The following is a 57,671-nucleotide window of genomic DNA, read 5'->3' as shown; positions in this document are numbered from 1 at the left end:
AACAAACCTTGAGGCAGAAATGTCATTTTTCGACCATCTCGACGTTCTTCGCAAGCATTTAATCAGAGCAGCTATAGCGATTGCTGTATTTACTGGCATCGCATTTTATTTCAATGAAGAAATACTAGATAAGGTAATTTTTGGCCCAAAAAAACCAGATTTCTGGACTTACAGAATGATGTGCAGATTGGTAGAGAGCTTCCCATCGCTAGGAAAAGACATGTGTATCACCAAAATTAATGGTGAAATCATTAACACAGAAATGGCTGGCCAGTTTAATTTGCAGTTAAATGTATGTGTAATGTGCGGTATCGTTTTAGGCTTTCCTTATTTACTTTGGGAAATCTGGCGTTTTGTTAAACCTGCATTGCATGAAAAAGAGCGTAAATCTGCCAGTGGCTTTGTATTTTTCGCATCACTTCTATTTATAATCGGCATTCTTTTTGGTTATTTTATCATTTGTGCGCTTTCGATTAACTTTTTAACAGGTTACACGGTTAGTGCAGAAATTAAAAATACATTTACAATCGACTCTTACGTTTCGTCTATTGCGACGTTAACTTTAGGTACAGGTATTATTTTCGAGCTTCCGATAATCATTTTTATACTATCGAAACTTGGCTTAATGACACCTAAGTTAATGAGAGCTAGCAGAAGATATGCGGTTGTAATTATCTTAATTATTGCGGCCATTGTAACTCCAACCCCCGATATTTTAACGATGCTTACCGTTGCTGCGCCATTATTCTTACTTTACGAATTAAGTATTTTTGTATCAGCCTACATCGAAAAAAAGAAGAAAAAAGCGGATGCGGCTTTCTATGCTAAATAACAAAAACATTACGAACAGATTTCCGAATTCTCTATAAATTTGAACAATGGCAGACACAAAAATTAAGATAGCAATTGGTTCCGATCATGCAGGTTTTGATTACAAAGAACTTTTAAAAGATTTCCTTTCTGAATATGAAGTAAAAGATTTTGGAACACATTCTTTGGATTCAGTCGATTATCCTGATTTTGCACACCCGCTTGCTACTGCTGTAGAAAATGGTGAGTTTCAGTATGGGATTTTGCTTTGTGGCTCTGCTAATGGCGTTGCTATTACGGCGAATAAACATCAACAAATTAGAGCTGGTTTATGCTGGGAAAACGAAGTTGCCTCATTAGTTAGAAAACATAATGATGCCAATGTTTTGTGTATTCCGGCAAGGTTTGTATCAGAAGAACTTGCAAAAGAAATAACCACAACATTTCTGAATACAGAATTCGAAGGTGGCCGCCATCAAAACAGGGTAGATAAAATATCCTGCTAAATCTAAGCACAACTAACTTTTACTAAAATAATGAATAAAAAATTTTTGACCCTTAGCGTTGCTTCGCTTCTTACAGCAAGTTGCTTCGCTCAAGTTAAACCTTTAGTTCCAAATAAGGATGCTATTAGGTTTAGTAAAGCCATTAATCCCGAGAACGGTTATAAACATCTTTCAATACTAGCTTCTGATGAATACGAAGGTCGCGAAACTGGTAAAAAAGGCGCATGGATGGCCGCAGATTATATTCGCAATTATTTCAAATCAATAGGATTAAAAGGCCCGGTAAATGGCGATTATTTCCAAAAGATAGACTTGGTTAACCTGATGCTGAAAGAAAGTCACGTTACTTTAAACGGGCAGGTAAAGGATTATCAAAAAGATTACCTGGTTTTACCGAATACCATTAGCGATAAAGGATTTACATTTTCTAGCGATGAGGTAGTTTTTGTTGGCTACGGATTAAAAAAAGATAATTATAATGATTTTGCTGGTGTAGACATAAAAGGCAAGGTTATTATGATGTTTAGCAATGGCGATCCTACTCTCAAACAAGGAGAAAGAATGGATCGTAATGCTATAATGAAAGTTCGAAAAGATAGAGCCGATTATTTGGCTCAAAACAATGTTAAGGCAATCATTACGATAGACCCAAATATCGACAGACTTTCTGAGGCTTATAAAAAATACTTAAATGATGGTCAGGTTATAGTTAAGACTAAAAGCATGGCAGAGGCACAAAAGCAAAATGATGTACCTCGCATTTCGATTTCCTCGGCATTGGCTAACGAAATTTTAAAAGGTGCAAATACAACTGTTGCTGATTTACAGAAGAAAATTCTTGATAGTAAAACTCCTGCTTCGCAAGTGTTAAACGTTCCGTTTTCTGCGAGTGCTGCAAAAACAGAAACTTCCGTACGATGCGAAAATGTGTTAGGCTTTTTAGAAGGTTCTGACCCTAAATTGAAAAAAGAAGTATTAGTTTTAACTGGCCATTATGACCATATTGGTTTGGTTACTGATCCTAATGCAAAAGACAAAGTAAATAACGGTGCTGATGATGACGGTTCTGGCACAACTGGGGTTTTGTTAATGGCTAAAGCGTTTACTGATGCTAAAAAAGCAGGCAAAGGCCCAAAACGTAGCATTTTATTCATGACTGTTGTTGGTGAAGAAAAAGGTTTATGGGGTTCTGATTGGTATTCTGAAAATCCAGTATTTCCAGTAGAAAACACGATTGCCAATTTAAATACAGATATGATAGGTCGTATTGGTGAAGAATACCTGGGTAAGCCGGATTCGGCAAATTACATTTATTCTGTAGGTTCTAAAATGCTGAGCAGCGATTTAGCTAATTTAAGCGAACGAGTGAATGCAACATATACCAAAATGAAATTGGATTATAAATATGACGATCCGAAGGATACAGAGCGTATTTATTACCGTTCAGATCATTATAACTTCGCTAAATTAGGTATTCCAATTATTTTCTATTACGATGGAATGTTACAACAAGATTACCACAAACCTGGCGATGAAGTAAGTAAAATTAACTTTAAGCTTCTTTCTAAAAGAGCGCAGCTTACTTATTATACAGCGTGGGAATTGGCAAATCAAGCTAAACGACCAGCTGTTGACATGGATGGTGCTGGAAACCCAAAGAAATAGTAAAGTAAAAATATATAAGCCTCGACATTAGATCGGGGCTTTTTTATGCACATTACTTTTCGAGCCTGCTTAAATTCTTATCTTTGATTTATGATGAAAACTGCCGAGGAATTTTTAGAGAAGTCTGATGAGAAAGCTTTCGATTTACCCCATCGTAAAACCATAAATTATAATATTGGGAAATACAATACGGCGGTTGAAAGAGGATTATCAAAATTCGAAAACCTCGAAGTATCAAAAAAGAAAGCGCATGTTGTAAAATGGCGTGTAATGGAAAATTTAGACAAATTTCTACCCGAATTTGAATCGAATTTTCAACGCCGAGGCGGAAACGTAATTTGGGCAAATGATGCCGAAGAAGCCCAGCAGGAAATTTTAAAAATCATCACAAGAAACAACGGAAAAACCGTTATCAAGTCAAAATCGATGACGACCGAAGAAATTCACTTGAATGATTTTCTCGAAAAAAATAACATCGAATCCTTAGAAAGTGATTTAGGCGAATACATTGTTCAGTTGCTTGGGCAAGCGCCTTACCACATTGTAACACCTGCCATGCACTTAAGTGCCGCAGATATTGCAAAACTATTTCATGATAAATTTGGAACACCAATTGATGCAACGCCGCCACAATTAGTTCAAAAAGCAAGAGAATTACTTCGTGATAAATATTTAAATGCAGATATAGGTATAAGTGGAGGTAATTTTTTAATTGCAGATACTGGAAGTATTGCTATTACAGAAAACGAAGGGAATGCCCGTTTAAGCACCACTTTCCCTAAAATTCATATTGCTATTGTTGGTATCGAAAAGATTATTCCATCAATGGCTGATTTAGATTTATTCTGGCCTTTGCTGGCATCTCATGGTACAGGACAAAATTTAACGGTTTACAATACTATTTTAAGTGGCCCTCGCCAACCCAACGAAACTGATGGACCAGAAGAAATGTACGTTATCCTTTTAGATAACGGCCGTACAAATTTATTGGCTCAAAAAGACCAGCGACAAGGTTTATATTGCATTCGCTGTGGCGCTTGCTTAAACGCTTGCCCTGTTTATAAAAATATTGGCGGCCACACTTACAATACTACTTACAGCGGGCCAATTGGCTCTGTAATTACACCGCATTTAAAAGGCATGGAAGAGTTTAAGCACCTGAGTTATGCCTCAAGCCTTTGCGGAAAATGTTCTGAAGTGTGTCCGGTTAAAATAGACATTCATAAAATGTTATTACTCAACCGTAGAGATGCAGCAGCAACACACGAAAATAGCAAGGTAGAAGAAATTGGTTGGGGAATGTTTAACCGAATGATGCAAAAACGAAAGTGGATGGACTTTTTCGGTGGGAAATTTAAAAATTTTATGCTTAAAACATTCTTCAAAAAAAGCTGGGGTAAATACCGCGAAATGCCAAAAGTTGCCGATAAATCTTTTGCGAAGCAATTTGAAGAAATGAAGAAAAATAAAGAAGTTTAAAGCCCAATACCCAAACTAGCTAAGTATGCATTTCAACCGACGAGATAAAGACGACAAATTCTTATTGAATTTATATAAAAGACTGCTTTATCCCCGAATGGTTGAAGAAAAAATGCTCAAACTTCTGCGTCAAGGCAGAATTGGTAAATGGTTTTCGGGTATTGGGCAGGAAGCTATTGCAGTTGGCTCAACATTAGCGATGCAAAGCGATGAATATATTTTGCCGATGCACCGTAATCTGGGTGTTTTTACCTCTCGGGACATTCCATTAAAAAAACTAATGGCACAATGGCAAGGAAAAGTAACAGGCTTTACCAAAGGTCGTGACCGTTCGTTTCATTTCGGAACACAAGATTATAAAATTATTGGGATGATTTCTCATCTCGGGCCGCAGATGGCATTGGCTGATGGCATTGCATTGGCCGATGTTTTAGCCAATAAACAAAAAGCAACCATTGTTTATACAGGCGAAGGTGCGACCAGCGAAGGCGATTTCCACGAAGGCATTAACGTGGCTGCCGTTTGGAATTTACCTGTCATTTTCTTAATTGAGAACAACGGCTACGGTTTATCAACGCCTAAATCTGAGCAATTCAGATGCAAAAATTTAGTGGATAAAGCAATTGGCTATGGCATTGAAGGCATTCAAATCGATGGAAATAATATTCTTGAAGTTTATGAGACCATTAATCAACTGGCTAATGAAATTAGGAAAGATCCACGTCCAGTATTGGTAGAATGCATGACTTTTAGAATGCGTGGACATGAAGAAGCCTCGGGCACCAAATATGTTCCACAAGAATTATTTGATGAGTGGGAAAAGAAAGACCCATTAAGTAATTACGAAAATTACCTCATCGAGCAAGGAATTTTAACAACAGATTCAGTTATAGATATTAAAATTCAAATCAAACAAGGTATTGAATTGGAAGTAGAAGAAGCTTTTAACGAGCCAGAGCCAGAGGTCGATTCAAGGCAAGAGGAAAGTGATATGTATTTCCCTTACGAGCAAAAAGTGGTTGATCCGGGTCAATCTTCAACAGAAAAAAGATATTTAGATGCTATTACTGATGGACTGGATTTAGCGATGCAGAAATATCCAAATCTGGTTTTAATGGGGCAGGATATTGCCGACTATGGAGGCGCTTTTAAAATTACCGATGGTTTTACAGCTAAATATGGTAAAGACAGAGTTCGCAATACACCCATTTGCGAATCGGCAATTGTTGGTGCTGGTTTGGGTTTATCCATAAATGGTTTTAAAGCGGTGGTAGAAATGCAGTTTGCAGATTTTGTTACTGTAGGCTTTAATCAAATTGTAAATAATTTAGCTAAAACCCATTACCGATGGGGCGAAAAAGCCGATGTTGTGGTTCGTATGCCCACGGGTGCAGGAAGTGGTGCAGGTCCTTTTCATTCACAAAGTAACGAGGCTTGGTTCACTAAAACGCCTGGACTGAAAATTGTTTATCCAGCTTTCCCTGAAGATGCAAAAGGATTGCTTTTGGCAGCAATCGAAGACCCAAATCCGGTTTTATATTTTGAGCATAAATATTTGTACAGAAGTTTAACAGCACCAATTCCTGATGGCTATTACACCACCGAAGTTGGTAAAGCGGTTACACTTGCTAAGGGAAATAAATTCTCGATTATTACTTATGGTTTGGGCGTTCATTGGGCTTTGGATTACCTGAAAAACAACCCTGAAACTGATGCAAGTTTGATTGATTTACGTACACTTCAGCCTTGGGATAAAGAAACCGTTAAAGAAACTGTAAAATCAACAGGCAGAGTTTTAATTTTACATGAAGATACGCTTACCAATGGCTTTGGAGCAGAAATTTCGGCATGGATTGGCGAACATTGTTTCCAACATTTAGATGCGCCAGTAATGCGTTGCGGCAGTTTAGATACTGCAATTCCAATGAATAAAGCATTAGAAGATGATTTTTTAGCAAAAGCAAGACTGGCCGAAACGATTGAAAAATTATTGAAATATTAAAATATCTTTTGCCACCAAAACCAGAAACCTCAGAAATATATCTGATAATTTCATGTTTCAGTGGCCATTTTTTATAAAAACATGAGCAATTTTAAAGTCGAAGGAAACATAGTTGATATCACCAGGCGAAACATTTTCTTTGGCGAAGTAGAGGTTGAGGCGGGAAAGATAAAATCTATCAATAAAATTTCTGAAGCAAAAGATGAGACGCATTTTATCTTACCAGGATTTATTGATAGTCATGTTCACATTGAAAGTAGCATGCTTATCCCAAGCGAATTTGCGAGGTTGGCAGTTGTTCATGGAACCGTTGCTACCATCAGTGATCCACACGAAATTGCCAATGTTTGCGGAATGGAAGGTGTTGAATTTATGATAGACAATGGAAATACCGTTCCTTTCAAATTCAATTTTGGAGCACCTAGCTGTGTTCCGGCAACTATTTTTGAGACTGCTGGCGCTGAATTAAACCACGATGATGTTAAAGCACTTCTAGAGCGTCCAGAAATAAAATACTTGAGTGAAATGATGAATTTCCCTGGTGTACTTTATAAAGATGAAGAGGTTTTAAAAAAGATTGCGGCTGCACATGAATTGGGGAAACCTGTAGATGGTCATGCCCCAGGCTTAGTTGGCGATGCTGTTCAGCAATATATTGATGCAGGTATTTCTACCGACCACGAATGTTTTACTGATGAAGAGGCTTTGGATAAACTTCAGCGTGGGATGAAAATTTTAATTCGCGAAGGAAGTGCTGCCAAAAATTTTGAGGCTTTGATTGAATTACTACACGACTGGCCAGAAATGATGATGTTTTGCAGTGATGATAAACACCCAGATAGTTTGGTAGAAAGCCATATTAACCAACTTTGCGCAAGAGCAATTGCAAAAGGAATTGATATTTTTAATGTGTTAAAAGCGGCTTGCATAAACCCTGTTCTTCACTACAAATTAGATGTTGGAACTTTAAAAATTGGAGATGATGCAGACTTTATTGTTGCTGAAGATTTGATAAACTTCAAAATTAGACAAACTTACATTGATGGTGTTCTACTTGCTGAAAATGGTAAAACTGTAGGTGATTGGATAAAACACGAAGCGGATAAAGAATCGGTAAATCATTTTGATTGCAGTTTTAAAAAAATAGAGGATTTCGTTTATCCATATCAAGAGCAAAAAGAAATTCCTGTGATAGAGGCTTTAGATGGGCAATTAATCACTAATAAATTGTTTTTTGCACCAAAAGTAGAAAACGGAAATATTGTTAGCGATTTAGAAAATGATGTTTTGAAAATGGTTGTGGTTAACCGTTATCATGATGCGCCAATTGCAATTTCCTTTGTTAAAAACTTCGGGATGAAACATGGTGCAATTGCATCGAGCGTTGCGCATGATAGCCATAATATTATTGCAGTGGGCGTTGATGACAAGAGCATTTGCGATGCCGTTAATTTGGTAATTGCAACAACTGGTGGCGTAGTTGCTTTAGGTAATGGAAAGGAAGAAGTTTTGCCCTTGCCAGTAGCCGGTTTAATGAGTAATCACAACGGGTATGAAGTTGCTGCGCTTTACACTTCTATCGATAAGTTTTCGAAAGAACTGGGCTCTACTTTAATTGCTCCTTTTATGACGCTTTCCTTTATGGCTTTATTGGTTATTCCACATTTAAAATTAAGCGACAAAGGGTTGTTTAATGGCGATGAATTTCAGTTTATGTAAAATTAGTCAACAACAAAAACCTCTGCCAACGGATTAAAAAGATATATCCGTTTATCATCTAAACAAACGCAGCGATAGCGCTTTCTGATGCGTTCGCCTTTGGTAAACCTACGACCATCCTTAATTTTGAAATTGGTATTTAATGGCAACTGTTCCAGATGCAGTGTTTCAGTTTTATCAGAATCATACTTTTTTAAAGCACGAGATAAATGTAAATCTGAGCAGCTTGATGCCGCCGGATTCGACATGTAATTATCAATCGCTTTATGAATATCATCTGGAAAAACATTCATTTCAAAAAAAGGAACCATCATTCTCTGGAAGTTTTTTTTCCACTCAGAACCATGCGGTTTTACTTTATTTTTGAAGTCGTTCCAGGTTAGAAGATGTGCAAATTCATGCACAGTAGTAACTAAAAATGCGTAATGGTTAAGATTGAAATTTACCGAAATACGATGCCCTTTATCTCGGTACGGATGTCGGTAATCGCCCAGTTTTGTAGAACGGGTTTTAGCAATTTTAAATTCACATTGAAAATAATCTATCCACTTTGCAATTAGCGGTGCAGCCTCGGTTGGCATATATTTCGCTAAAACGTTAACTTTCTCCACAAATGCTAAAGTAAGAATTTTAAAGTTTTTAACCACAGCGGTCGCTAAGATTTACACAGAGAAAACAGATTTTTTTGTACATAAAGATTATCAGTAACCATTTACAACTCGTTTAATTCCATCTTTTAATCTTAAAACATTAAAGTTCATCAGCAAACCAAATCTATAAGCTCCCAGTTTCATATAGGTTAATGTTTGAGCCAAATGTATATCAGTTAAACGTTCAATGCCTTTTAACTCTAATACAAGTTTATTCTCAACCAAAATATCTATTTTATATCCACAATCAAGTCTTATGTCTTCGAAAACTAGTGGTATAGCCTTTTCTTTTTCAACAATAAAACCTGCCTTTTCAATTTTATAGAATAAACATTCTTTGTAAGCACTTATCCAATAATCCAGGTCCAAGAGCGGTGTGAACATCAAAAGCTAATTCAATAATTATCCTTGTTAATAAATCCTCTTTCATATTCTTTGTGTTCTCGGTGCCTAACTCTGTGTGCTCGGTGGTAACAAAAACCCTAATCCTCCGATGGAAACAATGACGCCAACACCAACTTTATCTCTCCAAATGAGTAATCCTTGCCTAAAAACTCTCTGATTGTAGCCATAGATTTTGTTTTCTGACTTTCCACCGCTTCCGTAATATTTCTGATTTTGTTTGGCTTAACCAATTTAGCGACATCCACCTGTTGTGTAGAAACATAATACGCCAGATGCCCCTCAATGGTACCGATAGAAAAACCCCGTTCCTTAGCTATTTCTGCTAAATTTTTTCCTTGTTCATACAACTCAAAAGTTATCAATTTGGTGTCAATCTTTGGTTCTTTCTTTTTCTTCTCTGTCGCCGATTTTACTTTTAATGTAACGCCTTTCAGCTGAATAGCTTTTTGCAACTGCTTATCACGCTCGGCTGCATTTAATAAAGCATCGGTATCTGCTTTGCTAAACTCCCTGCCATCAATCATGGCTTGCAGCAGCGCCTTACTTTTATGCATTTTTTTTAATTGTTCGTAAACTAAAATCTCAAGCTCGAGCAATTCGGTTAAGTAAGTTTTAATCTGTTTTTCTTCTTTTATAGCCTCAATGTGCGCTAACAACTTGTCAGATACTTCTTTAACCAAAGGATTAAAATATTTTAAAGCTGCTGCAACCCTTTTCGAAACATTAAACAAAGTATGCTCCGTTTGCGTGGCAAATAAATTTTTAAGTTGAATGATAAAAGAATCGGCAGTTGCGGCGAGCTTTTGCAAATCGCGGTAAAGTTCCATTGTCCATTCATCATAATGCTGCTTGGTCGATTTTTCTCCTTTATCAAAAGTTTGAACATGTTCCTTAAGATAATATCGAACCAAATTCAAATCGAAAGCAGCTAGCAAGTAAGTTCTGATGAAATCGTAACTCTCGAAACTAATCTGCTGGTTAAGCACATGAGCAGGTTGTTTAGTGCTCGAAAAATAATGGATATTCTGGTCTTGCTGTAAACCTGTTTCTCGCAAATGCGAAGTTAAAACCAAACCTTTTAGCGACCGTAAACGCGAAAGTGCAACATAAGCTTGTCCAGGTGCAAAAGCATCGCCAATATCAATAATTGCCTTATCAAAAGTTAAACCCTGACTTTTATGCACCGTAATTGCCCAAGCCAGTTTTATAGGGTATTGAACAAAAGAACCAGCAACATTTTCAGATATTTCGTTTGTGGCCTCGTTCAATTTATACTTTACGTTCTCCCAAGTATAAGGCGAAATCTGAATCACCACCTTATCTTCCGGCAATTCAATTTCAATAATATCTTTCTCAATATGATGAACAACGCCAATTTTGCCGTTATAGTAACGTTTTTCGGCAGTCATGTCGTTTTTAATAAACATGATTTGAGCACCAACTTTAAGTTCCAAACGCTTATCATTTGGAAAGGAATGCTCATTAAATTCGCCTATAACTTTCGCATCAAAAAAGTACGATTTCGTATTAAGTCGCGCTAACCGTTCTCGATTTATCGTATCTGCTTTGTTATTGTGGGTAGTTAACGTAATATAATTTTCATCTGTTGATGGTTTGAAATCCTGCTTATAATGTTGCCTTAATAAAGCGGTATCCTCAGCGGTAATCTGGTTATTTCTTAAATTATTCAGTAAATCGATAAAAACTGAATCATTTTGGCGATATATTTTATCTAACTCTATATAAATTGGAGGATTATTTTGTAAGGCCAAGGCATCAAAAAAATAAATGCTTTTATAAAAACCCGCCATTATCCTCCATTCATCGTTTTTAACTACCGGAGGCAACTGATGTAAATCGCCAATAAATAGTAACTGAACACCACCAAATGGCACATTTCTATTTCTTCTGATGTAGCGTAAAGAAAAATCGATAGCATCGAGCATATCCGCTCTGAGCATACTCACTTCGTCAATTACCAATAATTCCAGTTCCTGAATCATTCGCCGTTTATTGCCTTGCATGTTCAAATGCTTAACAATTGTACGTGGAGTATTGAAGTTGAAGGTAATATTCTGATTAATGATATTTGCAGCTGCATCAGGAAAAAACGCACCGAATGGCAGTTGAAAAAGAGAGTGAATAGTAACACCAGCAGCGTTAATAGCAGCAATGCCCGTTGGTGCACAAATCATAGCCTTTTTATGCGTGAGCTGAATTAATTTGCGCAAAAAAGTAGTTTTACCAGTTCCTGCTTTTCCGGTTAAAAAAACGTGTTTGGAGGTATAATTCACAAATTTCGCAGCAATTTCTGCGGGCATAGAAGTTTCTTCTAATTCTGGCATTGGCAATAAGATTTTCAGTTAGCTTTATTTGGTGGGATAATTAAAGCTAACAATTTTAGCACAAAAATAGGCATGATTTATAATATTTTAGCGATGTTTTTTCTTTTAATATGCTTTAGATTTTGGAAATGACTGCGCTGTAATTCTTTTGAAACTATATAAACAAAGTTTATAGCTTTTAGGTTAAAAACCACCCCCCGCACTAAAGACTTTGGTTTGTATTAAGAAAGGTTTATTTATGAGGCTATAAAATTGCAGGAACTAAAATTACTAAAACCAAGTTGCTTAAGCACGAACTTTTCCCCTCCTATTTTAGGAGGGGCAAGGGATGGTAAATCATTGCTAAAAACCACATTAGAAGCTATTTAAGCACGACAATAATGAAAATACTTTTTAATTGCAGTTCCATTTTAGGTTTACCAAGGTAGTTCCTCTTCGCAATGACGGCAAAAGGAGCTTAACAAGAAGTTTAAAAAGATTGTAATGAATGGCGGGAATGCATTTCCCGAAGAACTACTGTTATTGCTTTTCAAATCTAAAGCACATAATTGCGTTTGCAATTAAACAGTTAACCGCTTAAACAGTTAAGCAAAATTCTTATCTTTGCAGCCTGATGAAGCAAAATTATTCAAATCTTATTGCAGTTAAATTCCTTTAACTAGGCTTCATCGCCTCTTTTTATCCAAAATTTTATTATGCTTAACCCTGAAATAGAAAAACGCAAAACCTTTGCCATTATTAGTCACCCCGATGCGGGCAAAACCACATTGACAGAAAAATTTCTGCTTTTTGGTGGCGCAATTAATACTGCTGGAGCGGTAAAAAGGAACAAAGCGAACCAAAGCAATACTTCCGATTTTATGGAGATTGAGAAACAACGTGGTATCTCGGTGGCAACTTCGGTAATGGGTTTTGAGTACAGTGGAAAGCGAATCAACATTTTGGATACGCCTGGTCACAAGGATTTCGCGGAAGATACCTACCGTACTTTGTCGGCTGTGGATAGTGTGATTTTGGTGGTAGATTGTGTGAAAGGTGTTGAGGAACAGACTGAAAAACTTATGTCGGTTTGTCGGATGCGTAATACGCCAGTAATCATTTTCGTAAATAAAATGGACCGTGAGGGTAAAGAAGCTTACGATTTATTAGACGAAATTGAGGATAAACTGAATATCAGTTTATGTCCGCTTTCTTGGCCAATTGGGCAAGGACACACTTTTAAAGGTGTTTACAGCATTTACAACAAACATTTAAATTTATTTAATTCCGATAAAACTAAAGTAACCGATTCGGTTGTAGCAGCCAATGATTTGAACGACCCAACTTTATTAAATTACTTGAAAGAAAATGAGATTAATACATTGAAAGATGATGTTGAATTGGTTGATGGTATTTATGGTAAAATCGATAAAGATTTATATACAGAAGGTTTAGTTGCACCTGTTTTCTTTGGTAGTGCAATTAATAACTTCGGGATTAAAGAGCTTTTAGATACGTTTATAGATATTGCGCCAAGTCCCCGACACCGAGAAGCTGAAGAGCGTGACGTTTTGGTTGAGGAGAAAAATTTCAGTGGTTTTGTATTTAAAATTCATGCCAATTTAGACCCGAAACACCGTGATAGAATCGCTTTTTTACGTATTTGTTCAGGCAAATTTGAGCGGAATAAATTTTATTACCATACCCGTCAGGATAAGAAATTGAAATTTTCTAACCCTATGGATTTTATGGCAAACGAAAAAAGTATTGTTGAAGAGGCATGGCCAGGTGATGTGGTTGGTTTGTACGATAGTGGTAACTTTAAAATTGGTGATACGTTAACCGAGGGTGAAAAATTGCAATTTAAAGGGATTCCGAGTTTCTCTCCATCTATTTTTAAGGAAGTAGAAAACATGGACCCAATGCGTACCAAACAATTGGAAAAAGGTATTGAGCAATTAACCGATGAGGGTGTTGCGCAGTTATTTGTAATGCAACCTGGAAATAGAAAAGTAATTGGTGCGGTTGGAGAACTTCAGTTCGAGGTAATTAACTTCCGTTTAGAACATGAATATGGTGCAAAATGCCGTTTCCGTACCTTAAGTTATACACGTTCGAGCTGGGTTACATCTACTGATAGGAAGAAATTAGATGAATTTGTGAAACGTAAACAGCAACACATTGGTTTCGATAAAGAAGCAAATCCCGTTTATTTATCAGATAGCGATTACATGATTAATTTAACGAAACAGGATTATCCTGATATCGACTTCCATAAAACCAGTGAGTTTAAGAGCTAGTTATAGCTTATAGCCATAAAAAAGCTACATAAGAAAACCCTTCTACAATAAATGTGGAAGGGTTTTTTGTTAGATATCCCCCGAAAATCCTGAGTTTTTGAGTTATTTCAATTTACTCAACGCTACTTTAATCCTCGGCAACATATCTTTAATATCCTGTAAAGTACAAGCGCCAACCGAAGCTCTAAACCAAGGCATGCTATGCTCATTTCCAAAAGCAGAGAATGGTACTAAGGCAGCTCCAGCTTCTTTAATTAGATAGAAATTCACATCTGCACTATCTTTTAAAAGCTTACCCTCTTCGGTTGTTTTTCCAATGTAATCGATTTTAATCGTTAAGTAGATTGCACCCATTGGCTCAACTGCATCAACATTGAAGCCTTCTCTTTTTAATTCATTAAATCCATTATATAACGCATTTAAACTATCTTGAATCTTGCCTTTGAAAGTGGTCAAGAATGAATCAACCTGTACTTTATCATTGAAATAATTTGACATGGCAACTTGCTCAGCTTTTGGTGCCCAAGCACCCATGTGACCAACCAAAGCTTTCATTCTATTCACAATATCTTCAGGACCAAACCCCCAACCTACACGCACACCTGTTGCTGCTAAACATTTAGAGCTACCATCTACAAAAACGGTAAACTCACGCATTGCAGGTCGTAAAGAAACTGGATTTACATGCTCTTTTCCGAAAGTTAAGAGTGAATAAATCTGGTCGTACATTAAATAAAGTGGTTTTTCATCCGCTCCACGGGATGCGTTTTCTGCTAAAACAGCATCACAAATTTCTGCTAAAGAATCGGCATCGAACATTGTCCCTGTGGGGTTTAATGGAGAACACAACGCCAATAAAGTTGCACCTTTTAAATGCGGTTTTAATTGTGCTGCTGTCGGCATAAAATTATGCGCTGCATCTGTTTCTACCGCAATTGCTTTTGCAGAAGTTAAGTGGCAATAGTGGTTATTATTCCAAGATGGCGCTGGAAAAACCACGGTATCGCCTGGGTCTATTAAAGCTAGAAAAGTAGCATAAATTAACGGACGAGAACCACCAGAAACTAAAATACTATTGGTATTATATTCTAAACCGAATCTTTCTTTCAATAATTCAGAAACTGTTTCTCTTAATTGCAAAACACCATCCGCAGGTGGATAATTGGTTTGATTTGCGTTGTAAGCATCTACAATCCCAGTTTTTAATTCTGTTGGGATTGGATAGATATTCGAATCGAAATCGCCGATGGTTAAGTTAGCTATTGAAGCACCTTTGCGCTTCATTTCGTTAACCTCATTACCAATTTTTATGATTTCTGAACCAATTAATGCACTGGCTAATACTGAAACTTTCATATACCTTTATTTGTCGCCTTTTACCTCATCGCAAATCATGAAGCAATCTTACTATGTTAGCAAGGAAAAGCCCATCGCTACAAGATTACTTCGTGCCTCGAAATGACGATTTAACGAATTAAATCTTCTATCGCTTTATTTACTTTTCCGAAACCAAATTGAGACAAAACCGCTTGCATTGATGCAGCGATTTGCTCGTTACAAAGGTTACCGATGCTCCCCTCGTGTGTATGATGTATTTGGCTCGATGGTGCAAAAGTACCACTTTCAATTTGTTCGCCAACTATTTTATAAGCCTCTCTAAATGGAATCCCCTGAAGAGCCAATTCGTTTACCACTTCTACACTGAAAAGATAATCGTATTTTTTATCCTCTAAAATACCATCTTTAATCGTGATGTTTTGAAACATAAACGTTGCGATTTCCAAACATTCGTTAAGGGAAGTAATTGCCGGAAAAAGGTTTTCTTTTAGTAATTGTAAATCTCGGTGATAACCCGATGGAAGATTGGTAATCATCATAGCAATTTCATTAGGCAAAGCCTGAATTTTATTACAACGAGAACGAATCAACTCAAAAACATCAGGGTTTTTTTTGTGTGGCATGATGCTTGAGCCTGTTGTTAACTCTGGCGGAAAGCTAATAAAGCTAAAATTCTGGTTGATGAATAAACAAACATCCATCGCCATTTTTGCCAATGTTGCAGCAACCGCACTCATGGCCTGTGCTAAAATACGTTCGGTTTTACCTCGCCCCATTTGCGCATAAACCACATTGTAGTTTAAACTTTCAAAACCCAATAAATTTGTGGTTAAAGTCCTGTTTAAAGGAAAGGATGAACCATAACCTGCAGCAGAACCCAATGGATTTTTATTCGTGATTTTCCAGGCAGCAAGCATCAATTCCATATCATCGGCTAAGCTCTCGGCATAAGCACCAAACCATAAACCGAAAGATGATGGCATTGCAATTTGCAAATGCGTATAACCTGGCATCAATTTATCCTTATGGGTATTGCTAAGCTCAATTAATTGATTAAACAAGGTAGAAGTTTGACCAACTATATCTTCGATACAAGCACGGAAGAATAGTTTTAAATCAACCAAAACCTGGTCGTTACGCGAACGACCGCTATGGATTTTCTTACCTGCTTCGCCAATGCGTTGAGTCAATAACCACTCTACTTGCGAATGCACATCTTCAACTGAATCGTCGATGGTAAAATTTCCAGCTTCAATTTCAGCGTAAATATTTTTAAGTTCTTTTTGAACTGTTGCCAATTCATCTGCAGTTAGCAAATTAATGGTTTCTAACATTTCGGTATGTGCCAAAGAACCCAAAACATCAAATTTTGCCATTTGTAAATCCAGTTCGCGATCTTTACCGACCGTAAAGCTTTCTACAAATCTATGTACATCTATATTTTTTTGCCAAATCTTCATAATTACGATTTTATTTAACAGCAAAGAGCGCTAAGTTTTTCACAAAGCACGCCAAGCATTCTATTAAGGCATTAAAGTTAGGCATCCAAGCCTTCAACCTTTAAGCCATGTACCTTTAACCTTCCACCACTGGTTTCAGCATATTTACATAGCCTTCTACCCCTTCTGCAACCTCACGAACATATAAAAATTCATCTGCCATGTGCGAGCGACCAGAGAAGCCTGGGCCACATTTTACTGATGGAATATCTAATAAAGCTTGGTCTGATGTAGTTGGCGAACCATAAGTTGTTTTACCTAATGCAACACCAGCCAATACCACAGGGTGACTTTTATCTATAGATGATGGTTTTAAACGAATAGAACGAGGCGTTACATCACAATCTACATTTGCCCTGATAATTTCTAAAACTTCTTCGTTTGTGTAGGCATCAGTAACACGAACATCAACTGTAAAAGTACAATTTGCCGGAACCACATTATGTTGCGAACCTGCATTGATAATGGTAACTGTCATTTTCAGCGGACCAAAAACTTCAGATATTTTAGGGAATTGATAAGTTCTAAACCACTCAATATCTTTTAAAGCTTTGTAAATCGCATTTTCTCCTTCTTCACGTGCCGCATGACCAGCTTTTCCGTGAGCAACACAATCGATTACTAACAAACCACGTTCGGCAATTGCCAAATTCATTTCAGTTGGTTCGCCCACAATTCCGAATTCTAATTCGCCCAAATCTGGTAAAACCAATTCTAATCCATTATTTCCAGAAATTTCTTCTTCCGCAGTTGCGGCCAAACAAATGTTATATTTTAAATTTTCTTGAGGGTAATAATAAAGGAACGTTCCGATTAACGAAACCAAGCAACCGCCAGCGTCATTACTGCCCAACCCGAAAAGTTTATCGCCTTCAATGGCTGCATCATAAGGGTCCCGAGTGTAACCAGAATTTGGCTTAACCGTATCATGGTGTGAGTTTAAAAGCAATGTCGGTTTCCATGCATCAAAATACTGATTATAAGCCCAAACATTATTCATTTTACGATAGGTTTTTACCCCACGTTCTTCTAAAAACTGAGCAATTAAATTTGCCGTTCTATCTTCTTCCTTACTAAAGGATTGGATGCGAATTAATTGGCGCAACAAATCTAAACTTTCTTTTTGTATGTTTTCAATCATAGTATCAAGTATCGAGATTGGATGGACTAGACAATATCCCAATCAATTTAAACTACTGGTTCGGTACATTTTCCATCTTACCTCTTCCATTTTTACATAGAGCCTTAGCTCTCTTTAGTATATAAATTCCCAGCCTTTAAAGCCGAAAGTTTAATGCCTTTAATTAACGATGAACTAAAGCCATTATGTTCCATTTCGTTTAATCCGGCAATGGTGCAACCTTTTGGCGAAGTTACTTTATCTATTTCAGTTTCTGGGTGTGTAGCGTTAAGCAATAATAAATCGGCAGCACCTTTTGCAGTTTGCACAGCCATTTTCAAAGCTTCATCTGCATGGAAACCAATCTCTACACCGCCTTGCGATGCTGCTCTGATTGCCCTTAAAAAAAACGCAATACCACATGCGCAAAGTGCAGTTGCCGAAGTCATTAAATCTTCATTTATTTTCACCACAGAACCAACCGTTTCGAACATTTTGGTCACATCTGCAATGTTTGCTGCAGTAGCATTATCGCTAGCTATGCAAGTCATCGATTGGCCAATGGCTATCGCGGTATTTGGCATTGCTCTGATTACTTCTACATCGTTACCTAATTTATCCTTTACCGCAGCGCAACTCACGCCAGAAATAACCGAAATAATTAAGTGTTTTGCTGGATTTATTACACCAGCAATCTCATCTAAAACCGTATTTAGTTGTTGTGGCAAAACCGCTAAAATCACCACATCGGCAGTAGCAACAGTAGCTTTATTATCATTACTGATATTAAATCCTGCTGCTTCAAAGGGTTTTAAATGGTCTAAATTTCTACGGGTTAAAGTAATTTCATTAGCCAATGTATAATCTGCTTTTACCAATCCTTTGGCTAAAGATAAACCTATATTTCCGCTTCCAATTATGGCTATTTTTTTTTCCATCGTTAATTCGTTTAGATGATTACACCAATTTTATATTTTGAAAAGCAGTTTTAGTGCCCTTTTTAATATTAGTCCTGCTATTCGCTTTGCTTCGCTGCGCTACGTGTTCGCTACTATCAATTTTAGAAAACTTCTGTTTTGCAAGAAACAACCAAACACCCCGCCTTTGGGCACCCCTTTAAAAAATGGGAATTGCAAAATGCCTAACCCGTAAATCCTCGAAAGGGGACTTTGCCTTTCTATCGTTCATATTATGCGCTTTATATGAAGTCCCCTTTAGGGGATTTAGGGGTTCATTTTCGTGCCAAAAGTTCCTTTAGCCAGTTCCGATAGCTCATCGGCTTTGCCAATGTAAACTGCGGAAACCCCTTTGTTTATCGCTTCAAAAGCATTGTGCAATTTAGGTATCATGCCGCCTTGCACAGTTCCATCTTCTTTTAAACCCTCAAACTCATTTGCTTTAATTTCTCTTACAACAGACGCATCATCATTAACATCTTTAAGCACACCTTTTTTCTCAAAGCAATATACCAAACGCGTTTCATATAATGATGACATGGCAACCGCAACTGCTGATGCAATTGTATCTGCATTGGTGTTTAACAATTGTGTATTCCCATCGTGTGTAATCGCACATAAAACAGGAGTTAAACCAGCTTTCAGCAAATTATCCAACGTAGTTGATGAAACCGAATTTTCATCTAAATCGCCTACAAAACCGTAATCAATTACAGCACCTGCTAAAGGACCGGGAGGTGTGCCATGAGTTTTAGTTACAATAGGTCTTTTCTTCGCTTTAATGATATTGCCATCTGCACCGCTCAAACCAATGGCGTTATTACCCTTTGCTTGCAATTGCGCCACCATATTTTTATTGATTAAACCCGCATAAACCATAGTTACAATGCGCAAGGTTTCTATATCTGTAATGCGACGACCTTCAACCATTTTAGCTTCTATGCCTAAACTTTCACCCAGTTCGGTAGCAATTTTACCACCACCGTGAACTAAAATTTTATCGCCAGGTAAAGCCGTAAAATCTAACAAAAACTGATGAAGGTTTTCAGAGTTATCAATTACGTTTCCGCCAATTTTGATGATGGTAAGTTGTTTATTCTTCATTTCTATAAAACTGTTCTGTTAATTCATGCAACTTATTTGCCAGCAATTTTTTGTCTATCAATTTGGTTTCATAATCGGCAATTAATGCTGGTGATACATTTCTTGATAAGGCGTATTCTACTACTTCTACATCTGTTCCTTTGCTCAGCAAAATACCTATACTTGGGTTTTCATGGCTTCTTTTCACATATCTATCTAACGCTTCCAAATAGAAATTTAATTTACCTAAAAATTCCGGCTGAAACTCTTTAATTTTTAGCTCGAACAAAACCATACATTGCAAATCGCGATGGTAGAATAATAAATCTGAATAATAATCTTTATTTCCAACTTGCAATCGGTATTCGCTACCCATGTAGGTAAAACTACAGTTTTCGGTTCTTGAGGACACGAACCTTAGCTTAGGTTTAAAGCGAAATGCTAAAAGCTTTGGTCTTTCAGCTTCATTTCTTCCAACATCGCCTTAATTACCGCTTGCGCAGCCCAAAGTCTATTTCCAGCTTCGTGAATAACTAATGAATTTGGCCCATCTAAAATCTCAGAAGATAATTCTAAATCTCTACGAACAGGTAAACAATGCATTACTTTAGCATCATTTGTAAACTTTAGTTTTTCGTTATTCATCATCCAGCCATCTGGATAAGTTGGAACTTTACCGTACTCTTTATAGCTGCTCCAGTTTTTTACATAAACATAATCAGCGCCAGCTAAAGCTTCTTCTATGTTATATTGAATATCAGCTCCAGGCGTAAACTCTTCTGCTAATTCATATCCCTCTGGTTGAGCGATGGTAAAATCTATCATTCCTTCTGCCTGCGCTTTACACATCCACTCGGCAAAAGAGTTTGGAACTGCTTGTGGCAATGCTTTTACATGTGGCGCCCAAGCCAAAACAACCTTAGGTTTGGTTCCATCAGGTTTTTTAGTCCAGGTTTCGTGAATGGTGATAATATCAGCAAAACTTTGTAAAGGGTGACGAGTTGCACTCTCTAAACTCACTACCGGAATTGCACAATATTTCACGAATTTGTTAAAGAAATCTTCGCTGTAGTCTTCTTCTCTATTGTTTAGTTTTGGAAAAGAACGCAAGCCTAAAATATCGCAATATTGGCCCATAACCGCTGCAGCTTCACGAATATGCTCAACGGTCGAACCATTCATTACCACGCCATCTTGCGTCTCTAAAGCCCAACCTTCTTTATCTAAATTCATCACCATTACATTCATACCCAAGTTTAACGCGGCTTTTTGGGTGCTTAAACGGGTACGTAAACTCGGGTTCATAAAAACTAAGCCTAAGGTTTTGTTTTTACCCAAATCTTGGTGCGCATAAGGATTTGCTTTTAATGCCAAAGCATCTTTTACAAATTGTTTGATGCTCGGAACATCGTGTACGGAAGTGAATAACTTCATAATTTCAGGGTTTAAGGTTTGAGGTGTAGGGTTTAAGGTTTCCTGCACCACCTCTAAAAAATTTCAAAAAGGAAATTAGCATTGCTCTAACTTCGTTAATTGATTTATTTACTTTTTTATAATCTTCATCGCTTATGTATTTCAATTCTGATGCACATAAACAGCAACAATCTATTTCATTAGTTGACCCCAAAGCAGTATCTAGAAAATGGGCAAAGTCTTTATCTGTAAACCTACCAGATCCTTCTACAATATTTAAAGGAATGGACAATGATGGTCTGGTAAGTTGAGACGTTAATTCAAACCTTTCTTCTTTTGGAAATTTTGTAGCAATATCCTTTTTGATGAACATATTCTTCTCATGGGTTTTTTTCCAAACATCAAGTTTTTTTATAGTCTCTCATAACCTTAAACCTTATGCCCTACACCTTTTACCGCTTTCGCGAAAGCACCCAAAAATTCATCAGCGTGTGCTTTAGTTAAATTTAATGCTGGCAACAAACGGATTACATTTGGTTTGGCTTCGCCAGTAAAGATGAAGTGCTTAAACAAAAGTTCTTTTTTAACGTGAGCCAGTTCTTCTGGCAACTCTATACCAATCATTAAACCACGACCCCTAACTTCTTTTACTTGCTCAAATTTATTCAATTCTTCAATTAAATAGTTTCCAATCTCTTCTGCATTTTGCATTAAGTTGTCTTTTTCCATTACTTCTAAAACAGCTAATGCGGCAGCACAAGCTAGGTGATTACCACCAAAGGTTGTACCTAGTTCGCCATGCCAAGGTTTAAATTTTGGGGCAATTGAAATTCCTGCAACTGGAAACCCGTTACCCATCCCTTTTGCCATCGTGTAAACATCTGCCTCAACGCCAGCATAATCGTGAGAATAGAATAAACCTGTTCTGCCATAACCGCACTGAACGCTATCAGCAATGTAAACCGCGTTGTATTCATCACAAAGTGAACGGATTTTTTGCAAGAAACTTTTTGAAGCCTCTTTAATTCCACCCACACCTTGAATACCTTCTATAATTACTGCTGAAATCTCATTTCCTTGCGCTTTGAAAGTTTCTTCTAAAGCTACCTCATTGTTAAAGGGCAAGAAGATTACGTTTTCAGTCTGATTAACCGGCGCTACAATTTTAGGATTATCGGTTACGGCAACCGCTAAAGATGTACGTCCGTGGAAAGCGCCTCTAAAAGCGATTACTTTCTTTCTGCCGTTATAAAACGAAGCCAGTTTTAAAGCATTTTCATTGGCTTCTGCCCCAGAATTTACTAAGAACAATTGGAAATCTTTTTTACCAGAAACTTTTCCTAATTTCTCAGCTAGCTGTACCTGTAAAGGAATTTTAACCGAGTTAGAATAAAATCCAACTTTGTTTAATTGATCGGTTAAACGAGTTACATAATGTGGGTTGGTGTGACCAATTGAAATTACAGCGTGACCGCCGTATAAATCTAAATATTTTTGTCCGTTAGCATCCCAAACATTACTGCCGGCTGCTTTTGTAATTTCTATATCGTTAAGAGGGTATACGTCGAATAAATTCATTTTTTTTAGAATTTTTGTCATTCTGAGCTTGCGAAGAATCTCGGGTTAAGGTACTTCGACAAGTTCAGCATGACAGGTTGTTTAAAAGTTCGCAGCCTTTAAGCGCAAACCACTATTTTCTTCCAAGCCAAACATTAAGTTCATATTCTGAACGGCTTGTCCGCTGGCGCCTTTTAACAGGTTATCAATAATGCTGATGATAAATAATTTATTACCATGCTTTTCGACATGAACCAATGCTTTATTGGTGTTCACAACCTGTTTTAAATCGATGTTTTTCCGGCTTACGTGTGTAAATGGATGTTCCCTATAGTAGTCTTCGTATAGCTTTTGCGCTTCTTCCAAAGTTAAATCACTTTCCAAATACATCGAGGCTAAAATCCCTCTGGTAAAATCTCCACGTTGTGGGATGAAATTTAAAGTTGCCCCAACCCCTAAATCCCCTAAAGGGGACTTCTTAGCAGCTTGTGTTAAACTCTCGCCTATTTCATTTAGGTGTTGATGTTCAAATGCTTTATAAATAGAAAGATTATTATTTCTCCAGCTAAAATGCGAAGTTGTTGACAAGCTTTGTCCGGCACCAGTAGAGCCTGTTGTAGCATTGATGTGAACTTCGCTTCTGATTAATCCTTTAGCAGCTAGCGGTAATAAACCTAATTGAATACAAGTTGCAAAACAACCTGGATTAGCAATGTTTTTAGCCGCCTTTATTTTATCTCTATTTAATTCTGGCAAACCATAAACAAAGTCACGAGTTTCAAGTTGTGAGTTTTGAGCTAACCTAAAATCTTGAGATAAATCTATGATCTTGATATTTTCATTTATTGGATTTGCATCCAAAAATTTCTTCGCATCTCCATGTCCAACACAAAGAAAAAGTACATCAATATCTTGAGGAATATCACTCGTAAACTTTAAATCCGTATCGCCAATTAAATCGGTGTGTACATCTGAAATTAAATTCCCACCATTACTTGTACTATTTACGAAAGCAATTTCCACATTCGGGTGATTAACCAAAATGCGTAACATTTCGCCACCTGTGTATCCGGCACCGCCGATAATTCCTGCTTTTATTTTATTCATCATTATTAGTTTACTACAATTTTATAAAGAAGAAATTCAGTATCATTTTCTTGCTTTTTAAATCCGATGGTCTCATATAAACTTTGCGCCGTAAGGTTATCAACTGCCGTTTCTAATTGTACAAACGTTGAACCTTGCTTTTTTGCAAAATTTATAACCGTGTTAATCAACGCTTCACCAATGCCTTGTTTTCGATAATCCACATCAACAAATAAATCGTTCAAAATCCAATTTTTAGAAAGCCTAGCAGATGAATACTTAGGATACAGTTGCGTAAAGCCTACAGGTTTGTTTCCATCTAATGCAACAAAAATTACTGATTCATCATTTTCTAGGCGCGCATCGATAAATGCTTTTGCCATGCCCAAATCTGAGAATTGATTATAAAATATTCTATATTGATTAAATAAGCCAACTACTAAGTTTGCCTCATTGATAGCAATTTGTTTAATCTTAATATTATTCACAATCTGTTCTGTCATTTTCAGTAGATGGATATGAAAAAAGTATAAATTCTAAATCATCAACCTCTTTGTTCATAATTTTATGTTTATCGCCTGCTTTAATTTGCAAACCTTTATGAGCATCAACTAAGTAAGTTTGTCCTTCAATTAAAAATGTTGCCTGTCCTTTTAAAATAAAAAAGAATTGCTCAGCATAGGTATGAAAATGTAATCTCTCCGCAGTTTGAGCTGGCATCAATTCTTGTTTAATCGATGTCTCAGAGTTATTTATAAAATTCCAATCATCGCAATTACCTCCCCATTTGTAGTGGTCTAGACAATTTTCTTTTGAAAGGATTTCACTCATTTTTATTTTTTATTGTCCTTCAACAAGCTCAGGATGACATTGCCAAAAAGATTGCTTTCCCGAATAGTCTGGACAGGCTGTCACTCCTCCTCACAATGACACTCAGCAAAGAAAGCTCTCAGCTTTAAGCTTCTTCCGAATTAACTTTATGCCAAATCATTACCTGGTTGCCGAATATTTTAGAGAAACCTTTTACATCTTCGCCGCTCCAGGCATTGTTCATTTCACCGTAGCTGCCAAATTTGTTGCTCATTAAATCGTGGTTAGAATCTATTCCGATAATTTGGAAACGATAAGGCAATAATTCTACAAATACTTTACCACTTACTACTTTTTGAGTATCAGTTAAAAAAGCTTCAATATTTCGCATAATCGGGTCGTGAAACTGACCTTCGTGCAACCAGTTTCCATAGAACGATGACAATTGCTCTTTCCAGCTCAACTGCCATTTAGTAAGCGTATGTTTTTCTAGAGTATGGTGCGCTTTGATGATAATAATTGGCGCAGCAGCTTCAAAACCAACACGACCTTTAATACCAATAATTGTATCGCCAACATGGATATCTCTACCAATTCCATAAGGTTGAGCAATGGCTTGCAACTTTTGAATTGCCGAAACTGGATGTAATTGCTCCCCATCAATACCAACCAATTCACCTTGTTCGAAAGTTAATTCAATTTTACGAGCTTCAGTTTCTGACACCTGGGTTGGCCAAGCACTTTCTGGTAAAGTTTCATTAGAAGTTAAAGTTTCTTTTCCTCCAACAGATGTTCCCCACAAACCTTTATTGATAGAATATCTTGCTTTCTCTGCGCTATATTCAACACCATGTTTGGCTAAATATTCTATTTCCGCTTCGCGGGATAATTTTAAATCTCTAATTGGCGTAATGATTTCAACTTCCGGAATTAAGATGTTGAAAATCATATCAAAACGAACTTGGTCGTTACCAGCTCCAGTACTCCCATGAGCTACATAATCGGCACCAATTTTTTTCACATAGTTAGCAATTGCAGTAGCTTGGCTCACACGTTCAGCACTTACAGAAAGTGGGTAAGTCGCATTTTTTAATACGTTGCCGAAAATTAAATACTTGATGCAACCATCGTAATAACTTTCAGTTTCATCTACCACAGCGTGAGATTTTACACCTAAAGCATAAGCACGTTTTTCTATTTCTTGCAATTCTTCATCAGAAAAACCACCAGTATTTACAATAACTGAGTGTACTTCTAATCCACGGTCTTGAGCTAAGTGGATGCAACAAAATGAGGTGTCTAAACCTCCGCTAAATGCTAAAACAACTTTGTTCTTCATCAATTCTATTTATTAAATAAAAGGGTAAACAATACTAAAATGGATTTTAATCCTGTTTTTGGTTTAACAACCAATCGAGATTTAATACGCATAAAACGTTCGTATAAACCTGGTTTTTTCTGTAATTCTTCTGCGAAAACTTTTGCAGCTTCGTGTTTCTTTTCCGCAGGGTCGTAAAGCATCGCTGTGCACATGCAATTTTTCCGCTCCTTCATTTTCAAGATTTCGAAGTTTACGCAGCTTTGGCAGCCTTTCCAAAAATCTTCATCTTGAGTTAGCTCAGAATAGGTAACAGGTTCATAGCCTAAGTCAGAATTAATTTTCATTACAGCCAATCCGGTAGTTAAACCAAATATTTTGGCCTTTGGATATAACTTTCTTGAAAGTTCGAAAATGGCTTCCTTAATGGCATGTGCTAATCCTGCTTTTCTGTATTTCGGACTAACGATTAAGCCAGAATTGGCAACAAATTGCCCATGGCTCCAAGTTTCTATATAACAAAAACCAGCCCAAGAGCCATCCTTGTGAAAAGCAATAACTGCCTTGCCCTCTTGCATTTTACCAGAAATATACTCTGGAGAACGCTTAGCGATGCCTGTTCCTCTGGCTTTCGCAGATTCGGCCATTTCGGTTACAATCTCTTCCGCAAAAACGTGATGTTCTGGGATAGCGACTTGTACTATAAATTCATTAATATTCATTCGTTTTCTAACGAAAAATTAAGGTATTCTTGTTAATTGGGTTTTTAGAGAGGATCAATTCCTCGTTGGTATTAGTAAGATGTACTAAATACGTGGAGTAAAATTTTGCCGGCAGTTTGGATAGTGAAATACGGGTAAAAAACTATTTATAAATAAACCTTCATCAGACACTGAATGCGCTGTGAAACTTGAAAGTTTATATAAAAATTGTTTAATCATTTCTTGCGTATTAAAACGGCTTTAACTCTATTGAGGTGCAAAGGTTTAAATAAAAATCGAGTTCCACAATATTATGCCGATTTTTTTACGTTTTAATAATAATTTATTATTATCTAGTTTGACTCGATAAGTTGATTTATGGCTTGTAAGCATTAAAATAATGCTTATTTCTTATGAAAAAAGATGTTAACCAGTAATGGTTTTTTACAATGGTAATATAAAATCACTGCAATAATAGAATTTCATTGCATTGATCAGCCTACACAGTTTGAATCTTTGTAGATTAATCAAACATTTGTAAATATAAATTTCACTTATTACTTAAAGTTGTATTTAAGGTCAATTTCAAATTCGCCATTACTGCTAAATGAAAGTGAAAAAATTTTGGCAAAACTTTAACATCAGCTTAACAAGATTTAACATTTTTAATTGCACTATAAGCACAATATTTGTAAACATGTAGCGAATGTTAATCGACTATCGTTTCTGTTAGAATTATAAATAAAAATTAAAGCCTAAAAACCGCATGAAATTTTCTACTATCAAACATCTTAAAAAAGCATTCCTTTACTCTGTAATTACAGCAATGGGTATTTCAACTATCAGTTCCTGTGCAAAAACTGATAATACTGATACTACAATTTCTTATTTAAGAACTGTTAATGCTTCTCCTTCATTGGCAACATACAACGCTTATCTTAATGGCAACATAATTACCTCAGCATCTTTGCCTTTTGCGGGTTCTACTGCTTACACATCGAGAGCTGCTGGCACTTACACCTTAAAATTTACCAGCGGAAGCTCGACAGAAAGTTTATTTGCAAAAGACATTTCTTTAAACCAAAACACAAGCTATTCATACTATTTGGCTAACAAGCCTGCTCAGCTCGATGGGCTCTTAATTAGCGATGATTTAAGTATGCCAGCAACCGATAAGGCGTACATACGTTTTATTAATTTATCTCCTGATGCTCCTGCATTAGATTTAATTAAAACTGGAACGACAACCTCGTATGCAACAAACAAAACGTACAAAACTGCAACGAGTTTTGTGGCTGTAGACGCTGGAACTTATTCTCTTGATGTAAAAGATACAGCTACAGGAGTTGTAAAACTCACAAAAACTGATGCTATTTTCGCCGCCGGCTATCATTACGATGTAATTTGTGGTGGTTTGATAACACCAGCAAATGACACCGAACGCCCGCTAAGTTTACAAGTTTTAACTATTAAATAAAATAATTATTACTCTAGCCGGCGAAAGCAACAATTAATTTATAGGAGGATTATCTTTAAAAAGGTAATCCTTTTTTTGTGCTTGTATTTTAGCAAGGTTTTTACGGTCTAAATGATAAACTTCATATCAATAAGTAGCAATTCAGAACTGATAATCAAGCAGAAAAACTCCAATCAAACCTTAAACAAAAACCTCTTATTTAGAATTATTCAAAATAATTTGGATTATTAAAATTTGTACCGTTATTTTGCAGCTGTTTAGAATTAATCCAAATAAATTTAACATGCATAAAATCAGACTCCTTATTTTAACTTTTTTCTTAACAAGCATCAATATAATTGCATTGGCCCAGCAATTTGCAACCGTAAAGGGAACTATTACAACCTCTGATGGGAAACCAGCAGCATATATTAGTGTAGGTTTAAAAGGAAAAGGACAGGGAAGTATTACAGATGAAAGAGGTTTTTTTGAAATACAAAAAGTTAAAGCTGGCACTTATAGTTTAAGAGCATCTGGTGTGGGCATACAAAGCTCAGAGAAGAATATTATTGTCTTAGCAGGCCAAAACCAAATAATAGATTTTGTCATCAGCCAGAGCTCAAACCAATTAAATGAAGTAAACATCAATAAGGTTAGAGTTAACAAATATGCTACTAAAAAAAGTGATTATGTTTCAAAAATGCCACTTACTAATCTTGAGAACCCTCAGGTTTACACCACAATTTCTAAAGAAACTATTGCAGACCAATTAATATTTTCTGTTGATGATGCGACTCGCAATGCTACAGGTCTGCAAAAAATGTGGGAGTCAACCTCTCGTGGTGGCGATGGAGGTGCTTATTATGCATCGAGAGGATTTATTGTTCAAGCAAAACTTAGAAATGGACTTGCTGGCAACGTAACCAGCCGAAACGATGCTGCAAATCTAGAGAGTATTGAAATAATAAAAGGTCCATCAGCTACTCTATTCGGAAGTACCCTAACTTCATACGGTGGCTTAATAAATCGTGTGACTAAAAAACCGTTTGAGGGCATTGGTGGCGAAATAACTTATGCTGCAGGCAGTAATGATTTAAATAGAGTTAGTACAGATTTTAACTTTCCTGTTGATAAAAATAATAAGATATACGCTCGCTTAAATACCTCTTACAATTATAAAGGTTCATTCCAGGATAATGTTTTCGACAGGGGCTTATTTTTAGCACCAAGCTTATCTTATAAGGTAAACGATAAACTAGATTTTAGTTTCGACGCAGAAATAGCCAGTGGCACAAATACTTTAAAACCATTCGTTTTCTTTTATTTCCCCGTAGCTCAACTGGGTTTTGATAGAGCAGATCAGGCAGGTATCGATTATAACAAATCTTTTATTGGCACTGGTATGAAGCAAAAATATCAAAGTACAAACTTCTTCGCACAGGCTAACTATAAATTTAACGATAACTGGTCGTCACATACCAATTTCTCAAGTAATTATAGTTTTTCTAATGGTCGTGGTTCCTATTTATTTTTGGTTCCAAACAGCTACTTAAATCCATCAGCTGCGCCAGGTGCAGATTATTTATCAAGAGCAGATCAATCTACCGATAACAGCAAAAACTACACCTACGAGGTGCAACAAAACTTTAATGGAAACTTCAATATCGGTTCCATTAAAAACAGACTTGTATTAGGTTTAGATTACCTGCGCCAGAATTCTGATCAGTTATTTTATTCGATTAATACTTTCGACCTTACAAATAAAAACGGAACTGACCCCAACTATAATAATTTTAATGAATCTAACTTAGCAGCCTTTTACACTGCAAATGCAAATGACCCAAATGTCGTTTTTAAATATCCTGTAAATTATATTTCAAATACCTACAGCGCTTATGCATCTGATGTAATTAACCTAACTGATAAATTTATCGCTTTAGCAGCTATTCGCGTTGATAGATTTGATAATAAAGGTAATTCAGACCGTGCAGGTTCTACGCGAACAGGTGCTTATAAACAAACCGTTTTTTCTCCAAAATTTGGACTGGTTTATCAAATCGTTAAAGATCAGGTTTCTCTTTTTGCTAACTACCAAAATGGCTTCAATAATATTAATGGAATTGATTATAGAGGCGAATCATTCAAACCAGAACAGGCAAATCAAATAGAAGGAGGAGTTAAATTAAGTGCATTTAACGATCGATTAACTGGCTCGGTTTCTTATTACGACATTAAGGTAAAAGATATCGTTAGAGGTTACAATGGAGATCCGTTAAACCCAAATGCCCAAATTCAGGATGGCAACAAAATAAGTAAAGGGATTGAAGCTGAAATTGTAGCCAACCCAATAAATGGTTTAAACATTATTGCTGGCTTTGCTTACAATGATAATCATCTGGAAAATGCATCGGCAGATGTTGAAGGTAGAAGAGATGCTTATTCTGCAGCACCCTACTCTGCAAACTTGTGGATTAGCTATAAATTCTTAAACGGTTCGATTAAAGGTTTTGGTTTGGGTGCAGGTGGAAATTATGCTAGCGACAACATGATTGTGAATAGCGTTAGTCAAGGCATATTTACACTGCCTGCATATAAGGTTTATAATGCATCTGTATTCTATGACCACCAAAGATTTAGAATTGGTGTTAAAGCAGACAATTTTACAAATCAAAAATACTGGACTGGCTACAGCACGATGAACCCGCAAGACTTAAGAACCTTTACAGGAAGTTTCACTTATAAATTTTAATACAAAATCATAAAAAAAATGAGAATTTTTACTTTAACAGCAGTGATGCTGCTAATTAACATTATTGCCTTTGGCCAGCAATTTGCAACAATAAAAGGAACTGTTACCACATCGAACGGTAAGCCTGCTTCATATATCTCAGTTGGTTTAAAAGGAAGTGGAAATGGTAATACTACTGACGATAATGGAAAATACACAATCCACAGAGTAAAACCCGGCACTTATACCATTAAAGCTTCTGCTGTTGGCATTAATGCTTCAGAGAAAAGTGTTACCGTTGTTGCAGGTGAAAACCAAGTTGTAGATTTTGTATTAGTTGAAAACGACCAGTTACTTGAAGAAGTAACTGTTGCAGGTAAAAACAATAGGTATAAAATTGGCTTACCTTCTGCTTCACTTCGTTTAAACGAACCGCTTTTAGAAGCGCCTCAAAATATACAAACCGTAAGCGATCAGGTTATAAAAGACCAGCAAATTATTAGCATGAGCGATGGCTTGATAAGAAATGTAAGTGGTGCAACAAGAGTAGAGCACTGGGGTGATTTGTACACCAACATTACCATGCGTGGCTCTCAAATCCAAGCCATGAGAAATGGTTTCAATGTTGTATCGTCATTCTGGGGGCCACTAACCGAAGACATGAGCTTTGTTGACCATATCGAATTTGTTAAAGGCCCGGCTGGTTTCATGTTAGGCAACGGCGATCCAAGTGGCATGTACAATGTAGTAACCAAAAAACCTACAGGGTTTAATCGCGGCGAAGTTTCTTTCACATTAGGAAGTTATGACTTATACAGAACCACAGTTGATTTTGATCGTAAATTAACTAGCGATGGAAAATTATTATTCAGATTAAATGGCGCGGTACAAAACAAAGGTTCATTCAGACCTTACGAGCAGAACGACCGTTACAGCTTTGCTCCGGTATTAAGCTATCAAATTACGAACCGAACAAAAATTACTGCAGAATACACATTCCAAAATGCAAAAATGACCGAAGTTGGGTCTTATTACATTTTCTCTCCAAATGGCTATGCTACCTACCCAAAAGAGTTAACAATGACTCAACCTGGATTACCAGCAACCCGCATTAACGACCAGAGTTTGTTTTTAAACTTGCAACATAACTTTGATGATAACTGGAAGTTAACCGCTCAGGCTGCATACTTTAAATACAACCAGATTGGATATAGCTCATGGCCTTCGGCAGTTAATGCCAATAGCACAGTGATTAGAAATGTTGGCATTTGGGATGCCGAAAGCAGCATGAAGTTAGCTCAACTATTCATAAACGGACAAGTTAAAACCGGAGGGATCAATCACCGTATTTTAGCAGGATTTGATGGCGGAAAGAAAAACTATATGGCAGATTGGGGTCAATCTCATGATTTAGATTTGCCTTCTTCTCCATTCGACTTAAATAATCCAAATTATGGTTTTCCAACAAACGGTTATCCTGATTTTGACCGCACAACGCCATTAACACAAAGAGCAATTGCTGCAGGCGGCTTAATGGATTCTAAATATTTAAGTGCTTACGCCCAAGATGAACTTGGCTTTTTCGACAATAAAGTTCGTTTAACATTAGCGGGACGTTACACTTATGTTAACCAATCGGCTTTCGGTGGAGCACCAGATAAAGCTAAAAAAGTTACTCCAAGGGTTGGTCTAAGCGTATCGATTGATAAAAACACAGCTGTTTATGCCGTATATGATGAAGCTTTTACACCTCAGAGTGGCTTAATCAGAAATGGTGGAAAAGTTGAACCAATAACTGGTACAAATAATGAAATCGGTATTAAAAAAGATTGGTTTGACGGTAGGTGGAATACAACATTATCAGCTTATAGAATTCTTAAACAAAATGAGTTAACGGCAGATCCGACCAACACACCAGGCACAAACTTCAGCGTTGTTTTGGGCGAAAAAAGATCACAAGGTCTTGAGTTCGATTTACGAGGTAAAATTACAGATGGATTAACATTAATTGCGAACTATGCCTATACAGATTCTAAAGTAACAGAAGTTACGCCTGGTGTTACAGGCATTAATATTGGTGATGTTATCCCAGGTTTTGCTAAACATGTTTCTAATGGCTGGTTAACTTATACTTTGCAAGATGGTACACTTAAAGGCTCGGGAGTTTCTGCAGGTTTTACTTACTTAGCTGGTCGTGCAACTGATACATGGAGCGTTGGTTTACAGAGATTACCTAACTATTTTAAAGTAGATGGAGGTTTATTTTATGAGCGCCCGAAATTCAAAATCACTGGAAATGTATTTAACATTTTAGACAAATATTTATACAGTGGTTCTTATTACCAATGGCTAAACGCCTACTATTATCAGGCTGAAGCACCAAGAAATTTCAGAGTAAGCGTAGCCTATAAATTTTAATTAATGTGTCAGCAGAAATTTGTCAGATAGTTTCTGCTGACTTTACCTAAAACCGAAATATTATGAAAACTAGATTATCACTATTACTTTTCTTTTTAGCATTTAGTGTAACGAGCACTTTTGCACACGCTTTATGGATTGAAACACCATCCACCGGAAAAAAAGGACAGCCACAAAACGTTAAAGTGTTTTTTGGAGAATATGAGGCTAACGAACCAGATTCTGCAGCAAAATGGTTCAGCAATTTAAAAGAATTCAAATTGATTTTAACGGCTCCGAACGGAACAACTACGGTTTTAACTACTTCACCAGATGTTCATTTCTTTAAAGCAAGCTTTACTCCCAATCAGGATGGCGCTTATAAATTATCTGTTGTACATGAAGTTGCAGATGTTTACGAACACGCAAAAATCGAATATTATGCCTTTGCAGATGTGGCGGTTGGAAAATCTAAAATAAATTTAGGATTTCCTGCTGAAGCAGCCTTAACTATTAGACCTGAAAAACAAGTTTTAAAAGTTGGGGAATCATCAAACCACCAGGTAATTTATAACAAAGCACCTTTTGCTAAACAAAAGTTAACGCTTGTTAATGCTAACAGAAAAGCACAACCTGTGGAGACAGATGCAGAAGGAAAATTCACTTTCAAGCCCGAACAAAAAGGTAATTATTTCTTAGAAGCATTTACAGAAGATAAAACTGCAGGAAAACTAAATGGTAAAGACTACGAAAAAGTTTGGCATTTGGTAACCTATACTACTGAAGTTAAGTAGTCTTTTTTATAACAAAATTTAACCAATTGGTAAACAACACTATCAATTGGTTCTTTTACAAAAAAGCTTAATGACACTGACAAAATCTATTCAAAAAAAGCCGAAAAAATCGATATTACGAAGAATCAGCGATTGGCTGCACTTATGGCTAGGCATTGCATCTGGACTCATTGTTTTCTTTCTGGGTGTTACGGGTTGTATTTTCGCTTTTCAAAAAGAAATTACAGAGCTTATCCATAAAAAAGAATTTTTCGTCGAAGCTCCTTCAAATTTAAAAACCTTACCATTAAGCACCTTAACCACCAATGCAGAAAAGGCTTTGGGTGGGAAGAAAAAAGTTAGTTTTATTTCGACCTATAACGAAGCGAACAGAGCCTGGGAATTTGGCGCATACAAAGCTGGCAACCCTAAAGCATTCTGGTATTTCGACTCTATAGATTATTATGATTTAGTACTCATAAACCCGTACACGGGCAAGGTTACAATGGTTGCAGATCATAAATATGAGTTTTTTGCCGTAATTAAAATGCTGCACTGGAGCTTCTTAATCAACCACCCCATTGGACAACAAATTACGGGCTGGTCTACTTTCATTTTCGTTTTCCTTTTAATTTCTGGAATGATAATGTGGTGGCCAAAAAATCTTAAAAAGTCAAATTTTGATAAAAGTTTCAAAATAAAATGGAGTGCAAAATTTAAACGTATTAATTATGATATGCATAATGTTTTGGGCTTTTATGTAATGACTATCTGCTTAATGCTGGCCTTATCGGGAATGGTTTTTGCCTTTCAATGGTTCCAAACAACAGTTTATGTAGTTGCATCAAGAAGTATTAAGCCACCAGTAAATGTGATAGGTAAATCTGACTCGACAAAAACAAGCCTAAATAACCCGCTTGATATTGCCTTTACTACCGCACAAACAGAATTTAAAGGAGCCGATAGAATTGGCATGTCTCCTGCTTCGGGCACTGGCGACGGCATAATTTATGCAACCGGATATCGTGGCGATGAAACTTACTGGAACTTCGACGCTTTACAATTCGACCAATATTCGGGCAAATTACTTAACCGAAGAAATCAAGCCAAAAAAATGCAGGTGAAGTTGTAGTAGGCATGAATTACGACATTCACGTAGGTTCTATATTAGGTTTAACTGGTAAAATTATGGCTTTCTTCGCCAGTTTCATTGCGGCCAGTTTACCAATTACTGGTTTTATAATTTGGTGGGGTAAAAAGAAGAAAAAGAAAAACGCTGCGGTTGCAGAAAGTTAAATATTCAAACAATGAGAATAATTATATGAGTTTAGATGCTCACTCAAAGTTGTTCCAATAATAAAAATCAAATAAAATAACATGAAAATTTTAAATCTAATTTTAGTACTAACCGGACTTTTTGCTGTTAGCGCTCATGCTCAAGGCAAATTTGAGCAAGACAGAAAAGCGATTAAATCCTTAGCAGGTTTCTATGAAGTTAACTTTAACTATGGCGAAGTTAGTTCTCCAAATCCAGGCTATAAATTCAGCAAACCATACGAAAGTCATGGAAATGAATGGGCAGAAATTATTGTTGATGAACCCAATAGGATTGTAATTCAACACATGCTAGCAATTAATGATACAACAGTTATTAAGCACTGGCGCCAGGATTGGACTTATGAAGACACTAACATTATGCTTTACACACAAGATAATGCTTGGAAAAAAGGCAACTTAACCGCTACCGATGTTAAAGGTAAATGGACTCAAAAAGTTTATCAGGTAGATGATAGTCCACGTTATCAAGGCATTGGAGCCTGGAGCCATGTTGGCGGCCACGATTCATGGTCGAGTGAAACAGATTCACCACTTCCAAGGAGAGAATCTACTGTTCGCAAAGATTATAATGTTTTAACCCGTGGAAGCAGAATTACAATCACTAAAAATGGTTGGATGTTTGAACAAGATAATAAAAAAGTGCTTCGCACACCAGAAGGTGATAAATTATTAGCTATTGAAAAAGGTTATGAAGAATTTACCAAGATAGATCAGAAAACTTTTGCTTACGCTCAAAAATGGTGGAATAATCAACAAAATTATTGGGCAGATGTTCGTAATGTTTGGGCTGATATAATTGGTTCTAACGATACTTTTAAAGTAAAAACTATGGCCAATGGCAAATTACTTTACGAAACTCTTTTCACTCTTGGTGATCAGTCTATCAAAGAAAAATGGACCGCAGCACAAAACAAAGAAAAAGTTAAAACTGCTTTGCAACCTTACCTTGCCAAGTAAATACTTAAGACAATATACTTTTTAAAGCCGATCAATAAAATTGTTCGGCTTTTCTTTTTTAATCATTCCGATTATTTGCAAATTGTAACCATGCAAACTTCATCAGCCAAAAGGATTGTTTTCTTCATACTCTTTCTTTCTTCATTGAACACTTTCGCCCAAGATTCTATCTATGTTCGGAAAACAATAAACAAACTAACATCAACCTTTTTTTGGGGACGAGGTTATACAAAAGAGGGAATGAATAAAGCTGCTGATTTTCTTTCTACAGAGTATAAAAAAATTGGCTTACTATCGATAAACGGAAATTACAAACAAGATTTTAGTTTTCCGGTTAATACTTTCCCCGGAAAAATGTTAGTCGAAATTAATGATAGGAAACTCATCCCTGGCAAAGATTTCATCATAAATAATGAAAGTCCGACCACAAATAAAAAAGCTGATTTAATTAAAATAGATAGCACAAAATTTCAGGCTTCGCCTGATTTAGAAGTTATATTAAAAGACAAATTAACCTGGTCTGTTGCAACAGAAGCTTCAGAAAAAACAACGATTGAGTTAAACAAGAAAACGGTTAAAGAGATTCCAAAAACCATTCGAGTAGATATTGAGAGCAAGTTAATTCCAGATTTTAAAGCCTCGAATATTTATGGATTTGTAAAGGGAACAAAATATCCGGATTCTATATTAATGATAACGGCACATTATGACCATTTAGGTGGAATGGGTGCGGAAACCTATTTTCCTGGCGCTAATGATAATGCTGCCGGAGTAGCAACTTTATTAAGTTTGGCAAGGTATTATTCTAAAAATCCTCAACCTTACTCAATTGGCTTTATTTGCTTCGCAGGAGAAGAAGCAGGCTTATTAGGTTCGAGATACTTTACTGAAAACCCATTGGTTCCTTTAAACAAAATTAAATTTCTGATTAACCTCGATCTAGTTGGAACTGGCGAAAGTGGAATGACGGTTGTAAATGCAAGTTTATACCCCAAAGCTTTTGCATTGCTTAATGAAATTAATACTGAACAAAAATTAATATCAAAAATTAACCCACGAGGGAAAGCCGCAAACAGCGATCATTATTTCTTTACCGAAAAAGGAGTTCCTGCCTTCTTTTTCTATACGCAAGGCGGAATATCTGCATATCATGATGTGTTTGATAAACCAGAAACTTTGCCATTAACAGAATATAATGATTTGTTTAAGCTAATTGTTTCTTTTAATAAACGGATAGTGCAATAATGTTTTTAAGATCAATTTCTATAAAAAAATGCATTCCTGAATTAAATGATAAAAAATTAAATCTAATTATTTAAAAAACTCTTTACCTAAATTAAGAAGCGATTAATGTTAATCTTACTAAATATTGATCTTCTTCATCGTCAAAAACGATTTCGCTTTGCCAACCAGTTTCTTCGGCAATTAATTTAATTGTTTTCCTATCTATGTACAACCAATTAAACCAGTTTCCTTTTTCGCCTTTGTATTCGTATTGGTAGGAAACTTCGCCGTAATATTGATTTTGAGGTTTTGGCATATCTTCGTACAAATAAGCAATATCAGAAGTATCAAAAAGAACCTGGCCTTCTATATTAACTAAAGATTTCAGCTTGATTAAAAATTCTTTAAATCCAGGTAAGGTGCCAGTTAAACCGATTCCATTCATTAACATTAAAATGGTATCGAATTTCTCTGTATAAGAAAATATATCTTGAACGAATGCCTTTTTTACACCCCGATTTCTCATAATCTGAACAGCTGCTTCTGATATATCAATCGCAGTTACATCAATATTAAAGGCTTGTAAAAGCAAGGCATGGCTACCAACACCTGCACCAATATCTAGAACTTTACCTGTACACATTTGTAAAGCCTGGAGTTCCAAAACAGGCATTTCTTCATCATCACGATAGAAAAAATCGACTGGCATTTCTTCTGGCTCATCGTAAGAATTATGCAGCCAAAGGATATCGGCTTCGCCGTTTTTATAAAAATCTGTTAGGGCTTTCCCAAAAACATCCATAAGGCAAAGATAATAAGGAAAGGCGAAAGTATAAAGCTTAAAGGTAGAGGGCTGCAAGGCAGAAGGTTTATTTCAGAAGCCAAAATAGTTTATTGCAAATATTAAATCTCCTTTAAAAATACTTGAGTTTTTTACGCGATATTGAGCGATAATTTATTTCATGAAAATCAATATAAATCTTGATCTCAAGGAAAAATCATCATTGCGAAGTATGAAGCTCCAAAGGTACAATCTAATTGGAGAGATTGCTTAGTACCTCTCAATGACTCATTAACCGATTTAAAACAATTCTATATCTGTTAATCTGTGGCAAAAAACCTTGCGTTAGTTGGGAAATTTTTTCCCGACTTTAATATCTTCGGATTTTTAATCCGATTGATTAGTCCAGTTCAAATTCCTGGTGATATTCTGGAATGATTACCTGTTTAAAACCATGTTCTTTCAATCTTAAAGCAAAATTCTGTTGAACTTCATATTCTCCATGAACCAAAAATAATTGTTTTACTTTTTCAGGGTCTTGTCCTGATAAAAACTGTAATAAATCTTCGTAATCGCCATGAGCGCTCATCGATTTAATTGAACGAACTTCGGCTTTTACTTCATAATCATCATGAAAAATATCGACAACTTTTTGTCCTGCAATTAAGCGCCCACCTAATGATGATGGTTCGCAATAGCCCACCATTAATATTGTATTTTTCTGGCTGCTGATATTATTTCTAATATGGTGTTTTACTCGTCCGGCCTCAGCCATTCCCGATGCCGAGATGATAACGCAAGGCCTTGGATCAGCATTTAAAGCTTTAGATTCTTCTACAGTTTCTACAAAACGTAGTCCCTTAAAACCAAAAATATCATTATCGATTTTTAATGTTTCCTTTACACCATTATTGTAAACTTCAGGATGATTTCTTAAAATTTCTGTTGCTTTTGATGATAATGGACTATCTACATAATAGCGAACATCAGGCAATTTATGCTTTAACTCTAAGCTGTTTAATGCATATAAAAGTTCTTGCGTACGCCCAACGCTAAATGCAGGGATAATAACTTTTCCTTTTTTAATATTGCAGGTGTTATTAATAACCTCATACAACATATTCTCTATAGGCTCTAAATCTTTATGTCGAGAATCGCCATAGGTAGATTCCATTAGAATGTAATCTGCTTGATTGAATTGCTGAGGACTTTTTAAAAGTAAATCGCCATATCTGCCAACATCGCCACTAAAAGTAATTCTGGTTGGTTTACGATCTTGATTTATAGTTAAATGCACTGCTGCACTCCCAAGAATATGGCCGGCATCGGTAAACTTTAAATGAATATTAGGCTCGATTTCAAAATTTTCATCATATTCAACAATTTTCATCAAACTAACTGCCTTTATTACATCTTGTTCTGTATATAAAGCTTCTTCCTTTTCCTGGCCGGGTTTCAAATGGCGGTTAGAAAATTCTGCATCCTGCATTTGTATTTTAGCCGAGTCCATCATTAAAATTCGAGCTAAATCCCTGGTTGCCGATGTACAGAAAATTTTGCCGTTGAAGCCTTCGCCAACAAGTCTGGGTAACAAACCACAATGATCGATATGTGCATGAGACAAAACCATGTAGGTTACTTTTTTGGCATCGAAACCAAAATAACCGTTTAGTTTATCTGTTATATGCCCCATGCCTTGAAAAAGACCACAGTCTAATAATATTTGGGTGTTATTTTTGAGCGTGATAAGGTGTTTACTGCCAGTAACTGTACGGGCAGCACCATGAAAAGCAATTTTCATTTTTAATGGTTAGAAATTATAATTGAATAAAAATGCCGGATATTTCCGGCATCTCCAATTATTTATGCTTTTATTTCAGATATTTTATCTTTTACTTTATCTGCAACGCCGCCTGCTTTACCAGCCAAATCAGATAATTTCTCTTTTGATGTATCTAACAAATCACTAAACCAATCTGATAATTTATCCTTAACATCATTGCTAGAATCTGAAGACAATGCTAATGCAATGGTTGCACCTAATGCCGCTCCGGCTAATACACCTACTATAATTTTTGTTTCCTTTGTCATAATCGTAGTTCTTTAAATATTAAACATAAATTAGCTCTCGCTGTTTTTTATTTTTTTTTAAATACACAAAAACCAATCCAAAATGAAAAGTATTTTTTTTATCGATTTAGATAATACCATTTATTTCACGAAGCCTAACGAGCAACAATTAATGAGTGGCCTTTACAACATTTTAGATAACGAATATTTAGGCATTTCTGAAGAGGAATATCAGAGCGCTAAAAAAGAAATGCTAAGAACACCTTTTCAAAAAGTGGCAACTAAATATGGCTTTAAACAAACAGCAATTGATAACGCAATAAAATATCTTGTAACTGGAGAAGTTACCAAACCGTTAAGTCCATCAGAAGATTATCATTACATAAAAAGCTTAAAAGGGAAAAAATTCATTGTTACAGCTGGCTTTCTTCGTAAGCAAACTACGAAAGTGAAAATGCTTGGTATTGCTGATGATTTTGAAGAAGTTTATGTTGTAGATGTAACCACATCAAATCAAAATAAAAAGGATGCTTTTGAAACTTTAATAGAAAAGCACAAATTAAATCCGGAAGATATTCTGGTTATTGGTGATGATGCAGAATCGGAAATTAAATTTGGACTAGAGTTAGGTTTATCAACCTTTCTTTTAGACCCAGAAAATCTTCATCCACATGCAAAAACAACTTTTCGTGGTAGCGATTTGAGTAATCTTCACCAAGCTGCGGGGCAATAGTATTGTGTAAAAAAAGTCCCGATTTTCATCAGGACTTTTAAATTATTGTCTTCCTCCTCTACCTGGCCTACCGCTTTCACTACTTCTTTCTCCACCACGACTTTGTTGTTGAGATTGCGCCTGCGGTCTGGATTCTGTAGGTCGTTGTTGTTCGCTTCTCTGTTGACGTTGTTGCTGTTGCTGCTCATTTCTTTGCTGCATTTGCTGGCGTTGTTGATCGGCTTGCTGAGAGCGTTGTTGTTGCATTTGCTGATCACGCTGAGCCCTTTGCTGTTCCGTTTGTGCAGAACGCTGTTGTTGAGCCTGCTCATTTCTTTGTTGCATTTGCTGACGTTGCTGATCGGCTTGCTGAGAGCGTTGTTGTTGCATTTGCTGATCACGCTGAGCCCTTTGCTGTTCCATTTGTGCAGAACGCTGTTGTTGTGCCTGCCCATTTCTTTGTTGCATTTGCTGACGCTGCTGATCGGCTTGCTGAGAACGTTGTTGTTGCATTTGTTGAGATTGAACATCACGCTGTGAATTTTGCTGGTCACGGCTCATGCGATCTTGCTGATTACGCTGTTGCATCTGCTGGATGCGTTCCTGATCGCGATTTCCCTGATCACGTGTACGTTCAACTGATTGTCTGTTACCAACCCTGTTGTCATTGCTATTACCACCTCTTTGGTCGCGATTGCTATAACTGTTATCACCTCTTCCATTTCTATTGAAACCGGCATTGCCTTGTTCAAATTTTCTTGGCGCTGGATTTCGGTTATCAATCGAGCCACGCTCTGGTCTTGGTCTGTAGATAGAAACCGATCTGTTATCGATTCTACTTGCACCTGGCCTATTACTTTGAGAATATCTATAAACAGTTACATTACGATTAGTAGCTCTTCTTATATCATCAATCCTCGGGCCACCATAATAACTTCTTCTGTTATAAACATAAGTATTGTTAATTATTGTTGTATTACGGATGTAAACATTATTTCTGCCATAGTTATACCTAGGGAAAGCATTAATGTAAATATTTGCCTGAGGAATAAAATTCCAACAGAATTCGGGTACAGAATAACGGCGACCAAAACTTAAATTAATATTGATACTTGGTGCCATTGGTGCCCATCCATAATAACCATCGCCACTTCTCCAATCTACCCACGCTGGTCCCCAGTTTGTATCAGGCAACCAAATCCATTGTCTGTAATTGTTAACAACCCAACGGCCATAATGGAATGGCGCCCATCCCCAATCGTAATTAGAAACCCAAGTATTACCATATTCTGTCATTGCCCAACGGCCATTTGTATAATAAGGACGAAAATCTTCCTGATCTACATCCGGGCGCCAAACGTAACCATATTGTGGATCTTGAATCCAAGTTCCATAAGGAGAAAGCTCATCATAAAAAGTTTGGAGTGAAACATTACCAGTATTATAACCATCATCCTGGTAGCTTTCTTCATAGCCCTGTGCCCTGACTAAGGTTGTGGTTCCGGCAAGGAGCGCAAATAGCCCCAGCACAAGTGCCGTAGTTTTCAGTGTTTTCATTTGTGTGTTTATATTTTAATAACCTAACATGTGTGTATCAATTAGAGAACCAAAATTAATTATGGTTTAATATGCAAGCATAGTTTTTTAATTTCCTGCCAAATATTGCATGGAGAGGCATATTTAACTAATATTTAACGTTTTGCGCTTCAAATAATTGTGCAGAAATTAAGTCAATTAGAAATAAAATTTGCTACACCTCTGTTTACAAAAGAGATTATATTGTAGAGTTCGTAAATTTTAGAACTTAAATTCTATTTATTGTAAGTATTTTTGTAGCATGCAAAACGGCACCTTATACTTAATCCCTGTACCTCTGGCAGAAGAGGTATCTCACAAAACCTTCACACCATATTTGGTTGATACGATTAACCAAATTGACACCTACATTGTAGAAAACAGCAAAACTGCTCGTAGATTTTTGAAAGAAGCGGGTTTGAAAACTCCACAAAAAGATTTAATCGTTCACGATTATGGCAAACACAATAGAACCGATTTAGCTCAGTTTTTTACTGAACTTAAAGCAGGTAAAGACGTTGGCTTAATGAGTGAAGCAGGTTGCCCGGGCATTGCAGATCCTGGTGCTGATATTGTTGCCGAAGCACATAAACGAAATATTAAAGTAGTTCCATTAGTTGGTCCAAGTTCTATCCTTTTAGCTTTAATGGCTTCAGGCTTTAACGGTCAAAGTTTTGCCTTTTGGGGATATTTACCAATTGACAAAGAGCAACGCACCAAGCGTATTAAAGATTTAGATTTATCAGCAAGTCGTTACAAGCAAACCCAGATTTTTATCGAAACGCCCTTCCGCAATAATCAAATGTTAGAGGAGGTTTTAAAAAGCTGTAAACCTAATACACAACTTTGCATCGCAAGTAATTTAACGGGAGCAGAAGAGTTTATTAAAACGCAGAGTATTCACGCTTGGCGTAAAGAAGAAATAGATTTACATAAAAAACCTACAATATTCTTATTATATTAAATGGATTAAGGAACAAGGATAAATGAACAAAGATTAGAAGTAATTCCTATTGTTCCTTAATCATTGTTCTTTACCCTTTTATTTATACATCCCCTTCCCGTCTATAAAGTCGATAACTTTATCCGGCAGGAAGAACTGAACATTTTTATTTTCTTTTATCGCTTTGCGGATAAATGTTGATGAAATTTCCATTAAAGGTGTATCCGTAAAAGTTATTGAAGGATGGTTTTTCCAATCTTTTACATCAGCATCTGGACGAGGATAAACATAAATTTGATAGTTTTTCAAAAGCACTTCGTAATTTTTCCATTTCTTTAAAGAAAATAAATTATCAGCCCCCATAATCAGTACAAACTCTTTTCCAGGATATTTTTCATGTAAATAAGTAAGTGTATCGATTGTATAAGAAGGCTGTGGCAGTCCAAATTCAATATCACTAACTCTGATGTTTTCAGCTTGCTCTGTTGCCAGCTTAGCCATTTCCAGCCTGTCATACATATTTCCCAACCCACTTTTTTCTTTAAGTGGATTGTGAGGAGAAACAATCAACCAAACTTCGTTTAAGTCAGTATGGTTGGCCATATAATTTGCAATAATTAAATGCCCGGTATGTATTGGGTTGTATGACCCAAAGAAAAGACCTGTTTTCAGTGTTCGGTTTTCAATTGACATTTTTCAGCTACTAAATGCTAATAATAAACGGCTAGACAGACCCATATTTTTCGGGATTATTCATCATATGATGAAGCTATAAAATGAGCCTTATATCTAAGCTTTCTGTAAGCTTCTACAAAGCAAATATTTGTAGATTTTGAGGAACGTCTTATTTGATCGGTTAAGGAGTACATTTCCTCATTTGGTAAAGTTTTTGTATTTTCAAAGATAGCCATTGCTAATTCGAATGATTTTTTATATACCAAAAGATCTGAAAAATCGCCCATTTAACGTAATGCTATTAATACACACCCAAAACTATTAACTGAAAATTTCGAACTGAAAACTGTTTTACTTTTTCAAAAAATCGCCTACTAACTTTTCAGCTTCCGCACAAGCGGTAGCCAAATCGTAATTTTTTAAAATCACATCAAACTTATCAGCGTATAGAAGTTCTTTTTCAGCCTTAATAAAACGTTCTTGTAATTTCTCTGGACTATCTGTTCCGCGACCGCTTAAACGCTCTTTTAATACCTCTAGAGATGGTGGTTGAACAAATATCGCTAAAGCATCCTCTTCATATTTTCTTTTCAAACGGATACCGCCTTCAACATCAATATCAAAAATAACTTGCTTTCCATCATTCCAAATACGTTCAATTTCAGAGCGCAGCGTTCCATAAAATGTTCCATTATAAACCTCTTCAAACTCTACAAATTCCTGGCGAGCAACTTTATGTAAAAACTCTTCTTTTGTGATGAAGTAATAGTCGTTTTCGTGTTGCTCTGCCCCTCTTAATTCGCGTGTTGTTGCAGAAATAGAAAAACTCAGCTCAGGAAACTTCGTTAATAAGTGATGTACTATTGTAGTTTTACCAGCTCCAGATGGTGCTGAAAATATGATTAATTTACCTTGTTTCATGTCGATAAGCATAAAGCCTAAGCTGAAAGTCCAAAGCTTTAGTCTTTAGTCTTTAAGCTTTAAGCTTTTTTATAATACGTTAAGTAACTGTTCTTTTATTTTTTCTAACTCTTCTTTCATTCCAACAACAAATTGCTGCATTTGTGCATCATTTGCTTTTGCTCCCATCGTATTTATTTCTCTTCCTATCTCCTGAGAAATAAAGCCAAGTTTTTTTCCATTCGCTTCCTTGCTTGTTAAGGTTTGCACGAAATAATCACAATGGCTTTTTAAACGTGTCTTTTCTTCAGTAATATCAATTTTGTCGATATAATAAATCAATTCTTGCTCAAAACGATTCTGATCGATGTTAACCTTGCCAACCGCATCATCTAAAAATTGGGTAAATTTATCTCGTATCGCAGAAATTCTTTTCGGTTCAAGTTCTTCAACCGATTTGAAATACGACAGAATGTTTTTAATTCTCAACTCTAAATCAGCCTTTAAAACAGCCCCTTCATCTTCTCTAAATTTGTTGAAGTTGATTAAAGCGCCTGTAAAAATTTTATATAATTGATTCCACTCATCTTCGCTTACGCTTTCTTCCTTGTAGCTGATAACTTCAGGAAAAGTTAAAGCTGTTTGCAATAAATTACTACTGTTTGCATTTAATTGATCATTAACCGCAATAAGCTGATTGTAATAATGAGCTAATAAAGCTGTATTTATTGTTGCGCCAGTAACCTCACCAGAAGTACGTTCTACGGTAATGCTCAAACTAACTTTTCCGCGTTCAATATCTTTGCTACATACATTACGCAGAATTAACTCTTTATCAGAAAATGCTTTAGGAAATTTTAGATTAAGTTCAAGAAACTTACTATTGAGCGATTTAATTTCGACACTATATTTTGCATTCGCATAATCGGCCGTTGCTAAGCCGTATCCTGTCATGGATTTTATCATGCGCAAAGGTAAGAAAAATTTGAAAAGTTTTCAGCCTGTCATAAACCCTTTGTTATTCCTTAAAGCCCAAAATATTTTATGGAAAAGCAAAAGGCCAATGCAGTTCTGTCAATGCTACAATCTTTTGGATTATGTATCGGGCTACCCAACAAAAATTAGCGCTTATGGCAAGCTTTCCAACCCATTTAAACTACAAAAACCCTTTATTTAATAAGATAAATAGTGATTGGCTGCAAACAAATACACAAGCATTAACGTTTTTTTAACAGATTACATGGTTAACAATTGTTAATTTTACGAAAATATCTAATGCAAGATGAAAGTCCGACACCTATTTCTCCTACTTATCTTTTCAATTATTAGCACTTATTACACAGCTAGTGCCCAAGATTTTATTGTAAAAGGCGTAGTGTTTGAAAAAGGCACCAATGCGAGAGTGGCAATTGCGAATATTAGTAACGTTCGCAATAAAATTGGTGTTACAAGCAACGACCTAGGTATGTTTCAAATTAGAGCATCTGTTGGCGATACGCTTTTAATAGATAAAGCCAATATGAACGACCAAAGAATTGTAATTACAGGACATCAAGATATTCTTATTTACCTCGTTCGTGGCACCACAATGCTAAATGAGGTTACGGTTATTGGTAGCACAAAAAAAAGCGACTTAGCCGAGATAAAGAAGGAGTTTCAAAATAAAGGCGTATATAATGGCGGTAAGTCTTCAGTCTTATCTGCCATATTTAATCCACTAAATGGTTTATACAATTTGATTGGCAGAGACCCTAAAAACGCCAGAAGGTTTGGCAGATACGCAGATAACGAGATTAAGCAATCGCAGATAGATGTTTACTTTAACCCAACTATAATTAAAAACAACACCGAATTACGTGGAGATACTTTGGAAAAGTACATGGTTGATTACCGCCCTGAATTTCAAAAAGCACAGTACTGGAATAGCTACGATTACATAAAATACATTAAAGAATCGTCTAAAAAATTTACAGATACCTTAGGAAAAGGAAAATAATTCAGTTTGCAGTTTTTAGTTTACAATTAGCCTAAATAGCTAAAGTTTCACAAGCCTTTTCTGCAGCAAGTTTTTCTGCATTTTTCTTATTGTAATCTCTACCCGTACCCACTTTTTCACCTTCAACAACAGCACTTATTGTAAATAGCTTATTGCTTTCACCTTCGCCGTTTTCTATCAGTTCGAACATAATATCTTTACCATGGCGCTGGCACCATTCAATCAGTTTACTTTTGAAATTAGTTTCTGTAAGTTCTAATGTGTGAATATCGATATGGGGTTTAACGATTCGACGAAGTAAAAATTCTTTGGTAAAGTTATAGCCTTTATCAATGTAAATTGCACCAATAATTGCTTCAAAAGCATCGCCAAGCATAGAATTATGCTTAGTTTGAATACTTACCGAACGTTGGTCGAATTGGATTAGTTTATCAAACCCCATCTTTTTAGCCAACTGATTTAAGTTAGCACGATTTACAATTTTGGAGCGCATTTCGGTTAGAAAGCCTTCTTCTTTGTATGGGTAATGTTTAAAAAGCAATTCGGCTATTACAGAACCTAAAACGGCATCGCCTAAAAATTCTAAACGTTCATTGCTACTACGACTTCCATTTTTTAAAACTTTAGCCACAGAACGATGCCTGAACGCCATTTTATATAGCGTTACGTTTCCTGGAACAAAACCAAGAATATTTTTCAGCTTTTTAACAAACTCCTTTTCCGGAGAGAGATAAAGTTTATATAATTTTAATATCGGCATTAAATAAATAACACAATTAACGGCTAATTAGCATATTTAACTAAGTTATCCATTTTTAATTAGCATACAAAATTATATAGCAAGACGCAGTTTAATTAATCTTCGTATTTTTTGAAAATTACTGAGGCGTTGTGACCACCGAAACCAAAAGTATTACTTAACGCTGCTCTAACGGTACGTTTCTGAGCTTTGTTAAATGTAAAATTGAGTTTTGGATCAAATGCAGGATCATCTGTAAAATGATTAATTGTTGGAGGAACAATATCATTTTTAACAGCTAAAATTGCAGCAATCGCTTCAACAGCACCAGCTGCACCTAAAAGGTGGCCAGTCATCGATTTGGTAGAGCTAATGTTTAAACGGTAAGCATCTTCTCCAAACAATGTTCCAATAGCCTTCGTTTCGCTAATATCACCAAGCGGTGTAGAAGTTCCGTGAACGTTAATGTAATCTATATAAGCGGTTGTTAAACCTGCATCTTTTAATGCATTTGTCATTACCATTCTAGCACCTAACCCTTCTGGATGCGGAGCTGTAATGTGATTTGCATCCGCACTCATTCCGCCACCAACAAGCTCTGCATAAATTTTTGCACCTCTTGCTTTTGCGTGTTCAAGTTCTTCTAAGATAATAGTTCCTGCACCCTCACCAGCCACAAAACCATCACGGTCTTTATCAAAAGGACGGGAAGCTGTAGCCGGATCATCATTACGCGTAGATAATGCATGCATGGCATTAAAACCACCCATACCCGCTTCGTTAATAATTGCCTCAGAACCCCCACTGATAATCACATCTGCCATACCTAAACGGATATAGTTAAACGCATCAATCATTGCGTTTGTAGAAGAAGCACATGCCGAAACAGTTGCAAAATTTGGCCCGCGTAAGCCATACTTGATAGAGATATGCCCTGGAGCGATATCAATAATCATTTTAGGAATAAAAAATGGATTGTATCTTGGCGTACCATCTCCTTTAGCAAAATTAGAAATTTCATCTAAAAAAGTTTTCAATCCACCTATGCCTGCACCCCAGATAACGCCAATTCGGTTGGTATCTAATTTCTCGAAATCAAAACCACCATCCTTCACAGCCTCATCTGTAGCTACAAGAGCATATTGTACAAACGGATCTAATTTACGAGCTTCCTTTTTCTCCAGAAAATCTTCCGGATTAAAGTTTTTTACCTCGCAAGCGAATTTAGTTTTGAACTTTTCAGTATCAAAACCTTTAATAGGAGCAGCGCCACTCACCCCGTTAGTCAATCCTTCCCAAAAATCGGGAACATTATTGCCTATAGGAGTGAGCGCACCCAACCCTGTTACTACTACTCTTTTTAATTCCATTTATACTGAAAAAGCGTAACTCTATTTAACGTTTTTTTCCAAATAAGCGATTGCTTGACCAACTGTACCGATGGTTTCAGCCTGATCATCAGGAATAGCTACATTAAATTCTTTTTCAAATTCCATAATCAATTCTACGGTATCTAAAGAATCTGCACCCAAATCGTTGGTGAATGAAGCCTCTGGCGTAACTTCGCTTTCGTCAACACCTAGTTTTTCTACGATAATAGCCTTAACTCTTGAAGCAATATCAGACATAATTTTATAATTTAATGGTTAAATAATTCTGTGCAAAGAAAAATAAATTCTTACAATTTTCAAATGTTTTTATTTAGAACCTTATTTTTGGCTCTCAAATAACAAGCGAATATAGAATTAGTTTTTTAATTTCGTTCTGTAAATAATTTATTTCCTCTTGAACAGAACTTATCTAAAATTAACATTAGACCTTGATTTTATACTAATTGCGGTAACAGCACCACTTAAAGACTATGTGCTGTGCCATAAAATTAACACCCGTTTAAATACACATTTTGAAAAAGTAGAAGATCACGAAATATTTTTTAACATTGATGAACCAGCATGGTTTTTCTCCAAATATTACTTTTTTGTAGAGCAAGGTGAGGTAGAATATTACCTCATTAGTAACAAAAGTAGCGATGGCGTACTCGTTCCTGAAATGAATAATGTAGATTTTTTCATCATTATTAAAGAATTTATAGATAAAGAAGATCTGGATTATTTAATCAGCGGATTAAACAAACTACCTGATATCCAAGTAGCTGCAAAAATAGACCCAACCAAACTTAAATCAAAAGAAAATTTGGTAATATAAAAATTATATACTTGGTGTATTAAATACACTATATTTGAGGGTTATAAAAAACTGAACAAAACAAAAAATATATAAAATTTAATGTGGTTTAATTAATTTAGATAATTAATTACAAATAGAAACTACATTGCTAAAACGAACATTAAATGAAACCTTTTCATTCTAGAACAAAAATTGTTGCCACACTCGGCCCAGCCTCAGCTAAACCAGAAATATTATATAGCATGTTTAATGCAGGTTTAGATGTTTGCCGTTTAAATTTCTCTCACGGTTCTCAAGCAGATCACCAAGCGGTTTTAGATACCATTCGTGATTTGAACAAAAAATACGATTATAACGTTGGTATTCTTGCCGATTTGCAAGGACCAAAAATTCGCATAGGTTTAGTAAAAGAAGGCGGAATAAACCTTATTAATGGTAAAACAACAGTAATTACAACCAATGAGTGCGTAGGTAATGAAGAACGTATTTATATCACTTACCAAAGTTTCCCTCAAGATGTACAAGCTGGTGAAATTATCTTATTAGACGATGGAAAACTTCAAATGAAAGTTATTTCGACTAACTTAAAAGATGAAGTACTTTGCGAAATCGTTCATGGCGGTATCTTAACTTCCAGAAAAGGTGTAAATCTTCCAAACACTAAAGTTTCTATTCCATCTTTAACTCCAGAGGATAGAGAAAATTTAGAATTTGTTCTTAAAAACGATGTTGAATGGATAGGGTTATCTTTTGTACGTAAGGCTGAAGATATTATCGAACTTAAACAAATAATTGCCGAGCGTGGTAAAACTGCACGTGTGATTGCGAAAATAGAAAAACCTGAGGCTATTGCTAACATCGATGAAATTATCGCTGTAGCTGATGGTATTATGGTTGCTCGTGGCGATTTAGGGGTTGAATGTCCGATGGAAGAAGTTCCATTGTTACAAAAAATGATTGTTGCTAAATGTAGAGCAGCTTCTAAGCCTGTAATTGTTGCAACTCAAATGCTAGAGAGTATGATAACTACCCCTCGCCCAACTCGTGCAGAGGTAAATGATGTTGCAAATTCGGTATTAGATGGTGCAGATGCGGTAATGTTAAGTGGAGAAACCTCTGTAGGCGAGTTTCCATTAATCGTTATTGAAACGATGCAAAAAATTATTCAAAATATTGAAGATAACAACTATCCATTCAATCCTGATAAGTTTTTAAAACCAAAATCTCCATCTTTCTTAAGTGATGCAATTTGTGATTCTGCTTGTTTCTTAGCTAAACAAACAAACGCTATTGGTATTGTTTCTATGACTTTGAGTGGTTACACTGCATTCGAAATTTCGAGTCATAGACCAGAAGCTTTAACCTTTATTTTTACCAGCAATAGGGCATTATTAAATGCTGTGAGCTTACTTTGGGGCGTTAGAGGTTTTTACTATGATAAATTTGATAGCACTGATAGTACAATAATTCAAGTTAATGAAATCTTAAAAAGTAAAAAACTGGTTAAATCAGGTGATATCATTATCAATACTGCTGCTATCCCAATGGAGGCAAAAGGTAAAACCAACATGTTAAAAATTACGGTTATAGATTAATTTCTGAGAGCATATAGCTTTAAAAGCCTGAGCTTCACTCAGGCTTTTTTTATGATTAAAAATTATACTTTTGTAACCCAAGGAGAGGTGTCAGAGTGGTCGATTGAGCACGCTTGGAAAGCGTGTGTACTGCAAGGTACCGCGGGTTCGAATCCCGCCCTCTCCGCTTCTATTATATCTAACTGTCTTCTAAGTAAACTTCCCACATAATTCAAAGTAACTCATTTGTATTATTATTGATAAATAAATTTCAAATCCTAAAACAGTATTATTTTTACAGATAAGATTAACTAACAAATTATGAATAGATATTGGCTAAGCATAGTGGCTTGTACTTTGGCAGTTACTACAAATGCTCAACAAAAAATGCTTACAGCTAAAGATTATGAACATGCTGAAAGTTTTATGAGTTATAATACCTCAAAGTATATCGACCATACTTTCTCCCAGCCAAATTGGATTGATGCTGATAAATTCTGGTATACTACAAAAACAGAAAATGGTGAGCAAACATTTCTTATTGATGCGATAAAGAAAACAAAAACGCTTACAACAGAATACAAAAATAGTTCAGCGCAAGGTGGAAGAAGAGCTAACAGAGGAGAGGTTTTATCTCCAGATGGCAAGAAATCAATCTTGATTAAAGATTACAACCTTTACGTTAAAGATGTTGCCAGTGGCAAGCTTACACAATTAACAACAGATGGCGTAAAAGATTATGGCTATGCGACAGATAATGCGGGCTGGAAACACAGTGATGGCGCTATTTTAAGATGGTCTCCAGATTCAAAAAAAATTGCAACTTTTCAGCAAGACCAACGAAATTCGAAAGATATGTATCTGGTTAGTACCAATGTGGGTTCGCCGAAACTTAGTGCCTGGAAATATCCATTGCCAGGTGATAAAGAGATTGCAACCATTAGAAGAGTAATTATTGATGTTGAAAACCCAAAAGTAGTTTCATTAAATATCCCGGCAGATCCGCACCGTGCTACACTAAGCGATGATATCTCGAGTAGCGGAACTTTTGATGATATTGATTGGAAAGCTGATGGCTCGGAAGTGGCATTTGTATCCACATCTCGCGATCATAAGCAAGAAAAATTTCGCATTGCGAATGCAGAAACTGGTGAGGTACGCGAAGTTTTTGAAGAAACAGTAAAAACTCAATACGAATCTGGTCAAGGTGCAATTAACTGGCGATACTTACCTTCATCAAAAGAAATTATATGGTATTCTGAACGAGATGACTGGGGGCATCTTTATCTTTATGATTCTACAAACGGAAAGGTAAAAAATCAAATTACCAAAGGCAACTGGGTAGTAACGCGAGTATTAAAGGTTGATGAGAAAACAAGGACAATTTACTTTATTGCAAATGGCAAAGATATTAAAAACCCCTATTTTGGGCATTTTTTCAAAATTGGCTTTAACGGTAAAAATCTTATAGATTTAACGCCCGAAGAAGGAAACCATATTGTTACGATTTCTCCATCTTCGAAATATTTTATTGATAATTATTCGCAACCAGATGTACCAACTATAAGTGTTCTCCGCGATTTAAATGGTAAATTGATAACAACTATTGAAAAAACCGATGTTTCTAAATTATCAGCAACTGGCTGGAAAGCACCAACCCCAGTGACAGTTAAGGCACATGATGGAAAAACTGACATTTACGGTTTAGTATTTACGCCAAATAAAATGGAGGCTGATAAAAAATATCCGGTTATCGATTATATTTACCCTGGCCCACAGGGTGGAAGTGTTGGTAGCTGGTCTTTTGCCGCATCTCGGGGCGATAATCAGGCATTAGCAGAACTGGGTTTTATTGTTGTTGTTATGGAAGGTACAAGTAACCCTGACCGATCAAAAAGTTTTCACGACATGAGCTATGGAAACATGGCAGAAAACACATTGCCCGATCAAATAACTGCAATTAAGCAACTTTCCGCTAAATACCCAATTGATACAACAAGAGTTGGTATATGGGGCCATTCCGGCGGCGGCTTTGCAACCGCAACAGCAATGTTCCGCTATCCTGATTTCTTCAAAGTTGGCATTTCGGAATCGGGCAACCACGATAACAGAAATTATGAAGATGACTGGGGCGAGCGCTACAATGGGTTAGTTGAAAATTCGGATTATGAAGCGCAGGCAAATCAAAATTACGCTAAAAACTTAAAAGGTAAATTAATGTTGGTACACGGTATGATGGACGATAATGTTCCTCCGTATAACACATTACTAGTTGTCGAGGCTTTGGAGAAAGCAAATAAATCTTTTGATTTGGTGATTTTTCCTAACAGTGCTCATGGATACGGCGCTTACTCACCATATATGATGCGAAGAAGATGGGATTATTTTGTGCAAAATTTATTAGGCGCTACCCCTCCTTATGACTATAAAATGGGAGCGCCAACACTAAGGTAATTTCCAGCTAATTTAAAAAAGTCTCAGTTTTAAAAGAAACTGAGACTTTTTTGTTTTAAGGCTTTTTCATGCTAAATGTTAACAATTGTTAAAGTTCTACCAATCAAACACTTAAGTCCTATTTTAGTAAGATAATAATCTAAACATGAAGCTCCTTACCATCCTTTCGCTAATCATCTTATCTGGCAAATTATATGCCCAAAAAATTAACGGACAATTATTAGATTCTTCATCAAAATTACCTGTAGAAACCGCAATTGTAACTTATGGTTCGCAAACCATTATTACAACCATAAACGGAAAATTTTCATTTCAGAAAAATCCATTACTAGAAATAGTTAAAGTGAAGAAACTCGGCTATCCTGACTTCATCACTGTTTTTGAATAATTTTTTCAAATCATTGATTTTCTTGGTTTTACATAATTTGCATCACCAAATTGGGTGACGCAAGTCGATTTAAAACTATCTTTATGGATGTTTGTTCGCAAGAAAAAGAATCGTTCTGGCAGTACCAGTGTTGTTGTAGCTGCTAAGGTGCAGGGTAAATTTAAGGAACTCAAGACAATTGGTGTATCTAAGGACGAAGCCGAGATTGAACGTTTTTATCAGGAAGGTAAGGTTTGGTGCAATACCCAAGTGAAGGGAGCAGACTTATTCAACCAAAGAACTCAAGAGATCGAGGAATTGAACGTTACAGATTCGCTGCTTTCCAATATTGAGAATATCCTCCACAACGGCAGTCAACTACTGTTGAATAAAGTATATGATTCGATTGGATATGATGCGATAGACGATTATATACTCAGGCAACTGGTCATTTCCAGGTTAGCCCAGCCCATGAGTAAGTCTGCTACCATTGAATACCTAAAATCCCATTTTGACGAAGATGTCCATTTGAATAAAATTTATCGGTATATGGACAAGCTGTATAGCACGCAACAGGAGGCCATTCAAAAAATAAGTGTCGAACATACCAGAAAGATCTTGGGAGGCAGGATTGGCCTGATGTTCTATGATGTAACCACCCTTTATTTCGAGTCGGATTATGGGGATGGTTTCAGGGAACCTGGATTTTCCAAAGATGGCAAGCACAGTCAACCTCAAATAGTATTAGGCCTGTTAGTGAGTAAAGATGGCTATCCCTTATCGTATTCAATGTTTAATGGTTCCCAATACGAGGGCCGCACTATGATACCGATTGTAGATGATTTTGTTATGCGTTTTAAACTAAACGACTTTGTGCTGGTCGCCGATTCGGGTTTAATCAACAAAAAGAATATCGATTTTCTCAAAGCCCAGGGATACAAGTATATCATAGGTGCACGCATCAAAAATGCAAGCAAAACACAGCAGGAATGGTTGCTTTCACAAGAGAAGATTGAGGGTGTTTATAATGAAACTACGGTTGCACACGGCAGATTGATAGTAGGCTACTCTGAAAAGCGGGCTAAAAAAGATGCTTATAACCGTATCAAGGGAATTGGCCGACTAGAGAAAGCCTTTAAGACAGGCACCATTTCTAAGGAAAACATAAATAAGCGTGGCTATAACAAGTTTTTGATAATATCAAAAGATGTACAGGTCACCATAGACAAAAGCAGCGTAGAAGAGGATGCAAAATGGGATGGCCTGAAAGGCTATATTACCAATACCGACCTGCCTGCAGCAGAGGTTTACGATCAATATAGTAGTTTATGGCAGGTTGAAAGAGCTTTTAGAATTACCAAGGGTACAGTTGAAATGAGACCTATGTTCCATTTCACTCCTAAACGAATAGAAGCTCATGTATGCATTTGTTTCATTGCCTATAAGATATACAAAGAACTGGAACGTGTTTTAAAGGAGAAGCAGTATAAGATCAGTGCGGATAAGGCCCTAGATATTGCAAAGACAGTTACTACGATACGAATAAAATTACCACAAAGTGGAAAAACCATTAGCAAAACAATGATAATTACAGAAAGACAGAAACTAATCGAGCCTTTGTTCTCAGATAATTTTTGGAAATCTCAATTTGGGTGACGCATTGACGAAGTCAGGAAATAGTTAAAGTGAAGAAACTCGGCTATGAGGATTATGAAATTAATTTAAATAATAATTTCAAAGACATTACAATTTACCTCAAACCATCTGCTATAAATTTGAATGATGTTCTAATTCTATCTAAACGTGACTATCTTAACGATTCGCTAAAAATGAGAAAGGATTATGCAAACGTTTTTGCTTTCAAAGCACCAACAATTAAAGACATGGTTGTAGAAAAAGGTTGGCGCTATCCAACCGTTGGCTATAATTTAGTATCTAACTCTACTTCTTCTATTGTAAGTTTCGATATTTTAAAAACAATTGGCTTGCTCACAAAAAATAAATCATCAATATCTAAATTACAGAAAGTACAATTAAGGGATGAAGAAATGAACTATGTTAATCATCGTTTCGATGCCGAAAAAATAGCATCAATTACAAAGCTTGAAGGCGATTCCTTACAAAATTTTATCCGAATATACAGGCCATCTGCTACTGAAATTCGAAAAATGAATGATTATCAAATACTGATGTACATAAAGAAGAATTATGTTGAGTTTATTAAGCCAAACAAAGACTAACTTTAGTCGTTATTGATTTGTAATAATTAGAATTTATGGGGAAACCAAGAGATAAGAATAATGTAATTATTACCGGAACAACCGGAATGGTTGGTGAAGGTGTTTTAATCAGATGCTTGGATAGTTCAGAAATTGATTCGGTTTTGGTAATTAACCGTAAACCCTGTGGCTATGCACATCCAAAATTAAAAGAAATTATCCATCAAGATTTTTTTGATTTTACGCCCATCGAAAATCAATTACTAGGCTATAACGCATGCTTCTTTTGCCTTGGTATTACATCAGTTGGCGCAAGCAAAGAAACTTACTACAAAATGACTTATACCTTAACTATTCATATTGCAGAAACATTAAGTAAACTAAACAAGGATATGACTTTTTGCTACGTTTCTGGGAGTGGCACCAACCCCGAGGGTAGATTAAATTGGCAAAAAGTTAAAGGAAAAACCGAAAATGATTTAATGAAATTACCATTTGAGCAAGTATTTAATTTCAGACCAGGCTTTATTAAACCAGTTGAAAATCAAAAATTCGCTCATAAATTTTACAAATACATCAACTGGCTATTTCCTATTGGCCGCATGATTTCAGCTGACGGCTTCTGCACTATGTTAGAACTAGGAGATGCAATGATTAATTCGCTAAGCCATAATAACAAGCGAAAAGTTTTAGAGGGAAAAGATATTATTGAATTGGCTAACGAGCCAACATAAAAAAGTTAAAAAAGGCCTGCCGTAACCGAGGGCACTGAAAAAGTGGACTTAAAATAGTCTGTTTTTGCAAAGCGGATGAATGAGTGCTGAACTCTTCATCCGCTTTCTTTTTTTTACGTTATTTGATATTT

54 protein-coding genes and 1 tRNA gene (1 of these 55 running past the window's edge) are annotated in these 57,671 nt (G+C 36.1%); 27 read left to right on the top strand and 28 right to left on the bottom strand.

Annotated elements, in window-relative coordinates; translation table 11 throughout:
• The 6 genes from tatC to ade form a co-directional block, all read left to right on the top strand.
• Positions 1-832 carry the 3' portion of a twin-arginine translocase subunit TatC gene (gene tatC / locus ACFOUY_RS01320; protein WP_378958634.1) on the top strand. The gene continues 53 nt to the left of window position 1, outside the view, so 832 of the gene's 885 nt are visible here — the last part of the coding sequence; its start codon lies beyond the left edge, outside the window; the stop codon is at positions 830-832.
• Positions 833-878: 46 nt separating this feature from the next.
• Complete coding sequence (gene rpiB / locus ACFOUY_RS01315) at positions 879-1,316, top strand: ribose 5-phosphate isomerase B (RefSeq protein WP_378958633.1); 438 nt, start codon at positions 879-881, stop codon at positions 1,314-1,316.
• 30 nt (positions 1,317-1,346) lie between these two features.
• Positions 1,347-2,981 (top strand): M28 family peptidase, encoded by a 1,635-nt coding sequence (locus ACFOUY_RS01310; protein WP_378958632.1) that lies wholly within the window; start codon positions 1,347-1,349, stop codon positions 2,979-2,981.
• Positions 2,982-3,071: 90 nt separating this feature from the next.
• Positions 3,072-4,460, top strand: a complete 1,389-nt coding sequence (locus ACFOUY_RS01305) for a LutB/LldF family L-lactate oxidation iron-sulfur protein (RefSeq protein ID WP_378958631.1) — start codon at positions 3,072-3,074, stop codon at positions 4,458-4,460.
• Positions 4,461-4,485: 25 nt separating this feature from the next.
• Positions 4,486-6,462: an alpha-ketoacid dehydrogenase subunit alpha/beta gene (locus ACFOUY_RS01300; RefSeq protein WP_378958630.1), complete on the top strand. Its 1,977-nt coding sequence runs from the start codon at positions 4,486-4,488 to the stop codon at positions 6,460-6,462.
• 81 nt (positions 6,463-6,543) lie between these two features.
• A complete protein-coding gene (gene ade, locus ACFOUY_RS01295) occupies positions 6,544-8,181 on the top strand; it encodes an adenine deaminase (RefSeq protein ID WP_378958629.1) in 1,638 nt (545 codons plus the stop codon).
• Between the two features lie 2 nt (positions 8,182-8,183).
• Here ade and ACFOUY_RS01290 read toward each other — a convergent pair whose 3' ends face one another.
• The 3 genes from ACFOUY_RS01290 to ACFOUY_RS01280 form a co-directional block, all read right to left on the bottom strand.
• On the bottom strand, positions 8,184-8,792 hold the full coding sequence (locus tag ACFOUY_RS01290; RefSeq protein WP_378958628.1) for a SprT-like domain-containing protein: 609 nt from the start codon (positions 8,790-8,792) through the stop codon (positions 8,184-8,186).
• Between the two features lie 90 nt (positions 8,793-8,882).
• Positions 8,883-9,215 (bottom strand): GxxExxY protein, encoded by a 333-nt coding sequence (locus ACFOUY_RS01285; RefSeq protein ID WP_378958627.1) that lies wholly within the window; start codon positions 9,213-9,215, stop codon positions 8,883-8,885.
• 98 nt (positions 9,216-9,313) lie between these two features.
• Positions 9,314-11,581 (bottom strand): helix-turn-helix domain-containing protein, encoded by a 2,268-nt coding sequence (locus ACFOUY_RS01280; RefSeq protein ID WP_378958626.1) that lies wholly within the window; start codon positions 11,579-11,581, stop codon positions 9,314-9,316.
• Positions 11,582-12,276: 695 nt separating this feature from the next.
• Between ACFOUY_RS01280 and ACFOUY_RS01275 the strand changes: the two genes are divergently transcribed.
• Positions 12,277-13,860: a peptide chain release factor 3 gene (locus ACFOUY_RS01275; protein ID WP_378958625.1), complete on the top strand. Its 1,584-nt coding sequence runs from the start codon at positions 12,277-12,279 to the stop codon at positions 13,858-13,860.
• A gap of 102 nt (positions 13,861-13,962) precedes the next feature.
• Here the strand turns inward: ACFOUY_RS01275 and ACFOUY_RS01270 are convergent, their stop codons facing one another.
• The 14 genes from ACFOUY_RS01270 to ACFOUY_RS01205 form a co-directional block, all read right to left on the bottom strand.
• Positions 13,963-15,216 (bottom strand): pyridoxal phosphate-dependent aminotransferase, encoded by a 1,254-nt coding sequence (locus ACFOUY_RS01270; RefSeq protein ID WP_378958624.1) that lies wholly within the window; start codon positions 15,214-15,216, stop codon positions 13,963-13,965.
• A 110-nt stretch (positions 15,217-15,326) separates the two neighbouring features.
• Positions 15,327-16,658 (bottom strand): argininosuccinate lyase, encoded by a 1,332-nt coding sequence (gene argH / locus ACFOUY_RS01265; protein ID WP_378958623.1) that lies wholly within the window; start codon positions 16,656-16,658, stop codon positions 15,327-15,329.
• A 115-nt stretch (positions 16,659-16,773) separates the two neighbouring features.
• Positions 16,774-17,838, bottom strand: a complete 1,065-nt coding sequence (locus ACFOUY_RS01260; protein WP_378958622.1) for a M20 family metallo-hydrolase — start codon at positions 17,836-17,838, stop codon at positions 16,774-16,776.
• Between the two features lie 104 nt (positions 17,839-17,942).
• Positions 17,943-18,755: a pyrroline-5-carboxylate reductase gene (proC, locus tag ACFOUY_RS01255; RefSeq protein WP_378958621.1), complete on the bottom strand. Its 813-nt coding sequence runs from the start codon at positions 18,753-18,755 to the stop codon at positions 17,943-17,945.
• 285 nt (positions 18,756-19,040) lie between these two features.
• Positions 19,041-19,877 (bottom strand): acetylglutamate kinase, encoded by an 837-nt coding sequence (gene argB / locus ACFOUY_RS01250; protein WP_378958620.1) that lies wholly within the window; start codon positions 19,875-19,877, stop codon positions 19,041-19,043.
• Positions 19,867-20,268, bottom strand: coding sequence for a PDDEXK nuclease domain-containing protein (locus ACFOUY_RS01245; RefSeq protein WP_378958619.1), 402 nt, complete (start codon positions 20,266-20,268; stop codon positions 19,867-19,869). Before ACFOUY_RS01245 ends, argB begins: the two co-directional genes overlap by 11 nt.
• Before the next feature lie 29 nt (positions 20,269-20,297).
• Positions 20,298-21,290 (bottom strand): Rossmann-fold NAD(P)-binding domain-containing protein, encoded by a 993-nt coding sequence (locus ACFOUY_RS01240; RefSeq protein ID WP_378958618.1) that lies wholly within the window; start codon positions 21,288-21,290, stop codon positions 20,298-20,300.
• Between the two features lie 4 nt (positions 21,291-21,294).
• Complete coding sequence (locus ACFOUY_RS01235; protein WP_378958649.1) at positions 21,295-21,684, bottom strand: four helix bundle protein; 390 nt, start codon at positions 21,682-21,684, stop codon at positions 21,295-21,297.
• A 14-nt stretch (positions 21,685-21,698) separates the two neighbouring features.
• Positions 21,699-22,847, bottom strand: coding sequence for an aspartate aminotransferase family protein (locus ACFOUY_RS01230; protein ID WP_378958617.1), 1,149 nt, complete (start codon positions 22,845-22,847; stop codon positions 21,699-21,701).
• 81 nt (positions 22,848-22,928) lie between these two features.
• Positions 22,929-23,933, bottom strand: a complete 1,005-nt coding sequence (argC, locus tag ACFOUY_RS01225; RefSeq protein ID WP_378958648.1) for an N-acetyl-gamma-glutamyl-phosphate reductase — start codon at positions 23,931-23,933, stop codon at positions 22,929-22,931.
• A 5-nt stretch (positions 23,934-23,938) separates the two neighbouring features.
• On the bottom strand, positions 23,939-24,415 hold the full coding sequence (locus tag ACFOUY_RS01220) for a GNAT family N-acetyltransferase (RefSeq protein ID WP_378958616.1): 477 nt from the start codon (positions 24,413-24,415) through the stop codon (positions 23,939-23,941).
• Entirely contained in the window at positions 24,393-24,743 is a 351-nt protein-coding gene (locus tag ACFOUY_RS01215) for a cupin domain-containing protein (protein WP_378958615.1), read from the bottom strand. The genes ACFOUY_RS01220 and ACFOUY_RS01215 overlap by 23 nt, the downstream gene beginning before the upstream one ends.
• A 124-nt stretch (positions 24,744-24,867) precedes the next feature.
• On the bottom strand, positions 24,868-26,061 hold the full coding sequence (argG, locus tag ACFOUY_RS01210) for an argininosuccinate synthase (protein ID WP_378958614.1): 1,194 nt from the start codon (positions 26,059-26,061) through the stop codon (positions 24,868-24,870).
• 5 nt (positions 26,062-26,066) lie between these two features.
• Positions 26,067-26,762: a GNAT family N-acetyltransferase gene (locus tag ACFOUY_RS01205; RefSeq protein ID WP_378958613.1), complete on the bottom strand. Its 696-nt coding sequence runs from the start codon at positions 26,760-26,762 to the stop codon at positions 26,067-26,069.
• A 546-nt stretch (positions 26,763-27,308) separates the two neighbouring features.
• On the opposite strand from ACFOUY_RS01205, the gene ACFOUY_RS01200 reads away from it, so the two are divergent.
• The 9 genes from ACFOUY_RS01200 (at position 27,309) to ACFOUY_RS01160 (ending at position 37,635) form a co-directional block, all read left to right on the top strand.
• Positions 27,309-27,380, top strand: coding sequence for a sigma-70 factor domain-containing protein (locus ACFOUY_RS01200; RefSeq protein ID WP_378958647.1), 72 nt, complete (start codon positions 27,309-27,311; stop codon positions 27,378-27,380).
• Positions 27,381-27,507: 127 nt separating this feature from the next.
• A complete protein-coding gene (locus ACFOUY_RS01195; RefSeq protein WP_378958612.1) occupies positions 27,508-28,218 on the top strand; it encodes a DUF4397 domain-containing protein in 711 nt (236 codons plus the stop codon).
• 283 nt (positions 28,219-28,501) lie between these two features.
• Complete coding sequence (locus tag ACFOUY_RS01190) at positions 28,502-30,946, top strand: TonB-dependent receptor domain-containing protein (RefSeq protein ID WP_378958611.1); 2,445 nt, start codon at positions 28,502-28,504, stop codon at positions 30,944-30,946.
• A gap of 18 nt (positions 30,947-30,964) precedes the next feature.
• Positions 30,965-33,343 (top strand): TonB-dependent siderophore receptor, encoded by a 2,379-nt coding sequence (locus ACFOUY_RS01185; protein WP_378958610.1) that lies wholly within the window; start codon positions 30,965-30,967, stop codon positions 33,341-33,343.
• A 62-nt stretch (positions 33,344-33,405) separates the two neighbouring features.
• The gene (locus ACFOUY_RS01180; protein ID WP_378958609.1) at positions 33,406-34,116 is read left to right on the top strand and encodes a DUF4198 domain-containing protein; all 711 of its coding nucleotides are present in this window, start codon (positions 33,406-33,408) and stop codon (positions 34,114-34,116) included.
• A 70-nt stretch (positions 34,117-34,186) separates the two neighbouring features.
• On the top strand, positions 34,187-35,227 hold the full coding sequence (locus tag ACFOUY_RS01175; RefSeq protein WP_378958608.1) for a PepSY-associated TM helix domain-containing protein: 1,041 nt from the start codon (positions 34,187-34,189) through the stop codon (positions 35,225-35,227).
• Between the two features lie 5 nt (positions 35,228-35,232).
• Complete coding sequence (locus tag ACFOUY_RS01170; protein ID WP_378958607.1) at positions 35,233-35,391, top strand: PepSY domain-containing protein; 159 nt, start codon at positions 35,233-35,235, stop codon at positions 35,389-35,391.
• Positions 35,392-35,472: 81 nt separating this feature from the next.
• On the top strand, positions 35,473-36,390 hold the full coding sequence (locus ACFOUY_RS01165; protein ID WP_378958606.1) for a DUF6607 family protein: 918 nt from the start codon (positions 35,473-35,475) through the stop codon (positions 36,388-36,390).
• A 90-nt stretch (positions 36,391-36,480) separates the two neighbouring features.
• Positions 36,481-37,635 carry a M28 family metallopeptidase gene (locus ACFOUY_RS01160; protein ID WP_378958605.1) on the top strand — a complete coding sequence of 385 codons (1,155 nt, stop codon included), beginning with the start codon at positions 36,481-36,483 and terminating at the stop codon, positions 37,633-37,635.
• 91 nt (positions 37,636-37,726) lie between these two features.
• Here ACFOUY_RS01160 and ACFOUY_RS01155 read toward each other — a convergent pair whose 3' ends face one another.
• The 3 genes from ACFOUY_RS01155 to ACFOUY_RS01145 all read right to left on the bottom strand — a co-directional run bounded on the left by ACFOUY_RS01155 (position 37,727) and on the right by ACFOUY_RS01145 (position 40,486).
• The gene (locus tag ACFOUY_RS01155; RefSeq protein ID WP_378958604.1) at positions 37,727-38,473 is read right to left on the bottom strand and encodes a class I SAM-dependent methyltransferase; all 747 of its coding nucleotides are present in this window, start codon (positions 38,471-38,473) and stop codon (positions 37,727-37,729) included.
• Between the two features lie 322 nt (positions 38,474-38,795).
• The gene (locus tag ACFOUY_RS01150; protein ID WP_378958603.1) at positions 38,796-40,196 is read right to left on the bottom strand and encodes an MBL fold metallo-hydrolase RNA specificity domain-containing protein; all 1,401 of its coding nucleotides are present in this window, start codon (positions 40,194-40,196) and stop codon (positions 38,796-38,798) included.
• A 62-nt stretch (positions 40,197-40,258) separates the two neighbouring features.
• Entirely contained in the window at positions 40,259-40,486 is a 228-nt protein-coding gene (locus tag ACFOUY_RS01145) for a YtxH domain-containing protein (protein WP_378958602.1), read from the bottom strand.
• An 82-nt stretch (positions 40,487-40,568) separates the two neighbouring features.
• Between ACFOUY_RS01145 and ACFOUY_RS01140 the strand changes: the two genes are divergently transcribed.
• Complete coding sequence (locus ACFOUY_RS01140) at positions 40,569-41,198, top strand: HAD family hydrolase (protein ID WP_378958601.1); 630 nt, start codon at positions 40,569-40,571, stop codon at positions 41,196-41,198.
• A 42-nt stretch (positions 41,199-41,240) separates the two neighbouring features.
• On the opposite strand, the gene ACFOUY_RS01135 is transcribed toward ACFOUY_RS01140, so the two are convergent.
• Positions 41,241-42,734, bottom strand: a complete 1,494-nt coding sequence (locus ACFOUY_RS01135) for a DUF6600 domain-containing protein (protein WP_378958600.1) — start codon at positions 42,732-42,734, stop codon at positions 41,241-41,243.
• A gap of 280 nt (positions 42,735-43,014) precedes the next feature.
• Here ACFOUY_RS01135 and ACFOUY_RS01130 point away from each other — a divergent pair, with 280 nt between their 5' ends.
• Positions 43,015-43,716 carry an SAM-dependent methyltransferase gene (locus tag ACFOUY_RS01130; RefSeq protein ID WP_378958599.1) on the top strand — a complete coding sequence of 234 codons (702 nt, stop codon included), beginning with the start codon at positions 43,015-43,017 and terminating at the stop codon, positions 43,714-43,716.
• A gap of 78 nt (positions 43,717-43,794) precedes the next feature.
• Here the strand turns inward: ACFOUY_RS01130 and nadD are convergent, their stop codons facing one another.
• From nadD to ACFOUY_RS01110, 4 genes are all read right to left on the bottom strand, one after another.
• The gene (gene nadD, locus ACFOUY_RS01125) at positions 43,795-44,388 is read right to left on the bottom strand and encodes a nicotinate (nicotinamide) nucleotide adenylyltransferase (RefSeq protein WP_378958598.1); all 594 of its coding nucleotides are present in this window, start codon (positions 44,386-44,388) and stop codon (positions 43,795-43,797) included.
• A 56-nt stretch (positions 44,389-44,444) separates the two neighbouring features.
• Positions 44,445-44,657 carry a four helix bundle protein gene (locus ACFOUY_RS01120; RefSeq protein WP_378958597.1) on the bottom strand — a complete coding sequence of 71 codons (213 nt, stop codon included), beginning with the start codon at positions 44,655-44,657 and terminating at the stop codon, positions 44,445-44,447.
• 64 nt (positions 44,658-44,721) lie between these two features.
• On the bottom strand, positions 44,722-45,291 hold the full coding sequence (gmk, locus tag ACFOUY_RS01115; RefSeq protein WP_378958596.1) for a guanylate kinase: 570 nt from the start codon (positions 45,289-45,291) through the stop codon (positions 44,722-44,724).
• Between the two features lie 69 nt (positions 45,292-45,360).
• Entirely contained in the window at positions 45,361-46,224 is an 864-nt protein-coding gene (locus ACFOUY_RS01110; RefSeq protein ID WP_378958595.1) for a YicC/YloC family endoribonuclease, read from the bottom strand.
• 328 nt (positions 46,225-46,552) lie between these two features.
• Here ACFOUY_RS01110 and ACFOUY_RS01105 point away from each other — a divergent pair, with 328 nt between their 5' ends.
• Positions 46,553-47,266: a hypothetical protein gene (locus ACFOUY_RS01105; RefSeq protein WP_378958594.1), complete on the top strand. Its 714-nt coding sequence runs from the start codon at positions 46,553-46,555 to the stop codon at positions 47,264-47,266.
• A gap of 31 nt (positions 47,267-47,297) precedes the next feature.
• On the opposite strand, the gene rnc is transcribed toward ACFOUY_RS01105, so the two are convergent.
• The 3 genes from rnc to ACFOUY_RS01090 form a co-directional block, all read right to left on the bottom strand.
• Entirely contained in the window at positions 47,298-48,026 is a 729-nt protein-coding gene (rnc, locus tag ACFOUY_RS01100) for a ribonuclease III (protein WP_378958593.1), read from the bottom strand.
• Between the two features lie 95 nt (positions 48,027-48,121).
• The gene (gene fabF / locus ACFOUY_RS01095; RefSeq protein WP_378958592.1) at positions 48,122-49,375 is read right to left on the bottom strand and encodes a beta-ketoacyl-ACP synthase II; all 1,254 of its coding nucleotides are present in this window, start codon (positions 49,373-49,375) and stop codon (positions 48,122-48,124) included.
• A 21-nt stretch (positions 49,376-49,396) separates the two neighbouring features.
• Positions 49,397-49,633: an acyl carrier protein gene (locus ACFOUY_RS01090; protein ID WP_008508386.1), complete on the bottom strand. Its 237-nt coding sequence runs from the start codon at positions 49,631-49,633 to the stop codon at positions 49,397-49,399.
• Positions 49,634-49,790: 157 nt separating this feature from the next.
• On the opposite strand from ACFOUY_RS01090, the gene ACFOUY_RS01085 reads away from it, so the two are divergent.
• The 8 genes from ACFOUY_RS01085 (at position 49,791) to ACFOUY_RS01050 (ending at position 57,540) form a co-directional block, all read left to right on the top strand.
• Positions 49,791-50,210 (top strand): IPExxxVDY family protein, encoded by a 420-nt coding sequence (locus ACFOUY_RS01085; protein WP_378958591.1) that lies wholly within the window; start codon positions 49,791-49,793, stop codon positions 50,208-50,210.
• 146 nt (positions 50,211-50,356) lie between these two features.
• Positions 50,357-51,787: a pyruvate kinase gene (pyk, locus tag ACFOUY_RS01080; RefSeq protein WP_378958590.1), complete on the top strand. Its 1,431-nt coding sequence runs from the start codon at positions 50,357-50,359 to the stop codon at positions 51,785-51,787.
• Positions 51,788-51,868: 81 nt separating this feature from the next.
• A tRNA-Ser gene (locus ACFOUY_RS01075) sits at positions 51,869-51,953 on the top strand.
• Positions 51,954-52,087: 134 nt separating this feature from the next.
• On the top strand, positions 52,088-54,220 hold the full coding sequence (locus ACFOUY_RS01070; RefSeq protein WP_378958589.1) for a S9 family peptidase: 2,133 nt from the start codon (positions 52,088-52,090) through the stop codon (positions 54,218-54,220).
• 145 nt (positions 54,221-54,365) lie between these two features.
• The gene (locus ACFOUY_RS01065; RefSeq protein ID WP_378958588.1) at positions 54,366-54,608 is read left to right on the top strand and encodes a hypothetical protein; all 243 of its coding nucleotides are present in this window, start codon (positions 54,366-54,368) and stop codon (positions 54,606-54,608) included.
• A 54-nt stretch (positions 54,609-54,662) separates the two neighbouring features.
• The gene (locus tag ACFOUY_RS01060; protein ID WP_378958587.1) at positions 54,663-56,243 is read left to right on the top strand and encodes an IS1634 family transposase; all 1,581 of its coding nucleotides are present in this window, start codon (positions 54,663-54,665) and stop codon (positions 56,241-56,243) included.
• Between the two features lie 29 nt (positions 56,244-56,272).
• Positions 56,273-56,827 (top strand): hypothetical protein, encoded by a 555-nt coding sequence (locus tag ACFOUY_RS01055; protein WP_378958586.1) that lies wholly within the window; start codon positions 56,273-56,275, stop codon positions 56,825-56,827.
• A 35-nt stretch (positions 56,828-56,862) separates the two neighbouring features.
• A complete protein-coding gene (locus tag ACFOUY_RS01050; protein WP_378958585.1) occupies positions 56,863-57,540 on the top strand; it encodes a Rossmann-fold NAD(P)-binding domain-containing protein in 678 nt (225 codons plus the stop codon).
• Positions 57,541-57,671: the final 131 nt, after the last annotated feature.

Origin of the sequence: Pedobacter jamesrossensis (assembly GCF_042650905.1) — a bacterium.
GTDB lineage: Bacteria > Bacteroidota > Bacteroidia > Sphingobacteriales > Sphingobacteriaceae > Pedobacter > Pedobacter jamesrossensis.
This window is presented reverse-complemented; position numbering and strand designations above follow the sequence as displayed.

Coding starts and splice junctions, on each gene's coding strand:
- ACFOUY_RS01180 (WP_378958609.1), top strand. CDS start 33,406: ATGAAAACTAGATTATCACTATTACTTTTCTTTTTAGCATTTAGTGTA.
- ACFOUY_RS01105 (WP_378958594.1), top strand. CDS start 46,553: ATGAAAGTCCGACACCTATTTCTCCTACTTATCTTTTCAATTATTAGC.
- ACFOUY_RS01310 (WP_378958632.1), top strand. CDS start 1,347: ATGAATAAAAAATTTTTGACCCTTAGCGTTGCTTCGCTTCTTACAGCA.
- ACFOUY_RS01275 (WP_378958625.1), top strand. CDS start 12,277: ATGCTTAACCCTGAAATAGAAAAACGCAAAACCTTTGCCATTATTAGT.
- ACFOUY_RS01130 (WP_378958599.1), top strand. CDS start 43,015: ATGCAAAACGGCACCTTATACTTAATCCCTGTACCTCTGGCAGAAGAG.
- fabF (WP_378958592.1), bottom strand. CDS start 49,375: ATGGAATTAAAAAGAGTAGTAGTAACAGGGTTGGGTGCGCTCACTCCT.
- ACFOUY_RS01145 (WP_378958602.1), bottom strand. CDS start 40,486: ATGACAAAGGAAACAAAAATTATAGTAGGTGTATTAGCCGGAGCGGCA.
- ACFOUY_RS01260 (WP_378958622.1), bottom strand. CDS start 17,838: ATGATTGAAAACATACAAAAAGAAAGTTTAGATTTGTTGCGCCAATTA.
- proC (WP_378958621.1), bottom strand. CDS start 18,755: ATGGAAAAAAAAATAGCCATAATTGGAAGCGGAAATATAGGTTTATCT.
- ACFOUY_RS01195 (WP_378958612.1), top strand. CDS start 27,508: ATGAAATTTTCTACTATCAAACATCTTAAAAAAGCATTCCTTTACTCT.
- ACFOUY_RS01205 (WP_378958613.1), bottom strand. CDS start 26,762: ATGAATATTAATGAATTTATAGTACAAGTCGCTATCCCAGAACATCAC.
- ACFOUY_RS01240 (WP_378958618.1), bottom strand. CDS start 21,290: ATGAAGTTATTCACTTCCGTACACGATGTTCCGAGCATCAAACAATTT.
- rpiB (WP_378958633.1), top strand. CDS start 879: ATGGCAGACACAAAAATTAAGATAGCAATTGGTTCCGATCATGCAGGT.
- ACFOUY_RS01185 (WP_378958610.1), top strand. CDS start 30,965: ATGAGAATTTTTACTTTAACAGCAGTGATGCTGCTAATTAACATTATT.
- rnc (WP_378958593.1), bottom strand. CDS start 48,026: ATGCCGATATTAAAATTATATAAACTTTATCTCTCTCCGGAAAAGGAG.
- argB (WP_378958620.1), bottom strand. CDS start 19,877: ATGAAGAATAAACAACTTACCATCATCAAAATTGGCGGAAACGTAATT.
- ACFOUY_RS01065 (WP_378958588.1), top strand. CDS start 54,366: ATGAAGCTCCTTACCATCCTTTCGCTAATCATCTTATCTGGCAAATTA.
- ACFOUY_RS01140 (WP_378958601.1), top strand. CDS start 40,569: ATGAAAAGTATTTTTTTTATCGATTTAGATAATACCATTTATTTCACG.
- ACFOUY_RS01090 (WP_008508386.1), bottom strand. CDS start 49,633: ATGTCTGATATTGCTTCAAGAGTTAAGGCTATTATCGTAGAAAAACTA.
- argH (WP_378958623.1), bottom strand. CDS start 16,658: ATGAAGATTTGGCAAAAAAATATAGATGTACATAGATTTGTAGAAAGC.
- gmk (WP_378958596.1), bottom strand. CDS start 45,291: ATGAAACAAGGTAAATTAATCATATTTTCAGCACCATCTGGAGCTGGT.
- ade (WP_378958629.1), top strand. CDS start 6,544: ATGAGCAATTTTAAAGTCGAAGGAAACATAGTTGATATCACCAGGCGA.
- ACFOUY_RS01050 (WP_378958585.1), top strand. CDS start 56,863: ATGGGGAAACCAAGAGATAAGAATAATGTAATTATTACCGGAACAACC.
- ACFOUY_RS01165 (WP_378958606.1), top strand. CDS start 35,473: ATGAAAATTTTAAATCTAATTTTAGTACTAACCGGACTTTTTGCTGTT.
- ACFOUY_RS01230 (WP_378958617.1), bottom strand. CDS start 22,847: ATGAATTTATTCGACGTATACCCTCTTAACGATATAGAAATTACAAAA.
- ACFOUY_RS01220 (WP_378958616.1), bottom strand. CDS start 24,415: ATGACAGAACAGATTGTGAATAATATTAAGATTAAACAAATTGCTATC.
- ACFOUY_RS01120 (WP_378958597.1), bottom strand. CDS start 44,657: ATGGGCGATTTTTCAGATCTTTTGGTATATAAAAAATCATTCGAATTA.
- ACFOUY_RS01160 (WP_378958605.1), top strand. CDS start 36,481: ATGCAAACTTCATCAGCCAAAAGGATTGTTTTCTTCATACTCTTTCTT.
- ACFOUY_RS01285 (WP_378958627.1), bottom strand. CDS start 9,215: ATGTTCACACCGCTCTTGGACCTGGATTATTGGATAAGTGCTTACAAA.
- argG (WP_378958614.1), bottom strand. CDS start 26,061: ATGAAGAACAAAGTTGTTTTAGCATTTAGCGGAGGTTTAGACACCTCA.
- ACFOUY_RS01215 (WP_378958615.1), bottom strand. CDS start 24,743: ATGAGTGAAATCCTTTCAAAAGAAAATTGTCTAGACCACTACAAATGG.
- nadD (WP_378958598.1), bottom strand. CDS start 44,388: ATGTCAATTGAAAACCGAACACTGAAAACAGGTCTTTTCTTTGGGTCA.
- ACFOUY_RS01175 (WP_378958608.1), top strand. CDS start 34,187: ATGACACTGACAAAATCTATTCAAAAAAAGCCGAAAAAATCGATATTA.
- ACFOUY_RS01110 (WP_378958595.1), bottom strand. CDS start 46,224: ATGACAGGATACGGCTTAGCAACGGCCGATTATGCGAATGCAAAATAT.
- ACFOUY_RS01135 (WP_378958600.1), bottom strand. CDS start 42,734: ATGAAAACACTGAAAACTACGGCACTTGTGCTGGGGCTATTTGCGCTC.
- ACFOUY_RS01280 (WP_378958626.1), bottom strand. CDS start 11,581: ATGCCAGAATTAGAAGAAACTTCTATGCCCGCAGAAATTGCTGCGAAA.
- ACFOUY_RS01150 (WP_378958603.1), bottom strand. CDS start 40,196: ATGAAAATTGCTTTTCATGGTGCTGCCCGTACAGTTACTGGCAGTAAA.
- ACFOUY_RS01270 (WP_378958624.1), bottom strand. CDS start 15,216: ATGAAAGTTTCAGTATTAGCCAGTGCATTAATTGGTTCAGAAATCATA.
- ACFOUY_RS01190 (WP_378958611.1), top strand. CDS start 28,502: ATGCATAAAATCAGACTCCTTATTTTAACTTTTTTCTTAACAAGCATC.
- ACFOUY_RS01305 (WP_378958631.1), top strand. CDS start 3,072: ATGATGAAAACTGCCGAGGAATTTTTAGAGAAGTCTGATGAGAAAGCT.
- pyk (WP_378958590.1), top strand. CDS start 50,357: ATGAAACCTTTTCATTCTAGAACAAAAATTGTTGCCACACTCGGCCCA.
- ACFOUY_RS01170 (WP_378958607.1), top strand. CDS start 35,233: ATGAATTACGACATTCACGTAGGTTCTATATTAGGTTTAACTGGTAAA.
- ACFOUY_RS01070 (WP_378958589.1), top strand. CDS start 52,088: ATGAATAGATATTGGCTAAGCATAGTGGCTTGTACTTTGGCAGTTACT.
- argC (WP_378958648.1), bottom strand. CDS start 23,933: ATGAATAAAATAAAAGCAGGAATTATCGGCGGTGCCGGATACACAGGT.
- ACFOUY_RS01300 (WP_378958630.1), top strand. CDS start 4,486: ATGCATTTCAACCGACGAGATAAAGACGACAAATTCTTATTGAATTTA.